This is a genomic window from Elusimicrobiota bacterium (genome assembly GCA_026388095.1).
GTDB lineage: Bacteria > Elusimicrobiota > Elusimicrobia > UBA1565 > UBA9628 > UBA9628.
In genome coordinates, this window is sequence record JAPLKL010000078.1 from 1 (window position 1) to 56,323 (window position 56,323).

Consider the following 56,323-nt stretch of genomic DNA (forward strand, 5'->3'; position numbering starts at 1 on the left):
AAGAAGCAAAAAGAGAAAGGACCGGCCGATGAAGGCTCCCTTCTTCTCTTCAACGACAACGCCAACGGCAAGGAGAACGGACCCAGAAACTACAAAAGCCCGTCAACGGCCTCCAGGCTCATCCTTGGATGAGAAAATGCTCTCTTCATCGCGGTGCCCGCGGCCGACGACGTCCGGTGCGCCGCGGCGGCACTCATCGCGGAACTGCGGCTCTCCGGCGCCGACTACAAATGGGTGGAGCCGGAGAACCTGCATCTCACCTTGCGGTTCTTCGGGGAGACCCCCCTGGACCGGATCCCTGAGCTAGAGGCCCTTTTGCGCCGGGCCGCGCAGAGACCGCGGTTCGACATCTCTTTCGGCTCGGTGGGAGCCTTCAATTCATGGGATGATCCCAAGGTGGTGTGGGTGGGGGTCGGCAGCGGCGCCGCGGAGCTCGGGGCTTTGGCCGAGGCCTTGGGGGCAGCCGAAGAAGGCCGGCCGTTCTCGGCGCATCTGACCATCGGACGCAGGCGCGGCAGGAGCGGCCATGAGCGGCTCAGGGCCGCGGCGCTCCGGGCGGGATTCCCGCAGATGCGTCAGGAGGTGGGCCGGGTCGCCCTCTTCGAGAGCCGGCTGACGCCCCGGGGCCCGACCTATACGGTCCGCGCGGAAGCCCAAATCGGGATATGAAACCGGGCGTAAAGGTTGATAAAATACCGGTGTGATGGTATGCTAGTATCATCAATCTACAACGGGAGAATGAATCATGATGGGAATCCTTAACATCTCGGAGGGCTCCACGATCGGCCTGCATGCGGCGGTGCACCTTTCGAAGGGGAACGGCGAGCCCATCACCACAAAGGAGGCTGCCGAGGCCATGAAGGTGTCGGCCGCTCATTTGTCCAAGATATTCCAACGCCTGGCCAGATCCGGCATCGTCAGGGCGGTGCGCGGACCCAAGGGCGGCTATCTGCTCAGCCGCCCCCTCTCCGAGATCCGGCTCCGGGACGTGTTCGAGGCCATCGAGGGCCCCATGAAGCTGAGCCGCTGCCTGCTGTCCCAGCCGCGCTGCGGCGTCGACGGCTGCATGCTCGGGGACATGATGGCGCAGATCAACAAGCAGGTGGTCGAGCATTTCGAGAGGCGGCTCTCCGAGCTCTGAGGCAAGCGGAAACCGGCTTGACCCAAGTCAAGGCGGATGCGGGTGATCTGCCGCATAATATCCGCATACCATGAAGCGCAAGATCATCCGCATAAACGAGTCGAAATGCGACGGCTGCGGCCTTTGCGCCTCGGCCTGCGCCGAAGGCGCCATCAAGATCATCGACGGCAAGGCCAAGCTGGTCAGCGAGACGTACTGCGACGGCCTGGGCGCCTGCCTGGGCGAATGCCCGCAAGGGGCTCTGACCATCGAGGAGCGCGACGCCCTGATATTCGATGAAGAGGCCGTGCAGGAGCATATGAAGAAAGAACGACCCGCCGAGCATCCGCACGCCGCGCATCATGGAGGCTGTCCGTCCGCGAGGGCGATGGATTTTGGTTCGCCTAAGATTGAACCTTCAGGGCAGGTCCAGCCCGTCAAGTCCGCCTTGTCCCATTGGCCCGTGCAGCTCCACCTCATCTCGCCGGCCGCTCCCTATTTCCAGAAGGCGGACGTGGTCTTGGCCGCGGACTGCGTGGCCTATGCCTTGGGCGGCTTCCACGAGACCTACCTCCAGGGCCGGCGCCTGAGCATCGCCTGCCCCAAGCTCGACTCGGACCAGGAGGAATACGTGGAGAAGGTCCGCTCCCTCATCGACGACGCCAAGATCAACACCCTCACGGTCATGATCATGCAGGTGCCCTGCTGCTCGGGGCTGCTCGCCATGGCCAAGAAAGCGGCGGCGGGCGCCAAGCGCAAGGTCCCGCTCAAGGCCGTGGTGGTCGGCCTCAAGGGCGACGTCCTCTCCGAAGACTGGGTTTAGCGGCCGCCCCGAAGTAATGTATCATCATTCCCCGAAGGGGGAATTATGATGCTGCGAGCCGCGCTTTTCGTCCTTGCCTTGTCTGTCCGGCCTGCCGCTGCCATGGCTGCCGAGCCGGACTGCGCAGGCTGCCACAAGCTCCACTCTCCGGCCCTGGTCATGGAATGGCAGCGCTCGAAACACGCCGGCGCCAGCGTGGGCTGCCTGCAATGCCACGGGGCCGAGGCCTCGGACGCGGGGGCCTGGAAGCACCACGGCGAGACCATCTCGGTCATCGTGACCCCGAAGACCTGCGCCCAATGCCACGCCGACGAGGCCGCGCAGTTCGCGCGCAGCCACCACGCCCGGGCCGGCGAGATCCTGGCCAGCCTGGACAACGTGCTCGCGGAGAAGGCGGCGGGCATGCCCGGCAACAAGGCGGACGCGGTCAGCGGGTGTCTGCAGTGCCACGGCGGCGTGGTGAAGTTCATGAAGGATGAGAAGGGGGCGGCGCTCCGTTCCGGGCCGGAGGGCCGGCCGGTGATCGATCCGGCCACCTGGCCCAACAGCGGCATCGGCCGCTTCAACCCGGACGGGTCCAAGGGCTCGTGCAACGCCTGCCATTCCCGGCATTCCTTCGAGTCCAAGCTCGCCCGCAACCCCGAGAATTGCGGCAAGTGCCACATGGGGCCCGACCACCCGCAGATCGAGATCTACAACGAATCCAAGCACGGCATCGCCTTCCATGCCAACAAGGACAAGATGGCGCTGGACAAGGAGGGCGACTGGATCCTGGGCCGGGACTACTCGGCCGCCCCGACCTGCGCCACCTGCCACATCGCCGGGCATATGGGCCCGGACGGCAAGGTGGCGGGCAACACGCACGACGTGGGCGAGCGCATCAGCTGGACCCTGCGGCCGGTGGTCAGCGTGAAGCAGAACCTGGTGGTGTTCAAGGACGGGTTCAAGGAGGACTATCCGGAGACCCGCCCGGTCCCCAAGGTCGGGGAGAAGATCGAGACTGTCGAGAAGGCCGTGGTAGGCGAGCAGCCGGTCTCGCGCACGGTGACGCGCGAGGTGGCCCAGGTCATCACCTGGCAGAAGCGGCGCGAGGACATGAAGGCCGTGTGCCTGAACTGCCACGGCCGCCAGTTCGCCGACGGCTTCTATGAGCAGTTCGATTCGTTGGTCGCGCTCTACAACGACAAGTTCGGCAAGCCCGCCAAGGCCGTCATGGACGAGCTCCAAGCCGACGGGGTGCTCAGCGCCAAGGCCCCCTTGGAGCACGACGTGCAGTGGGATTTTTGGGAGCTTTGGCATCATGAGGGCCGCCGCGCCCGGCACGGAGCCAGCATGATGGGCCCGGACTACACCCATTGGCACGGCATGTACGAGGTGGCCAAGAACTTCTACCTGCGCTTCCTGCCGGCGGCGGTCAAGGCCGCCTCGGAGAAGAGTCCGGACCTCGGCCGCAAGTGGCAGGCCAAGCTCGACGCCCTGATGACCAAGGAAGAGCATGTCTGGCGCAAGGGCCTGACTCCGAAGGAGGCCGAACAGCTCCAGAAGGAGTACAAGGCCAGATACAACCAGTAGCACCGGAGGCTCCATGAAAATCCTGCTGATCTCAGCCAGCCCGCGCAAGGCCCGCAGCCAGACCTGGGCTTTGGCCAAGCATGTGGTCAAAGGCCTCGGCCCGAAGGCGCGGGTCGAGACCGTGCATCTGCGCGACCTCAAGATCGGCTACTGCACTCACTGCGAAGCCTGCCACGTGACCTGCATGCGCTGTCCCGTCAAGGACGACGTGCACGCCCTGCTGGGCAAGATGCTCGCCGCGGACGGCATCATCCTGGCGACTCCCAACTACATCAACCAGGTCACCGCGGCTCTCAAAGCCGTCCTTGACCGCTCCAGCCACTTCATCCACTGCAAGCGGCTCATGGGCAAGTACCTCTGCGCGGTGGTCACCTCGGGCAGCGGCACCCAGGACGGGCTCATCCTGGACTATCTCCGGCATTACGCGCACATCTGCGGCGCGCAGTTCTCAGGCGGCGTCACGGCCTGCGCCTACGCCATGGAGAAGAAGGCCGCCGAGGCCGTCCGGTTCGGAAAGAGGTTCTCCCAGGACATCTCCGGCCGCAAGAGGTATCCCGCCCAGCAGCGGGCCATCGAGGCCGCGATGGCGCACTTCGGCAGGATCATCGCGCTGCGCAAGGACCATTGGCGCGGCGAGTACGCGTACTGGAAAGAGCAGGGCTGGCTCTAGGGCTGGCCAAGGCATCTAGGACTTAGGGCCCATGACGCGTCTGGGCCTATTTGGTAACCTGACAGCGATGGGCTTCTGGTCATTGCTGTGCGCGAGCCTGCTCCTGGCTCCGGCCTCGTCGGCCAACGACGTCGGCGAATCCGTGCGTTTCAGCGGACGCGCCGCGGCGCGCATGGAGGCCGTAGAGCCCTCGGGAGAAGGGCGGGTCCTCTTCGACACCGGCGATAGTGACGCACCCGCCTTCCCGTATGACACCGTCCTTCTGCAGGGTATCATGCCGGACGGGGGCCTGCGCCTGGAAGTCGCGCTGCCCTCTTTGGCGGGGCTCTGGCATACGTGGACGCCGGTCGAGGTCAAGCGCTTCCCGACCGGGCGGTTCTGGGCGCGCTGCCGGTTCGCCGGCCCCAGCCGCCGGCCCCTGCGCCTGCGCGTCGTGGACGCGGGCGTCAAGACGGCGCACCTCTTCGAGCTCTACGACGCCGAGCTCTTCATTTCCGGGACCGGACCTGAAGCCGAGCCTCGGTCCCGGGAGACTCCGTCTGTGGTCGTGCCCTCAGCCGGGACGTACCGGTTCGTCCGGCGCGCGGATTGGGGAGCCCAGCCTCCCAAGGGCGACTACACCGCGCACGCGCCCGGGCGCCTGACCATGCACCACACGGCCGGCCGCAAGCCGGCGACCTACGAGGAGGCCGCGGCGGAGATGCGCTTTATCCAGGATTTCCACATGAACGGGCGGGGCTGGCTGGACGTCGGCTATCACTTCATCATCTCTCCCACCGGCCACGTCTTCGAGGGCCGGCCCGAGGGCGTGGTCGGCGCGCATGTGCTCAACCACAACACGGGCAACCTCGGCGTATCCTTCATGGGGAACTATCATCCGCCGACATCGGATCAGCCCACGGCCGAGGCGCTCGACGCTTTCCGGGCCTTGGGCAGGCGGCTGGTCGTCGACTACCAGATCCCGGGCGCGCAGATCCAGGCGCACCGGGACCTGGGCTCCACCGACTGCCCCGGAGACATCCTCTACGCCAAGCTGTCCGAGCTGCGGGCCCAGATCGTGGCCGAGGCCAAGCTGGGCACTCGCCGCCTGTCCAAGGGGGAGCTCCCAGTCGAGGCCTACCTGAAGTCCCTGCCCTGGTAGCTCTTAGAACTTCTCATACTGCGGCTTCCAGACCCGCGAGAACCCTAACGAGACGCCGGTCATGGCGCTGTAGCCCCAGAGCGGCCGGGTCTTGAGGGCGAACGAGTAGAAATCGAGGAAGGGGGCTATGGTGAGGTGCTTGAAGATGGGGATGCGCAGCTTGAAGTTGACGTCGCTCTCCCAGCGCAGGTCCTGGGGCTGGTCGTGGTCGGTCAGGAAGAAGTAGTTGGCCCACGCCTCGCCTTCGAACTTCACGGGCCCGGGCCCGAAATCCCGGGCTAAGAGCGCGCGGGTGCGCAGACCGTACTGGGTGTGGACCGGGTCCACGGAATAGTCGCGCTTGATGTTGGCCGCCAGGCGCAGCGAGCGCACGAAAGCGCCGTCGTAGAACTCGACGCCCGGGTAGGCCGAGAAGATCTGACGGCGCCGCAGCGGCGGGGTGGCCTCGAGCTGGGTCTCGTAGTTGAAGGCCAGAGACGGGCCCCAGGAGCGGGCCAGCCACGGCGTCGGGATCGCTCCGAGGCGGCGGGTGCCGCTGGTCGTCAAGCTCAAGCGGTTGGCCGTGACGTTGGTGATCGGCGGCTGATTGCGGGGCCGCAGGCTGCTGCGGGCGTAGTCGAGCTCCAAGGTGTTGCCCCATTTGTAGTCGCGCAGCAGGTAGTCGGCGTCGGTCCTGACTTCGCCCGCGATGAGGAGCTCGTTGCTGCCCTGGATGCGGGGGTTGGACACCGAGTTGAAAGCGTCGTCGCGCACGACCTGCGTGTTCTGCAGGTTGAGACTGACGTCCCGGAAGTCGATCCGCCAGAGCCCTTTTTCCCTGATAGGACGCCCCTCCATCCAGTCGCGGTAGCAGCCGGGCTGGCTGCCTTGGCGCTTGCGCAGGGCGGCCAGGACGATGTCCGCCATGCTCCGGTTCCCAGGGACCGGTTCCCGTTCCGCCGGCAGGCCCAGGATGTCGGCGAAGATCTGTGTGGTGGTGACCCGGTAGTGGTCGTTGGGCTCGACAGGCACGCCGTGCACGGTGGTCGTGCCGGCCGGGCCGAGGCCTCCTATCACGAAGGCGGGCTCGCCGCCGATGCCCTCGGCTCTTTCATTCCACGACCGGCTCTCGGCCATCAAGGCCTTGAGCTGGGAGCCCTTGAGGCTCAGTCGGACGGGCTGGTCGTCATAGCGCAGCCAGACTCGCAGCAGGCTCTCCTTGATCCCGGCATCGCTGGGGACGCCCCGCGGCCAAGCGCGCAGGAGCCCCGCCTCGGAGCCGGTCTCCTCGGCTATAAGGTCCGCGGCCATGGTCCAGAACTCGCGGTCTCCGATCTCGCGGGCCTGCGCGGCGGGCGGGAAGATGTCGCGGGCGGCAGGGATGAGGGGAGGCTCCGTGGAGAAGGTGATGCCGAAGGACTCCGGCTCGAATTCGGAGAAGGAATCGGCGATGGGGACCGATTCGTCCAGGAGGATGGTGCGGCTGCGCAGGTGCATGTCGCGCCCGCCCGGGCGGCGCTCGACGGAGACCTCGGCGATGTCGAGAGCCAGGGGATAATCGCGCAGCGTGGCGAGCGGAGGCTCGTATTCCTTGCGGCCCTTCTCGATGACGTCCATCTCGGATCCCTGCGTTCCCGTCGGCTCGCCGCCGCTCTCGGCCAGGATCAGGTCCACGCCGCGGGCCAACAGCCGAAGGTCCATGGAGACCTCCTTGGCGTGGGCCAGAAGCACGACCACGTCGGCCTGCTCCCGGAACTTGGGGAGGCGTTCCTCCAGGGCGGGCAAGGGGTCGCGGACGGTGAGGTGGCCCAGTCCAGAGCGCGCCAGGTACCGGTTGGCATCGGGAGAGGTGATCGCGGTGATGGCGACCTTGAGCCCTCCCGCTTCGACCATGACATGGTCGGGCAGGAAGCTGACCGTCGGGGCGCTGGAGTAGACCAGGTTGGCTGACAGGAGCTGGATGCCGTCCGGGTGGTCGCCGCGGTAGCGCGCCAGGTCGGCCCAGTTGAAGATCTCAGCCGAACCCACGGCTGAATAGGCCAGACCGAGCTTGCTCAAGGCATCCGTGAGCGCCGTGCCCTTGAGCTCGGCCAAAGGGTCGCCCAGGATGTCCTGATGAGAGACCCCGATGATGGGCGGGCCATGGCTGCGTTCGCGCTGAAGTGCCGTGGCCAGCCGGCCCAAGCCGCCGAAGCCCTTGCCGACCATGATGATGTAAGCGTCCTGCCCTTCCCAGCGCAGGCGGGCCAGCGCCGCGGCGGTGTTGTGCCAACGGGCGCCTTCGCCCTGGGACGGGTCGATCAGGGCCGTGACCAAGGAGTCGCCCGAGGGAGTCGTCGCCATGGAAAGCGCCAGGCTGCGGGTCGCGGGATGCACGCTCCACAGGGCCTCGAAAGAGGACGGGTCCTGTCCGGCCCGGAGCAGTCCGGCAACGAGGGCGGGGATGGGAGGCGAGATGATGGCCACGGCCGCCTCGGTCTCCAGGACCGCGGCCGGGGCTTGGTCCGGGACCGTCCCCAGTCCGTCGGGGATCCGGAAGCGGTAGTCGCTCCCGCTGTAGTAGCAGGGCAGGAACTCGATGTTGCGCAAAGTCCCGCTGGAGGGGAACTGCAGCAGGAGGCGGCGCAGGGGAGCTTCGAGGTCCTCCTGCGTGAAGTGGGGAAGGATGTTGTCGATGAGGGCGATGCGGACCGCGCCGGAGGAGAGGATTTGGGCGCGGGTCGGCACGGATAGGAAGAAGGAGACCAACAGCAACGGCGCTGTCCCCCAACGGAACAGCCGGCCCCCGCGGGGGGCCGGCTGGCTTCCGGCACCTGCGGTGCCGGAAGTCAAGATGAGGCCACCTTCGTTTTGCTCTTTGCGGCCTTGAAGCTCAGGGCGTCCTTGCCCGCGTCAACCTCCACCGCCTGGCGCTCGCGGACCTCTCCGGAGAGCAGCAGCCTGGCCAAGGGGTCGACCAGGAGCTTCTGGACCGCGCGCTTGAGGGGCCGCGCGCCGTAGGCCGGGTCATAGCCCTCCTGGGCCAGGAAATCCTTGGCCTTGTCAGTGAGGTCCAGGGTCACGCGCCTGTCGGCCAGGCGCGCGCGCACGTGCTCGAGCTGGATGTCCACGATGCGGCGCAGATCCTCTTTGGACAGGGCCCGGAAGGCCAGGATCTCGTCGATGCGGTTGAGGAACTCCGGCCGGAAGCGGCTCTTGAGGTCGGCGGGGTCGGCGTTGGAGGTCATGAGCACGAGCGTGTTCTTGAAGTTGACCGTGCGGCCGTGGCCGTCGGTCAGCCGCCCGTCCTCCATGATCTGCAGCAGGATGTTGAAGACGTCCGGGTGGGCCTTCTCGATCTCGTCGAGGAGCACCACGCAGTAGGGCTTGCGCCGCACCGCCTCGGTGAGCTGGCCGCCTTCCTCGAAGCCCACGTAGCCGGGGGGCGCGCCGATGAGGCGCGAGACCGTGTGCTTCTCCATGTACTCGGCCATGTCCAGGCGCACCATGCTCTTCTCCGAGTCGAAGAGGTACTCGGCCAGGGCCCGGGCGAGCTCAGTCTTGCCCACGCCCGTGGGTCCGACGAGCAGGAAGCAGCCGATGGGGCGGTTCGGGTCCGCGAGCCCGGAGCGCGAGCGCCGTACGGCCGCGCAGACCGCGGCTACGGCCTCGTCCTGGCCCACGATGCGGCGGTGCAGGGACTCCTCCATGCGCATCAGCTTCTGCGACTGCCCTTCCAGGATCTTCTCCACCGGGATGCCGGTCCAGCGCGCCACGACCCGGGCGATGTCTTCCTCGTCGACCTCTTCTTTGAGGAGCTTGCGCTCGGACTGGACCTTGGCCAGCTCGACCGCCAGGCCTTCGACCTTCTTGGCCAGCTCCGGGACCTTGCCGAAGCGGATCTCGGCGGCGCGGTGCAGGTCGCCTTTGAGCTCGGCCTGCTTCTCCTCGGTGCGCAGCTCGTCGATCTGGGCCTTGAGCCTCTGCGAAAGGGCCAGCAGGCCTTTCTCCTTCTCCCAATGGCCGCGCAGGTCCTGGGCTTTGGCTTTGAGTCCCTTGATCTCGGATTCGATTGCCTTGAGGCGCTCCCGGGAAGGCTCGTCCTTCTCCTTGCGCAAGGCCGTGGCCTCGATCTCCAGCTGGCGCAGGCGCCGTTCGGCCTCGTCGAGCTCGGCGGGCAGGGAGTCGATCTCCATGCGCAATCTGCTGCCGGCCTCGTCCATGAGGTCGATCGCCTTGTCGGGCAGGAAGCGGTCGCTGATGTAGCGGTCCGAGAGCAGCGCGGCCGCGACCACGGCCGAGTCGCGGATGGCCACGCCGTGGTGGAGCTCGTAGCGCTCCTTGAGGCCGCGCAGGATGGCGATGGTGCCCTCCACCGAGGGCTCGCCGACCAGCACGGGCTGGAAGCGCCGCTCCAGCGCGGCGTCCTTCTCGATGTGCTTGCGGTACTCATCGAGGGTCGTGGCGCCGATGCAGCGCAGCTCGCCGCGCGCGAGCATGGGCTTGAGCATGTTGGCCGCGTCCATGCCGCCTTCGGCGGCTCCCGCGCCCACCAAGGTATGGAGTTCGTCGATGAACAGGATGATGCGGCCCTTCTGGGCCGAGACTTCCTTCAGAACGGCCTTGAGCCTTTCTTCGAACTCGCCGCGGAACTTGGCGCCGGCCACCATGGCCCCGAGGTCCAAAGCGATGACGCGCTTGCCCTTGATGCCTTCCGGCACGTCGCCCGCGACCACGCGTTGGGCCAGGCCGTCTACGATGGCGGTCTTGCCCACGCCGGGCTCGCCGATGAGGACCGGGTTGTTCTTGGTGCGCCGGGAGAGGACCTGGATGACCCGGCGGATCTCCTGGTCGCGGCCGATGACCGGGTCGAGCTTGCCGCGCCGGGCCGTCTCGGTGAGGTCGCGGCCGTATTTCTCGAGGGATTTGAAGGTCCCTTCCGGATCCTGGGAGGTGACGCGCTGATTGCCGCGGACCTGGGTCAAAGCGGAGAGGATTTTCTCGGCGCTGAGCCCCTGCTCATGCAGCAGCTTGGCGCCGTCTCCATCGGCGTCGAGCATGCCGAGCAGGAGATGCTCCACCGAAAGGTAGTCGTCCTTCATGGACTGGCGGCGGGTCTCGGCCGCGTTGAGGGTCCTGGAAAGGCCTGGCGCGGCGTAGCTCTGGCCGCCGGAGACCTTGGGCCTGCGCTCCAGGCGCTTGGCCGCGGCCCGGGAGAGGGCCGCGGGGTCGGCTCCGGCCTTGCGCAACACCTCGGGCACGACGCCGTCTTCCTGCTTGAGCAAGGCCAGCAGCAAGTGCTCTTCGGAGAGCTCCTGGTGGGAATGCTCCTGCGCGAGGCGCTGGGCCTCCTGCAGGGCTTCCTGGGACTTGGTCGTCCAGCGGTCTATGTTCATGGCGGAACCACCTTCCGGGGTGTCGGAAAATATCCTACATCTTTGGCCTGGCGGGGCGCTCTGGCCCGGCTCGGGGGCTCAGGGCACCAAGGAGTCGTCTGAGTCGGTCTTGGGCCGGCTCGCGGCCTGCCCTCGCCCCGGGGTCAGGGCGATCCAGTCCGCCACGATGCGCGCCGCCTCGTCGAGATAGACGTCCGGGGCCGAGGGGTCCTTGTTCTCTTCTTCCTCGCTGTTGAGGCTCCCCGTCTTGGCCTGGGTCGAGGCCTGCACCGCGGCCGCCGCGGGCGCGGGCTTGCTGTCCAGCGTGGCCAAGGAGATCTCGACCGCCGGGAACTTCGGCGTCTTGCGCGCCGCGCGCTCGGTCTTGCGCTTCTTGACGCGCTCCTCGTCCGCGCTCTTCTCGGCCCGGCGCTTGCCCTCGTTGAGCGAGAGCGCTTTATCCTTCTGCTGCTTCTGATAGCGCTCGATGTCCTCGCGGATGTAGCCGAACTCCGGCGAGGCCGCCATGCGCTGCTGCGAGCCCTTCTCGAGCTGGGCCAGGACCGGGGTCACCGTGTCGAGCCTCTGGTGCGGGACCGGCTCCACCTCGTCGTAAGGCATGGCGTTCTTGAGCGAGGTCTCGGTCACGTCCATGAAATCCGCCACGGCCGGCATGCGGATGTCGGGAACGACTCCCCGGTTCTGGGTCGAGCCGCCGGAGATGCGGTAGAACTTCTGGATGGTGAGCTTCAGGGAGCCCGGCTTGTAGGCGTGCAGGGCCGTGGGCATGTACTGGTCGAGGTCCACGACCGACTGCACCGTGCCCTTGCCGAAGGTGCTCTTGTGCCCCGCGATCACGGCGCGGCCGTAGTCCTGCAGGGCCGCGGCCAGGATCTCCGAGGCCGAGGCCGAGGCGTGCGAGGTCAGCACCAGCATGGGCCCCGAGTAGGAGACGTCGCTCTCCAGGACCGGGGTGCGCAGGACCCTGATGAAGCCGCGGGTGTCCTTGACCTGGACCACGGCGCCGCCGTTGATGAACACCTTGGTGAGCGCCACGGCCTCGGAGAGCGAGCCCCCGCCGTTGTGGCGCAGGTCCAGGATCAGGCCGTCGATGCCCTCGGACTCCAGCTTGGCCAGGAGCTTCTGCACGTCGCGCGTCGTGCTCTTGGCGTCGCCGGCGCCCTTGAGGTCGGCGTAGAAGGAGGGCAGGTCGATCTCCCCGATGCGGGCGCTCTTGCCGTCCGGCTCCGGGACCGTGAGGATCTTGGCCCGGGCCTCCTGGTCGACCAGCTTGATCTCGTCGCGCACCAAGGTGATGACCACGCGCTTGGAGGCATCCGCGGATTCGGCCGGGATGACCTTGAGGCGCACCGTGGTCCCCTTGTCGCCGCGGATGAGCTGGACCAGCCGGTCGAGCTTCATGCTCACCGCATCCAGGAACGGCCCGTCGCCCTGGGCCACGGCCTCGATCTTGTCATTGGGCTTGAGCCGCCCGTCCTTGGCGGCCGGACCGCCCGGCACCAGCGACACGATCTTGGCGTAGCCGTCCTCGGATCGCAGCACGGCGCCGATGCCGACCAAGGAGAGCTTCATGCTGATGTTGAAGTTCTCGGCGCTCGGCGCCGCCATGTAGTCCGAGTGGGGGTCGTAGGAGTGGGCCAAGGCGTCGAGATAGGCCTGCAGCACGTCGTTGGCGTCGAACTCCTTGAAGCTGCGCACCATGCGGTCGTAGCGCGTGAGCACCGTCTTGACCTGCTCCTCGGGCTTGGTGCCCCCGAGCCGCTCCTGCAGGATGTCGAACTTGGCGCGCAGGCGCCAGAGGCCCGCCGACTCCTTCTCGTCGGCTGGCCAGGGCAGCTCGTGACGGTCCACGACCAGGCTTTCGTCCTCCGTGAAGGTGAAGGTCGAGGCCGCGACCTTCTCCACCTGGGCCTTGCGCTCCTGCGCGCGCTTGAGGAAGCGCTCGAAGATCTCGTAGGCCGGGGCGAGATCGCCGTTGCGGATCAGGTCGCCCAGGCGGTCTCCGTAGCGGGCCCCGAACTCATCGACATCGGACTTCTCGAAGAACATATGGTTGTAGTCGTAGTATTCGAGATAGTCGTGCAGCCATTGCCGGGACACGGCCTCGTCGATGGGCCGGTGGTTGTAGTGGGTCTGCTCGAAGATGCGCGCCACGAGTTGGGCCACGACCTGCGCGGCCGGGGCCGGCTCCAAGGCGGCCTGCGCCGGCCGCGAGGAATTCTGTCCGGCCGGCACCTGCGGGACTTCCGATGCCGCAGGCGCCGGCAGGGCGGGCAGCAGGGCGAGACACAGGGTCAGGACCGCGCGTGTAAGCATAGACCTATTATAGAAGGGAAAGAGACGCCGCGCCAGTGGCGCGCGGCCCGGCTAGTCCTTGGCGACGAGCAGGCGCATCTCCTTGAGATAGGAGACGGCCTGGGCCACGTCCTTGTAAGGGATGCGCACTCCCTTCTTGGACCATCCTTTATAGGACGAGTCCTCGACCCATTCGCGCAGGTCCACGCCGGTGGTGTCGCGGAAGATGGTGATGCGCACCACGAGCTCGACGCCCGCCTTCTTCGGGAAGCGCGCCAGCTCCCTGTCCTCCATGGTGTTGGGCTCCTTGGGGAGCTGCTGCAGGACCGGGACGACGCCGTCGAGGAGGGTCGCGTTCAAAGTGATGCCGGACTTGGTGGGGCCGGTGTAGGAATCCCCCTGGATGAAGGTGCGCACCGAGCCGTATTTGTAGCCCTTGTACTCGTCCACGTAGAACTTGATCTGGGTAGTCTCCGAAAGGGAGATGGTGCCCAATTCCTTTAAAGGCTTGAATTCGCGCGGTTCTGCCATTGTCCCTCCGACTATCCGCGATTATATCATAACCGGACGGCAATTTATATAATACTCGCGGATGTTCACATTAACATTAGTCTGTCTTCTGCTCATCGCGGGCAACGCTTTCTTCGTGGCCATGGAGTTCTCCCTCATCCGGGTCCGCTCCTCCCGCATCGAGGTGCTGGCCCGCAAGGGCAGCCTCAGGGCCGTGCGGGTCCAGGAGATGCTCGGGCGCCTCGACGACTACATGGCCGCGTTCCAGTTGGGCATCACCGTGCTCAGCCTGGCTTTGGGCTGGATCGGCGAGCCGGCCCTGGCCCATTGGCTGGAAGGCCGCCTGGTCGGGCTGGGCGTCGTGCTGCCGGGACATCTCGTCCACGGCCTCGCCTTCGCCGTGGGGCTGAGCCTTCTGTCCACGACCCAGATCGTCCTGGGCGAGCTCGTGCCCCGGGCCGTGGGCATCCAGAAGGCCGAGGTGATCTCGCTCTGGGGCGCCTATCCCATGCGGGCCTACGCGCGGGCGATCCGGCCTTTGGTCGCGCTCATGTCCGGCCTCTCCAAGGCCGTGCTCAAGCTTTTGGGTTTCAAGCCGGCCGCGGAGACGGAGTCCACCCTTTCCGAGGAGGAGATGCGCGTCCTGCTGGGGGAGAACCAGGAGAAAGGCTCCTTCCCGTTGGAGCGGCTCCTCCTGCTGGAGAACCTCTTCGACCTGGGCACGGCCAAGGTCTCGGACGCCATGGTCCCGGCGGAGAAGATCGCCTTCCTTTCCGTGGACAAGAGCTGGGCCGAGAACATGGAGGTCGTCCGCTTGAGGCGCTTCTCCCGCTATCCGCTCTGCGCCGGCGGCCTGGAGAACGCCGTCGGCATGGTCCATCTCAAGGACCTGGTGCTCAAGCCGCTCGCAGGGCCGGCCCCGGACCTGCGCGCGATCAGGCGCGAGCTGGCCGAGGTCCCCGAGGGGGAATCCCTGGAGAAGCTGGTCAAGACCTTCCCGGACAAGGGCATCCATCTGGCCGTGGTCAAGAACGCCGAGGGACGCATCAGCGGCCTGATCACTCTTGAGGACATCATGGAGGAGCTGGTCGGCGAGATCCACGACGAGTTCGACCTGCCTCAGGCCTGGCGCTTGGCGGACCTGGTCGTGGGCCCGGCGGTGGCGGTGGGTCTGCAGGCCTCGGACCGCAAGGCGGCCGCCGCCTTGCTGGTCTCCCGGCTCAAGGCCGCGGTCCCGGAGCTCAACGAGGAAGAGGTCCTCAAGGCCGTCTTGGACCGGGAGGCCAAGCTCTCCAGCGCGGTCGGCCGCGGCGCGGCCGTGCCGCACGCCCGCCTGCCCGGCCTGGCCCGGCCGTTCGTCGTGGTCGGGCGCTTTTCCAAGCCGGTGCCCGGCGCGAGCCCGGACAACGTGCCGGTGCGCCTGGTCTTCCTGATCCTGACTCCGGTCTCGACCCCCATCGTCCAGCTCAAGATCCTCAGCCGCATCGCCGCGCTGCTGACCAACGAGAACCTGCGCCGCAAGCTCCTGCGCGCCAAGACCGCGGAGGCCCTGCTGGAGACCCTGCGCACCGCGGACACCCTCCTGGCTGTTTGATTTGGGGGCGCTACAGTCCGTCCGACTTGGCCTTGCCCAGAGTCTTGCCTTCAAAACTCCGGCCGATCCCTCCGGACAGACCCTGGCCTCCGCTGAGGACCCCCGGCTTGGCAAGCGCGGCGGGCTTGCTGCCGGAAGCGGCCTCTTTTTCCTTTCCCTCGGCTGAGGCAGCGGGCAGGGCGGTCGCCGCAGGCGCCTGCGCCGGGGTCGCCGACGCCTTCTCCCGAGCCTCCTGTTCCGCCTTGGCGGCCTCTGCCCGGGCCTTGGCCTTGGCCTCGCGCTCAGCCTCGTCCGGATCGGTCACGCCGCCTGAGATCAGGTCCATGCTGTCCGGAGCGGGCCCGGGACTCACCGGAAGGCCTTTGAGGTCGCTCTCCGGATACTCGGGCTTGGGCGCCGGCGCCCTATGCGCCTCGAACCGGGCCTCGTCGGGCCTCATCCTCTTGCCCCTGATGTAGGCGCCCAGGATCAAGGCTCCGGCTATCAGCAGGATGACGATCTTGAGAACGCGCCGGCTCAGGAAGCCGGCGTTCATGGCTCACCGCCATAGGACCGAACCATATGGTCAGTTTAACCTCAGATCGGCGTTTTGTAAAGGAAGAATTTCCCGCAGCGACAGGAAAAGCGAACGGATCGGCCGCTCGGGAACAGCGCCGTAGAATTAGTATCATATGCCTCCCATGAATCAAGGGCGGCCTCGCCGAGTCGCGGTCCTGGGAGCCGGACTCACCGGACTCTCGGCCGCATACGAGCTGCGCCACCGCGGCGGCGGGCGCCAGCAGCCCCCCGAGGTGGTCGTGTTCGAGGCGGCGCCCCGCGCCGGGGGCAAGATCCTCACCGAGACGAATGACCACGTGCTCTACGAGTCCGGCCCCGACTCCTTCAGCACGGCCAAGCCGCAGGTCATGGAGCTGATCCGGGAGCTGGGCCTGGGCTCCGAGCTCCTGCACATCGATCCTAGGCACCGCCGGCTCCTCATCCTGGCCGCCGGCCGCCTGCGGCCCCTGCCCGAGGGCATGGGGCAGGTCATGCCCGCGTGCTGGTGGCCCTTCCTGTTCAGCGACCTGCTGAGCTGGAAGGCCAAGCTGCGCCTGCTGGCTGAGCCCCTCATCCCGGCCGAGGACGGGGAGAGCGACGAGTCCTTGTCCGCCTTCTTCGGCCGGCGCCTGGGCCCGGAAGCGGTGGACCGGCTCGTCGACCCGATCCTGGCCGGCGCCTGCCAGGGCGACCCCGCGCGCCTGAGCCTGCGCAGCACCTTCCCGCAGTTCGCGGACGTGGAGCGGCGCGGGGGATTGCTCCGCCATTGCTGGGGGGGGCGCAGCCGGCGCTCTGCCGTCGAGACGCACGCCGCTCTGCCCGTGACCCTGCGCGGCGGCCTCGCGCTCCTGCCCGAGGCCTTGGCGCGGCGCCTGCCCTCCGGCAGCCTGCGCCTGGGCGCGGCCGTGGCCAGGCTGTCGCGCCGCAACGGAGGCTGGGAGGTGCGCACCGCCGCGGGCCCCGAGGCCTTCGACGCCGTGATCGCGGCCCTGCCCGCGCCGGCGCTGGCTCCGGTGCTTGACGCCCTCGACCCGGAGTTGGCCGGAGTCCTGCGCGAGATCCCTTACGGGGCAGCAGCGGTCGTGACCTTGGCGTATGACCGCAAGGGCTTCTCCTACCCGCTCGGAGCGGCCGGCTTGATCGTGCCCAGGTCCGAGGGCCGGCGCTTGGCCTCCGCCGCCTTCACCTCCAGCAAGTTCCCCGGCCGCGCGCCTGAAGACCTCATCCTTCTGCGGGGCTTGCTGGGAGGGGCGGAAGCGATCGGCGAGGACGCCTCGCGCACGGCGCGCGCCGAGCTGCGCGATATCCTGGGACTGGGAGACGCCCATCCGCGCTGGACGCGGGTGGCGCGCTGGCCGGCCGCGCATCCCCAGTACACCATCGGCCACGCCTTGCGCGTGCGGCGCCTGGAGTCCTGCCTGCAGTCCTTCCCCGGGCTGATCCTGGCCGGGGAATCCTACCGCGGCGCGGGCCTGCCGGACTGCGTGCGTTCCGGCCGGCTCGCCGCGGCCAAGGTCCTCACGCCCGCCGGCGGCCGCGCCGTCGCGGGGGTCGCTTAGTGGACCTCCGGCGCGCGGCCAAGGCGGTCAAGGAGCTGGGCCTGCCGCCCTATCGATTGGAACAAGCGCGCCGGGCGGTCTTCGGCCATGCCGTCTCCTCCTATGAGGATATCTCGGTCCTGCCCCTGGCGCTGCGCGCCGAACTGTCCAAGACCGCTCCCATCCTGTGCCTGGCGCCTCGCGAGCTGCTCGTTTCTCCGGACGGCCGCGCGCGCAAGGCGGCGCTGGCGCTGCTGGACGCGAAGGTCGTGGAGACGGTGCTGCTGCGCCCGAGCCCGCGGCGCTGGACGGCCTGCGTGTCCACGCAGGTCGGCTGCGCCTTCGGCTGCGCCTTTTGCGCCACGGGGCGGATGGGCTTCGTGCGCGACCTGACCGCGGAGGAGATCACGGACCAGGTGCTGTTCTGGCGCCAGCACATGCGGCGCGAAGGCCTGGAGGGGGGGCTGGACAACGTGGTCTACATGGGCATGGGCGAGCCCCTGGCCAACTACGAGGCCGTGGCCGAGAGCCTCAGGAACCTCATCGACCGCAGGCAGCACGGCATCGGCGCCCGGCATGTCTCGGTCTCGACCGTGGGCATCCCCCAGGGCATCGAGCGCTTCGCCGCGGATTTCCCGCAGATCAACCTGGCCGTGTCCCTGCACGCGGCCGAAGACGAGCTGCGCAGCCGGCTCGTTCCGGCCAACAAGGCCTTCCCGCTGGCGGACTTGGCCCGCGCCTTGGGGAAATATCTCGGTTCCAGCAGCCGCAAGGTCCTGCTCGAGTACGCGCTGTTCTCCGGGGTCAACGACCGTCCGGCCGACGCTGACGCCCTGGTCGCTTTCGTGCGCCGCCTGGGCCGGCCCGAGCTCTTCCACGTCAACCTCATCCTTTATAACCCGACCAACCCGACCACGGCTTCGCTGCGGCCCACGTCCGAGCCCGAGGCCCGGCGGTTCCAGGACCGGCTGCTGGCCGCCGGCCTGAAGGCCACGCTGCGGCAGAGCCTGGGCGCCGACATCCAGGGGGCCTGCGGCCAACTCGTATCCGAGAGGAGTCCCGATGGAAGACAACCCTGACCGGACCACGGAAGAGGAGCGCCTCAAGGGGCGCCCGTCCCGCGCGCGCTACGACAAAGTGCATCTGGCCCTGGAGCGCAAGTGGCGGCGCCGGGAGCTCAAGGCCGACCGGATGATGCGCGAGGTGGTGGACGTCCTTTGGGACGCGTTCGCCGGCAGCCCCTACTCCTGGTGCGGCTTCTACCTGCTCGCCGCGGACGGCCAGAGCCTGGTCCTGGGGCCGCACCGCGACAAGCCGGCCTGCTCGCCCTTGCCCATGCACGGGGTCTGCGGCCGGGTGGCGGCCAGCGGCCGGGCGCTGGTGGTGCCGGACGTGAAGGCGCTGGGCGAGGCGCACGTCGAATGCGACCCGCGCAACCTTTCGGAGATCGCCCTGCCGGTCTTCGACAAGGCCGGCAAGGTCTGGGCGGTCTTCGACGTGGACAGCGCCGCGCCCGCGGCCTTCGACGAGATGGACCAGCGGTGGCTGGAGAAGATCCTCAAGAGGTTCGAAGAGACATCTGCTCCTGAGTCTGGCCGTTGAACGAGCGCCCGGCCTTCGGCCGGGCGCTGGGTAGAAAATCAAGCCGCCCAGACAAGCAAGCTCGTCTGGGCGGCGCTCGTGGCAGGAGAGTTGCGGCTGTTGTCGTCCTGTTGTCGTTCTCGATGCGCCTAGCTGTTGCGGCTGCAATGACAGTCTAGCTGAGCCGTGTGACGGAATTGTTTCAGGCTGCGCATGAGTTATGGGATATAATCTACTCTCCCCATGGACCTGCTGAGCGTCGTCCCCGCCGTGGCGATCGTCATCATCGTGCTGGCCGTCGGCTTCTCCTTCGTCAACGGCTTCCACGACGCGGCCAACGTGGTGGCCACCATGATCTCCACGCGCGCCTTCCAGCCGGGGAGCGCCCTGATCATCGCGGCCTTGGCCGAGTTCGTCGGCCCCTTCCTCTTCGGCACGGCCGTGGCCCGGACCATCGGGTCAGGCATCATCCGCCCGGAGGACGCCACGGTGGGCGTCATCCTGGCCGCTCTGCTGGGCTCCATCGCCTGGGGCCTCATCACCTGGTACTTCGCTTTGCCTTCATCCTCGAGCCACGCTTTGGTCGGAGGCATGGCCGGAGCCGTCCTGGCCGCCTCGGGGCCGACGCACCTCAGGGTGCACGGCTTCACCGCGGTCCTGGTCGTGCTCTTCACCTCGCCCGTGATCGGCCTCTTCGCCGGCTATTGGGCCCAGAAGATCCTGCTCTTCCTGTCGCGCGGCTTCACCCCGCGCTTGAACGAGGTCTACAAGCGCTTGCAGGTCGTCTCGGCCGTGGCGCTGGCCCTTTCCCACGGGACCAATGACGCCCAGAAGTCCATGGGACTCATCGCCATGACCTTGGTCTCCACCGGAGTCCTGCATGCGTTCGCGGTGCCGGCCTGGTCCATCGGCGTCTGCGCCCTGGCCATGGGCTTGGGCACGGCCATCGGCGGCTGGCGCATCATCAAGACCGTGGGCGACCGCATCTACCGCCTGCGGCCCATCAACGGCTTCGCGGCCCAGAGCGCCTCGGCCGCGGTCATCATGTCCGCGGCCGTCTTCGGGGGCCCGGTGTCCACCACCCACGTGGTCTCCTCGGCCATCGCGGGCGTGGGCTGCGCGGAGCGCGTCAAAGCCGTGCGCTGGAACATGGCTTTCGACATCGCCTTGGCCTGGATCGTCACCATCCCGGTCTCGGCGGGGCTGGCCGCGGCGGCCTATTTTTTGTTGCGCGTCGTCTTCCACGTCTTCGGGAGGTCTTGAATGGGACTCCGTGATATCTTCTTCCCGCCCCAGCGGGATTTCGTCAAGATGCTCAAAGAGCAGGCGGAGAAGACCGCCGAGGGCATGCAGGCCCTGCAGGAGTACCTCGCGGACCCCACCCCCGAGCGGGATAAGCTGGTGGTCCGGCTGGAGGATGAGGCCGACGAGATGCGGCGCATCCTCATCGAGGAGCTCAACCTCTCCTTCGTCACGCCCTTCGACCGGGAGGACATCTACGCCCTCTCGCGCGCCATCGACGACATGATCGACTACGCCAAGTCCACGGTGGAGGAGATGAACCTCTTCGAGGCCAAGTCCAACGAGCACCTCAAGCGCATGGCCGAGGGCCTCCGGGAAGCGTCCCAGGAGATCGCGGCCGCAATCCCGCTGATCACCACCCATCCCAACGTCTGCCAGCAGCACATCGTGCGCGCCAAGAAGGCCGAGAACTTCGTGGAGCACCGCTACCGCGAGGCCCTGGCCGAGCTCTTCAAGATCGACGACGTCAAGGAGATCCTCAAGCTCCGGGAGATCTACCGGCACCTCTCCAACGCGGCGGACCGGGGCGACGAGGCCGCCGACATCATCGGCGACATCGTGGTGAAGATGACTTGAAGCCAAAAAGGTACAATCAAACCATGAGACACTGGCGCCTCGCCGTGCCGGCGGTCGCGGCCCTCGCCTTAGGGGGCTGCTTGGGCGAACTGCCCACTTTGCCCCAGATCCAGACCGGCAACCCGCCCCTGGCCACGCCCGGCGGCCCCACGCCGATCAAGACCGACGCGCAGATCACCAACGCGCTCGTAGACCTCGTGGAGGCCAAGCGCCAGTTCAAGGTGGATGTCTCCCAGTTCCAGCCGGGGACGCCCGAGGGCGACCTCATCAACTTGGGGTCTCCCATCGGCTACCAGCTGCGCACGCGCTACCTTTCCCTCGGCATCCCCCTGGCGGAGGCCCTGTCCCGCAACGCCGACCCGGTCTTCCGCGAGCGGCTCATGAACCTGGCGCGCTGGGACGCCGACGGAGAGACCCGCGCCGCGGCTTTGGTGGCCCTGGCCGGGACGCACGACGCGGTCCATTACGACGTGTTCCGCGAGGCCCTCATCCACCTGGACCCGGCCGTGCGCTTCGGGGCCCTGGAGGCGCTGCTCATCTGGGACCACCCGGAGAGATCCATGCCCCTGCTCACGCAGGTCGCGGAGAGCGACTCGGAGCCCATCCTGCGCGTCTACGCGGCCGGCGGGCTGGCGCGCCTGCAGGACCCGGCGGGACTCCTGCGCCTGCGCGCCTATCTGGACCACAGCTCCTGGCTGGTGCGCGCCATGGCCGCTCAGTATCTGGGCGATTACGGCGGCGCCGAGGACTACGACCTGCTCGTCTCCCGCATCGGCCGCGAGACGGTCAACGACTTCGTCGTGGCCGAGTACTGCATCGCGGCGCTCAAGCTTTTCCCGAAGAAGGAGCCGCCGCCCCCGCCGCCCCCGGCGACTGAGGCGCCTCATCCCACCGTGGACCTGGCCGCCTTCCAGCTCGAGCCCCTGGTGGTCGTCGCGCACCGCGTCAAGATCCAGAACCAGCTGGCCATCGACCCCCAGATCAACGCGCACCTCATGCGCCTGCTGCAGCAGCGCATGGACGCGCGGCCCGACTCCCAGGCCGCTCTGGACGCGTCCATCGGGAACCTCAGCAGGCTCTCCACCGCGACCGGGTACAAGCTCAAGACCCGCTACACCGAGCTGGGCTTCTTGCTCACCGAGGGCCTGGCCGGCGTGACCGACATGCAGATGGACTCGGAGCTCGAGAAGGTCTCGCGGCTGGGGACCAACGTCCAGACCCGGGCCGCGGCCATGGTGGCCCTGGCCTTCACCCATGACCTGCGCTACCTCCCCCTGTTCCAGGGCGCCATCGTCGCCCCCAACATCACGACTCGCTTCGGGGCGCTGGAGTCCCTTCTGACTTTGCAGAACCCCGCGGTCCAATTCCAGGTGGGCAACGCGGCGCGCGTGGATGCCTCCTTGCTGGTGCAGGTCTATGCGGCCAGCGGCATGTGGCACATGGGCGACATCTTCGGACGGGAGATCCTGCTCAATCTCGCGCAGAACCAGGACTGGCTCGTGCGGTCCATGGCCATCCGCTACCTGGGAGAGCAGGGCGGTTCCTACGAGTACACCAAGATCATGCAGTGGTTCTCTATGGAAAGCAACCAGATGGTCAAGGCCGAGATGTGCTCGGCCCTCTTGAACCTCCAGAAATTCAACACTCCCTGAGGCCATAATAGATATGGATCTGAAAATCTTGACGGGTCTTGCGCTCACCGGCGGCAGTTGGGTCATCTACCTGCTGCTGCTGTGCTCGGTGGTGGCCCTGGCCGTGATCGTGGAGCGGGTCATCGTGCTGCGCCGCGAGGAAGAGGCTCTGGCGGGCCTCGACGCGGCATTCCTCGGCGGCGTCTCTTCCGAGGGGATGCCCGAGCTCGAAAAGACGATCGCGCGGCATCCCGGCGCGGCCTCGCGCATCCTGCTGGCGGGGCTGGCGCAGGCGCGTCACGGCCCCGCGGGGGTGGAAGACCACCTTGTGGCGGCCACCCTCGCGGAGAAGCGGGGCCTGGAGCGGCGCCTGCTGATCTTGGGGACCTTGGGCAACAACGCGCCCTTCGTGGGGCTCTTCGGCACCGTTCTGGGCGTCATCAAGTCTTTCCACGACCTGGCTCAGAGCGGCTCCGGCCCCGAGGTGGTGATGCAGGGCCTCTCCGAGGCGCTGGTGGCCACCGCCGTGGGCCTCTTCGTGGCCATCCCCTGCGTGGTGAGCTACAACTACCTCTCCGGCAAGGCCAAGGACCTCCTGGCCCGCACCGAGTCCTTCGGCCGCATCCTGCTGGCCCAGGTGCGCTCGCAGCACGCCCCTGCGGGGCGCAAGTAGGCGGGACATGGCCTCCTCCGGCGCCAATGACGACGGCCCCATCACGGCGATCAACGTCACCCCGCTGGTGGACATCATCCTGGTGGTGCTCATCATCTTCATGGCCACGGCGCCGCTGATCCATAACCGGGCCATGAAGGTGGACCTGCCCAAGGCGGCTCAGCACGAGCGGGCGGCCACGGAGGCCCTGCAGGTGGTCTACAACGCCCAGCGCGAGATATCCCTCTCCGGCAAGCGCGTGACCGAGGCGCAGCTCGGAGTCGAGCTCCGGTCCTTGGTCGCCCGGTCCGCGGACCTGCGCGTGTCCCTGCGCGCGGACCGGAACCTTCCTTACGGGGAGATTGTCCAACTCTTGGACGTGGTGCGCGGCGCGGGCGTGCACAAGATCGGCCTCGAAGTCAAAGCCAAGTAACGGCGCAGGGTTCGATGCAGCGGGAAACGAAGAAAGGACCGGACCTTTTCCAGAAGTGCCTGGCGGCCTCTTTCGCCCTGCACGTGGGGCTGCTCATCGGCGGCCGCCTGGCCCGCCATTCGGCCGCGCCTCCGCTTCTGGAGATCGACCTGAGCATGACCTCAGGCATCAATGGCACCGGCCCGGCCAAGCTGGGGGCTCCTAAGAAATTGGTGCCGGATGCCAAGGGCCTGCCCAAGCCGGCAGAGGACAACACTCCTCCCAAGCCCGTCCCCGTTACCCCGCCGCCCAAAGACTGGGTGACGCCCGGACCCAACACCAAGGTCGTGGAGAATCTTCCGGAGCCTGCGCCCACGCCGGGCGGCGCTCCGGAGGGCACTGGCACGGCGGCCAAGCTCGGCGGTTCCGGAGTCGGCTCGGATGAGGGTTGTCCCGGCTGCACGGGCAATGGGAGAGCGGCGCTTTCCAAACTCCCCGTGCTCCTCAATAAGAACGAACTTCTGGCCATCATGAGGCGCTTCTACCCGGAAAGCGAGCGCCGCGCCGGCCGGGAAGGGAAAGTGATCGTGTTCCTGCACATCAGCGTGGAAGGCAAGGTCGACCCGGTCGACATCGGCCAGTCCGGAGGGGCGGCTTTCGACGCGGGCGCCAAGGAAGTGGCCAAGCGCATGCGCTTCTCTCCCGCCCTCGGCCTCAAAGGCGAGCCGGTCCCGGTCAAGATGCCGCAGGCCATCCTCTTCCAGTTGGAAGACTAGGGAGCCCGGGGTCCCGACCTCATCTTGCGCAGCATGAGCCGCGCGGCGCGCCAGACGTAGCCGAAGGCGCCCAGGATCCAGATGGGGTTGGGGACCAGGAAGACGTAGCCCGCCACGAGCAGGGCCGCCAGCAGCAAGGACGGCAGGGCCGTGAGCTCCAGGGGCTGGACGCGGCCGGAGGCCTGGTCCGGGGCCTGGGCCTTGAGGGCCTTGAAGACGCGCCAAGTCAGCAGGGCGGCGATGGGCAGGGTCAGGATGTTGGCGATCAGGGCGGCGGGACCGGGCAGCAGCGACAGGACCAAAGGCAAGGTCAGCAGGCCGTTGAAGAAAGCGTGCGCCGCGATCGAGGAGGGCAGGCCTTCCTTGTGATAAGCGTAGCTCAGGATCAAAGAGTGGACCAGGCGCGTGGCGAAGAGCAGGGGATCGGAGAGCTCGTGGACGGCGACGAAGACCACGGAACTGACCAAAGCCGGCAGCCAGAACTCCCCGAGCAACGGGATGCGCCGCATCATCCGGCGCAGGCCGGCCAGGAGCCCGTTGCGGAAGAGCATCTCCTCGGAGACCGGCGCCATGACCGCGGCGTCCACCGCCAAGGCGGACACGGTCGCGACGGTGAGCTGGTGCGGGACGGGGCTCTGATATCCTGGGTGCTGTTGGTAGCCCAGGTACGCGGCGACCGCGGTCGTGACGAGCGTGATGGCTAGAGGGGCTACGGCCGCCAGCCAGCCCACGCGCAGGGAGCGGAGCAGGCTGCGCTGAGGCGCCGGCGGGGCGCGCGGAGCGGCCGAGCCGGCCAGCGCGGCCGGGCGCAGGCCGCTGGGCGCGGAGTCGGCCAGCGGCGCGGCCGCCACTTCATCCGGCGCCGCCAGGCCTCGGCCCAGGAACAGCTCGTCGACGGCCTGGCGCTGGGATGCGACGGAGCCGCCCTGGCCGGCGCTGGCTGCGATGCGCTCCGAGCCTTGGGTGAGAGCCTGCAAAGCGGTGGGGGCTTCTAAGACCGGGGTCCCTTGCGGAGCGAGCACGATCTTCGCCGCGGCCGAAGGGACGGCGGCCGGCGCAGTCAGAGCCAAGGGGGACGGAGCGGCTTGAGTCCGGACTCCCGGCGTGGGGGTCACGGACAGCGTCCCCTTGAGGCTGACAGGGCTCAGCGCGGTGGACAGGGATCCAGAGGTGCCCGGCGCCAGCATCCCCATGGCCCCGACCTGGGCGGGGGCCGTCAGCGGGGCGACGGCCTGCGACTGCACCGTCACCGCGGCCATGGCCTGGAACGCCTCGGAGCCGGGAGCGGTCAGCAGGCAGAGCAGGGCGAGCCCGACAGCGATGGCCTTGGCGCGTGAGCTCTTCATCAGGAAGAGTCTATCAGACGGGAGGCTCGTCGGGATGGGCCCAATGGCCGCCGCACGGGAGGGAAATGAGCCCAGGCCGGGCTTCCCCAGATGGCTCAGGCCTTGGGGAGGACCAGCTTGAGCAGCGGCTCGCCGTAGCGCTGGCGCTTGAGCTCGGAGAGTCCGGCCAAGGGGTCGGGCTCCCCGGCCGCGGAGGCGCGCGCGAGCTCATGCAGGCTCGAGGTGTCCAGGATCACGACCGGCTCCACCGCTTCGCGCGCGGCCTGCCCCTTGCGCCATAGGCGCAGGGCCTCGAAGAGCCGGCGCTCCTTGTTGCTGCGGCGCAGGCTCATGCGCGGAGGCTCCACCGGCGGCGGGGCCTGCCGGCCGCGTTCCAGGGCCTCCAGGAAGGCGCCCCCGAATTTGCGCAGCAGATAGGGCGTCATGCCCTTGACTTTGGCCAGAGCCTCGGGGCTGTCGGGCATGTCCGCGGCGAGCCGGACCATGAGCTCCTCGGGCATGATCCGGAAGGGCGCCCGGTCGAGGGATTGGGCGCGCGTCTCCCGCAGGAGGAATATCTCCCTCAGGCAGGCCATTTGCCGGTCCGTGAGCCGGTTGCGCCCGGAGAGCCGCCAGAAGCCCTCCGGGTCGAAGCTCTTGAATACGGGCTCGAGCTCGGCGAGCTGGGCGCAAGCCTCGACCGCATCCGCTTCCCGGCCCTTATCGCAGAGCTGGGCCTTGAGGAGCTCGGAGAGCCGCAGGAGGTAGTGGGTGTCGAGCTGGGCGTACTTGAGATGAGCCTCGCTCAAGGGCCGCAGCCCCCAGTCCGCGCGCTGGAGCTTCTTGGAGAGGGTCACGCCGAAGTGGATGCGGATGGCCGCGGCCAGGCCCAGCTCCTTGGAGCCCAGCAGGCGCGCCGCGATCATGGTGTCGAAGAGGTTGGCGAAGCGGAAGCCGTAGTCGCGCTTGAGGCAGAGCACGTCGTACTCGCCGGCGTGGAAGATCTTCTCGATCTTGGGGTCGGCCGTGAGCTCGCCCAAAGCCGAGAAGTCGGAGACGGCGATGGGGTCTACGATGTAGTCCTCGCGCGCCGAGGAGATCTGCACCAGGCAGACCTTCTCCTGGTAGGCGTAGAAGCCGTTGGATTCGGTGTCGATGGCGATGCGCGGCTCCTGGCGCAGCTCGGCGACGACCTCCTCCAGGTGCTCCCGCGCGGTGACCACGGTGGCGGGCTTGATCTCTTCGAGCGGGTGGTGTCTGGTGGGCATTGGCGTCGGGGTCAATCAATCGCCGTAGAGGCGGCTGAGCTCCTGGGAGCGCTGGGTGGCGGTGACGATGGCGTCGATGAGCACGCTGCGCAGGCCCCGGGTCTCGAGCATGTGGATGGCGTTGATGGCCGTGCCGCCGGGGGTGGTGACCTCGTCCTTGAGTATGGCGGGGTGCTTGCCGGTCTCGATGACCAGTTTGGCCGCGCCCAGCACCGTCTGGGTGGCGAGTTTGGTGGCCACGTCGCGCGGGATGCCCATCTTGACGCCGCCGTCGATCATGGCCTCGATGACCATGAAGATGTAGACCGGGCCCGTGCCGGAGAGGCCGGTCACGGCGTCCATGGCCGTCTCGGGCAGGACCACGACCTTGCCCACGGATGAGAAGATGCGTTCGGCCAGGGCCAGATCCCCGGCGCCCGCGTGCGCGCCCGGGGCCACGGCGGTGGCGCCGGCGTCGACCAGGCAGGGCGTATTGGGCATGGAGCGGACCACCGGGCAGGGCTGGCCCAGCTTCTGGGCGATGGTCTTGGCGGTGATGCCGGCCATGAGGCTGATGATGATCTGTTGGGGCTTGATGACGGAGGAGAGCTCGGTCAGGACCGCGGGGGAGACCTGGGGCTTGACCGCGAGGATGACGATGTCGGCGCCCGCCACGGCCTTCTTGTTGTCCGTGGCCGTGTTGATCCCCCACTCCTTCTTGAGGGCCGCGAGGGCTTCCTCGCTGTGGCGGGAGGCGGTGATGTTCTTCGGGGTCGTGAGCTTGGCGCGCAGCATCCCGCCGATGAGGGCCGCGCCCATGTGGCCGGCGCCCACGACCGCGATCTTCTTGTTGGCGAGCATCAGTCCTCCGGAATGGGAAACGTCCCGCAGAAGTTATAACATTTGTGGCGTCAGGCTTTCACCAAGGCATGCCCCCGATGAACCCGCTGGCGCAGGGCTTCTGGCTCGGCTTGGCCACGGGGCCCTACTGCTTCGCGGCTTGCGCGCCCTTCCTCGTCGGCTACCTCTGCGCCGAGGGCAGGCCCGCCTTGGCCGACAATCTCAAGACCCTGGCGCGCTTCCTGGCCGGCAGGTTCCTGGCCTACCTCGTCTTCGGCGCGGCCGCCGGAGCCTTGGGCGCCGCGGTGAGCAGCTCCGTGCCGGTCTGGCTGCCGGCCGCGGCCCTGGCCGCAAGCGCGCTGCTCATGCTCGCTTGTTCTGCGGCCTGGGCCTTCCCCCGAGTCTCCTGGTGCTTGGCCGCGGGCCGCTGGACGACCCCGCAACGGGTGCCTTTGGCCATGGGTTTCCTGACCGGGATCAATGTCTGCCCGCCTTTCTTGACCGGGATGGTGGTGGTCCTGGCCCTGGGCAGCGCCGCGGGCGGCGCCGCGTTCTTCACGGCGTTCTTCGCGGCGACCTCGCTCTACCTGCTGCCGGTGCTGGGGGTCTGGCCCTGGCTCTCCGGCGCGCGGGCCCGGAGCATCGGCCGGTGGGCCCTCGGGCTGGCGGGCGCGTGGTATCTCGTGGAGGCCGCCCGGCTGCCCTGGCGCTGATCCTCAGGGCGCGCGGCCGCTCGCCGCATGTGCTAGAATAACCATAAGACTATGCCGGTATTCGCCTACAAAGCCAAGGGCGCCGACGGGAAAGTCATCGAAGGCACCGTCGACGCGGAGGAGCAGAAGGCCGCGGTGGCGCGCCTGCGCGACCAGAAGCTCTCCATCCTCGAGATCGCGGAGCAGTCCGCCGGCCCGCTCGACGCGCTCAAGGCCCTCCTCAAGCGCAAGGGCAAGGTCACCAATCGCGACCTGGTGCTCTTCTCGCGCCAGCTCTCCACATTGGTGGGCGCCGGCGTGCCGATCGTGCAGAGCCTCGCCATTCTGGAGAATCAGGCCGAGAATCCGGCCTTCCGGGATGTCCTGAAGACCGTGCGCGGCGATATCGAGAGCGGGCTCTCCATATCGGACGCGCTCAAGAAGCACCCGGACGCCTTCCCCGAGCTCTACACCTCCATGATCAAGGCCGGCGAGCTGGGCGGCATACTCGACACGATCTTGGAGCGCCTGACCGCCTACCTGGAGAGCAACGAGGCCCTGAGGGCCAAGGTCAAGTCCGCGATGATGTACCCCATCATCATCCTGACCATCTGCGCCGTCATCACCATCTTCCTGCTCACCTTCGTCATCCCCCGCTTCGCCACCATCTTCGAGAGCTTCGGGGCCAAGCTGCCGCTGCTGACCCAGATCCTCCTCGACCTCTCCAATTTCGTGAAGAACCCGATCGTCTTCATATGCATCTGCCTTTCCCCGGTGGCCGGCTGGTACGCGTTGAAGTACATCAACAAGACCGCCGCCGGCAAGAAGTTCATCGATGGAAGGATCTTGGTCATCCCGCTGTTCGGCATCATCCTCAAGAAGGTGGCCGTGGCGCGCTTCACCCGCACCTTGGGGACGCTCATCAAGTCCGGCGTGCCCATCCTCCAGGCCCTGGAGACGGTGGCTTCCACCGCCGGCAACGTGGTCATCGCCGAGGCGGTGCTGAGCGCGCGCGAGTCCATCCGCGAGGGCGGGCACCTCAGCGACCCCCTCAAGAAGTCCGGCGTCTTCCCCAACATGGTGACGGCCATGATCTCGGTGGGCGAGGAGACCGGCGCGCTCGACACCATGCTGGCCAAGATCGCGGACTTCTACGACCAGGAGGTCGACACCGCGGTCAAGGGTCTGACCTCGCTCATCGAGCCCATCGTCATCGTGATCATGGGCGCCATCGTGGGCACCATCGTGGCCGCCATGTTCCTGCCCATGTTCGGCATGGGCGAGCTGGCCGGCAACATGGAAGGCGGCGGCAAGTCGGAGTAGTTCCCCGGATTCGGCTAGCCCAGCAGGGCCTTGCCCCGCAGCAGCCGGTGGTACTTGACGCCGAAGCGGTGCGCCTCGTCGCGCAGGCGCTGCAAAAGGCGCAGCGCCGGCCGGCTCTTATCCAGGATGAGGGCCTCAGGTTTCCCGGGCAGGAAGACCTCCTCGATGCGCTTGGCCAAAGCCGCCGCAGGGATGCGCAGCTTGAGTTCCTTGAGCTCGTTGAGGGCCGCGGCCAGCTGGCCTTTGCCGCCGTCGATGAGGATGAGGTCGGGCATGTCCTCGCCTTCGCGCTGCAGGCGGCCGTAGCGCCGCCGCACGGCCTCCGCGATGGAGGCGAAATCGTCGATGCCCGAGACCTCGCGCAGCCGGAACCTGCGGTAGTGGTCCTTGTGGGGCTCGCCGCCCTGGAAGCAGACCATGGCGGCCACGAGCTGGCGGCCCTGGAAATGCGAGACGTCGAAGCATTCGATGTGGAAGGGCGCCGCGGAGAGGCCCAGCGCGGCCTGCAGGTCCGTCACCGAACGGCTGGCGGCGATGGGCTGGGCGAGGTCTCCCGCCGCCACCGCGCGCACGCGCACCCGCTCGCTGATCTGGTCGAGGGCGGACAGGTTGTCGCGCAGGCGGGCGGCGCGCTCGTACTCCAGGTTCTTCGCGGCCTCGCGCATCTCGCTCTCGAAGCGCCGGCGCAGGTCCGCGTGGCGGCCTGAGAAGAAGAGGACCGCGTCCTGCACCACCCGGCCGTAGTCCTGGCGGCTGATGTGGCCCGCGCAGGGCGCCGGGCAGTCCTTGGTGTGGTAGTAGAGGCAGGAATGCAAGGTGCGCTTATCCAGAGGCTTGTCCATGCCGAAATCCCAGCGGCAGGGCCGCAAGGGGAAGAACTTCCGCTTCCAGAGATGGTCGAGCAGGCCCTTGATGGGCGCGACCATCGGATAGGGGCCGAAGTAGCGGGCCCCGTCCTTGACCTTGCGGCGGGTCAGCAGGATGCGCGGGAAGTCCTCCTGCACCGTGATCTTCACGTAAGGGTAGGACTTGTCGTCCTTCCACATCGCGTTGAAGAAGGGCTGGTGCTCGCGGATGAGGCGCCGCTCCAGCAGCAGGGCCTCGCGCTCCGAGCCGCAGGGCACGTAGTCGATGGCGCGGATCAGCGGGGCCAGGTAAGAGTTCTTGAGGTCGGGCTTGTTCGGGTTGAAGTATTGGGCGACGCGCTTGAAGAGGTCCTTGGCCTTGCCGATGTAGAGGATGACGCCGCGGGCGTCGCGCATGAGGTAGACGCCGCAGGCGTGCGGGACGTGGCTGCGGTCCGGGCTGCCTGGACCGGCTGAGCGGCGGACCGCTAACCCACCCATCGGGTATCCGTGCCTCGGTCGCGCTTGACGATCCGGAAGGTGACGGTGGTCCCCTGGTGGAGTCGGGATTCGACGAAGAGGATGCCCTTATGGGCCTGGGCGATCTTCTGGGCGGTCCAAAGGCCCAGGCCCAGACCCCCGATCGAGGCGTTGACGGCGTTCTCGCCGCGGAAGAAGGGGGTGAAGAGGCAGGACTGTTCGGACTGGGGGATGCCGATGCCCCCATCCTGCACGACGAAGTCGTAGCCCTCCTCGTTCTCGCTGAAATCGAGGCTGACGCCGTTGCCTGCGAGGGTGTACTTGATGGCGTTTGCGACCAAGTCGTCCAAGAGCTCGGCGAGATGGGCTCTGTCTCCCAGGAAGCTCGGCGAGGACCCGGCGCTGGAGACCGAGAACTGGAGCTTCTTCAGGGCGGCGGCGGGCTCGAAGCGCGCCCGCACGTTCTCCAGAAGGGCCCTGGGGTCGACCAAGTCCACGCAGAGCTGCGGGGTCCAGGCGGTGAGAGCGCCCTTCTCGAAGAGGCCCGCGCACCGGGAGCGCATCTGGTTGGTCTCCGTTTCCAGCTGGGGCGCGAGCTGCCGCGGCTCCAGTCCCGAGCCGAGGATCGCGAGCAGCCGGGACAGGTGGTCCTGCAGCAGGTTTTGCGCGGCCTGGAAGGATTCGGATGCGAAACGGGCCTTGAGCGCCGCCTCCTGGAGAGGGGCCGGCGCGAGCCGGGCGCAGCCGCGGAACCCGGCGAAGGCGCCGGCTTCCTGCACGCCGTAGAGATCGACCTGCAGAGTCACGCTGTCGCCGGTCTTGCGTTTGCCGAGCATAAGCACGGTCCGCCGGAGCTGGCCGGCCGGGATGAAAGCGGCGTCCGGCACCCCGCCCGACCAGACCAGATAGTCCCAGAGACGCCGGCCTTTCAGGAATTCCGGGACCTGGCGCAGGCATTCGGCCATGGCCGTGTTGATCTCGCGGACCTTGCCGGAGGCGTCGACCCGGAATATCCCGTCGTGCACGCGCTCCGTGAAAGTCTGCAGCTCGACCTCGCTCCGGGTCGCGCGGTCTTCCTTCTGGCGGACGATGCCGTCGATCTGGAGCGCTCCCGCCAGCGCACCCAACAGCGCGAAAACGCAGACCGCGAAGATGGCGACGGCGAAGAGGGGGTCCTGAAAGACCGTGGCCTGCAGGACATAGGCCAGGGGCAAGGCGCTGAAGATGAGGATGGCCAGAAGCAGGCGCGCCCGGAAGCTCATGGCCGGATTCTAGCAAAACCGGGGGGCTGAGGCTGGCTGCCGGTTTGACGCTGAGCGCCCCTAAGTGGTTTAATCTTCTCCTATGCCAGCCAAGAAGAAGACCATGCGGCACCGCTCGGGCATCAAGGCCCACCGGCAGTCGCTCAGACGACACGCGCGCAACGTCGACATGAAGAAGACCATCCGCCGGGCGGCGCGCGCCGCCGGCGACGCGGCCACGGCCAAGGACTCCAAGACCTCCGAGCTCCTGGCCAAGGCCTCCTCGGCTTTCGACCGGGCCGCCCAGCGCGGCGTCATCCATTGGAAGACCGCCGCGCGCCGGAAGTCCCGCCTAGCCAAGCGCGTGGCGGCCGGGCTCGCCGCGACCGCCGCTCCCGCGAAAGCCTAAGGCTCCGGACGGAGCCGCGTCACAGACACCCCGTCAGGGGTGTCTGTGCTATTTGGAGCAGAGGTCCACGACCAGCCGCTCGATCTCCTGCGCAGCCGAGAGCCAGGTGCGCGACTTCAGCGAGACCTCGGCCTCCAGGCAGGCGCCCAGGTCCCGGCGCAGCCGGGCCTCGCTGAGGCGCTTGAGCATCCCCAGGTAATCCCGGTCATAATAGCTGTGCAGGCGCAGGGAGCCGAAGACCTCGGCCTCCGAGCGGCCGGCCTTGAGCATGCGCTTGGCGCGCAGCTGCTTGAGCACCGCCGATCGGATCTGGTTCAGGGCGTGGAATGCCTGATCGGAGGGCTTCCCCTCATGGAAGAAGCGCTGCAGGTGCGTTAAGGCCGCTTTGAGCTGGCGGGTCTGTATGAGGCGGGGCAGGGCGAAAGGGTCGGCCGTCTTCTGATAGCCCAGGCAGGCGGCCACATGCTCCGGGCCGATCGACTGAGCCTGGGCCGCGAAGAGCGCGGCCTTCTCCAGCTCTTGCTTGAGGATGGCCCAGTCCGTGCCCGCTTCCGCGACCAGAGCCTCGGCCGCTTCGGCGGAGAAGCCCTTGCCGGTCCGGCGGGCCTCGGCCTGCAGACGCGCCACGGCGTCCTCCTCGCGCAGGGGCTTGAACAAGCACACGGCCCCGGCCGCGGCCGCGGCCTTGAGCAAGGCGTCGCGCGCGTCGAGCTTGCGCTCCTCGGAGAAAAGGACCAGCGAGGTGCTGGGCGAGGGCGCCTGGAGATAGCCGGCCAGGACGGAGCGGACCTCGGCCGGCAGCTTGGCGCTCTCGACGACGACCAGGCGCCGGTCCGCGAACACGGGCAAGGTCATGGCTTCGCTGACCACGGCCGCGGCCTGGCCTGCGGGGTCTCCGGCGAAGTGCGCGAAGTTGAACCCGTCGGGGGCGATGGCCGCTTTCAGGGCGGCTGCCGCTTCGGACCTCGCGGAGGCGTCCTCGCCTATGAAATAATAGACCGGGCGGAACTTCCCCGCCTGCCATTCCTTGACGAGGTCGGCGTAGCGGGTCTCCATCTAATAGGCGTGGGGATTGACCGGCGTCAGAGGCGTCTCCGGCGCGGCCAGCGGTTCGGTCGAGGGGGCGTCGCCCTGGATGACGCGCCGCGAGGTGCCGGTGACCGAGCCGAAGCCGTCGATGACCCGCTTGACGATGTCCTTGGCCAAGGTGGTCCAGATCTGCTCGCGGGCCTGCTCTTCGGTCAGGCCTCCGGCCAAAGTGGGGGCGGAGTAGGTGAAGACTTCGTCGATGTTCCTCTCGACCCAGAGGGCCTGGTCGGGCTTCTTGCGGTCCACGAACTGCAGGTCGGTGAGCACGCGCAGCTTGTAGGCCGTGGGCACGAGGTTGGCGTCGTACTGGATGGGGGTGTTGATGTAGCGCGAGATCGTCGTCCAGACCACGCCGTCCGCGTCGGTCTCGGGGACGAGGGGATAGCGGCCGTCGCGCAGGAACTCGTCGCGCACGGTCAGCATGAGCTTGTCCTCGAGACCGAACTGTCCGGTCTTGTTGATGATGGGATGCAAGGCGATGCGGCGGACGTTCTGGGGCAGGAGCTGCGGGGTGGGGTTGTAGTGGATATCGTCCCCGGCGCATCCCAGGGCCGCCGCCGTCACCAACAGGTACCAGTGTCTGCGCATGTGCGTTACCTCGCGACGATGTTGACCAAACGGTTGGGGACCACGATGACCTTGGCCACGGCCTTCCCCTGCAGTGCGGCTTTGACCTTCTCCAGCGCCAGGGCCGCCTCCTGGACCGGGCCTTGGGCCGCGTCCGCAGCGCAGGTGAATGTGGCGCGGACCTTGCCGTTGACCTGCACCGCGTACTCGACTTCCCGGTCCTTGAGGTATTCTACCTCAAAACTGGGCCAGACTTGCCGCGCCAGGCAGTCCTTGTGGCCCAGCCTCTCCCAGAGCTCCTCGGTGAGGTGCGGGGCGAAGGGGTGCAGGAGGGTGACCAGCATCTCCAGGTCCTTGCGCGCCGGGACCTTGGCCTTCTGGACCTCATTGGAGTAGATCATCAGGGCCGAGATGGCGGTGTTGAAGCCGAAGGTCGCGATGTCATCGGTGACCTTCTTGATGGTCCGGTGCCGGGTGCTGACGCAGCCTTCGTCGGCTCCGGGCGCCTCGGTCTCCAGGACCAGGGCCCAGACCTTGCGCAGGAAGCGCGAGACGCCCTCGATGGAGCGCATGTCCCAGGGCTTGGAGTCCTCGAAGGGGCCCATGAACATCTCGTAGAGCCGGAAGGCGTCCGCCCCGTAGTCCTTGAGCACCTCGTCGGGGTTGACCACGTTCTTCTTGGACTTGGACATCTTCTCGATCTGGCTGTCGAGCTTCTCCCCGGTCTCCGTGAGCGTCGCCAAGCCGTCCTCGCCGAAGGTGACCTTGTCGTAGTGGTGATAGACGCCCTTGCCGTCGCGGTAGGAGTAGCTCAGGATCATGCCCTGATGGCGCAGCTTCTGGAACGGCTCCGGGGTGGAGACGAAGCCGCAGTCGAAGAGGACTTTGTGCCAGAAGCGCGCGTAGAGCAGGTGCAAGACGGCGTGCTCGGCTCCGCCCACGTAGCAGTCCACCGGCATCCAGGCCTTCTCCTTGGCCTGGTCCCAGCCGACCGCCGGGTTCTTGGGGTCCAGGAAGCGGAGATAGTACCAGCAGGAGCCCGCCCACTGCGGCATGGTATTGGTCTCGCGCTTGGCCGCGGCGCCGCAGGACGGGCACTTGGTGTCGACCCAGTCCGGGATGTTGGCCAGAGGGGACTCGCCGGTGCCCGTGGGCTTGTAGTCCGTCACCTGCGGCAGGCGGACGGGCAGGTCCTGCTCCAGGACCGGCACCTGGCCGCACTTGGGGCAATGGATGATGGGGATGGGCTCGCCCCAGTAGCGCTGGCGCGAGAATATCCAGTCGCGCAGCTTGTAGACCACGGTGCCGCGTCCGCGTCCTGTCTTCTGGAGCTGGGCGATGGCCGTCGCCTTCGCCTGGCAAGTGGGCTGCCCATCAAAGAGGGGGGAGTTCACCGCCACGCCTTCCTCGAAGAAGCCCTGGGCCTGGATGTCCTGCGCTTGCCCCGGCTTGTCCGCGGGCCGGACCACCTCGCGGATGGGCAAGTTGAACTTGCGGGCGAACTCGTGGTCGCGCTCGTCATGGCCGGGCACGGCCATGATGGCGCCCGTGCCGTAGCCGGCCAGGACGTAGTCGGCGATCCAGACCGGGATCTTCTCCCCGTTGAGGGGGTTGATCGCGTGGGAGCCGGTGTACGCCCCGGTCTTGTCCTTCTGGAGCTCGGTGCGCTCCAGGTCCGACTTGGCCGACGCGGCCTTGATGTAGGCCTCGACCTCGGCGCGCCGGTCGCGCTTGGTCAGCGTCTTGACCAGGTGGTGTTCCGGCGCCAGGACCATGTAGGTGGCGCCGTAGAGGGTGTCGGGCCGGGTGGTGAACACGGTCAGGTCGTCTCCGGTCTCCAGCTGGAAATGCACCTCGGCGCCCTCGGAGCGGCCGATCCAGTTGCGCTGCATGGTCAAAGTGGAATGGGGCCAGTCCAGGTCCTTGAGGTCGGCTTCCAGCCGGTCGGCGTAGGCCGTGATCTTGAGGACCCATTGCCGGATGCTCTTTCGTTCGACCTTGGCGCCGCAGCGCTCGCAGTTGCCGCCGAAGACCTCCTCGTTGGCCAAGCCGGTCTTGCAGGAGGGGCAGAAGTTGATGGGCGCGGTGCTCTCGTAGGCCAAGCCCTTCTTGAAGAGCTGCAGGAAGATCCACTGGGTCCAGCGATAATACTCCGGGGCGGTGGTGTCCACCTCGCGGTCCCAGTCGTAGGAGAAGCCCAGAGACTGGATCTGGCGGCGGAAATTGGCGATGTTCCTCTGGGTGACCACGGAGGGGTGGGTGCCGGTCTGCAGGGCAAAGTTCTCCGCGGGCAGGCCGAAAGCGTCCCAGCCCATGGGGTGGAGCACGTCGAAGCCCTGCATGCGCTTCATGCGGCAGAGGATGTCGGTGGCGGTGTAGCCCTCGGGATGGCCGACGTGGAGGCCGTCTGCCGAAGGGTAGGGGAACATGTCGAGGCAGTAGAATTTCTTGCCGGGGCGGGGCAGGTCGGGGGTCTTGAAGACGGAGTCTTTGGCCCAGCGGGACTGCGCCTTGGCCTCGATCTCCGCCCAGGGGATGCGCTCGGTCCTCACGCGGGGATTATACCATTTGGACTGACGCCGCCATTCTTGTCAAAAATATGCAACAAATTTAGGGGATAGTAATAGCCGGCCATGCGCCAGATCGGACTAGTCGCCTTGCTGTTGTGGTTCTGCGTCCCGGCCTATGCCGGACGGGACGAGGGCGATGCTCGTCTGACCGTGGATTCTCCCCAACGGGAGGTCAAACCCATCGAGCCGCTGCCGGAGACGATACAGCCGGTCAAGCCCGCCAAAGTCGAGCGCGCGGCCCGTCCCTCCGAGGATGCCGCCTTCAAGCGCGCCTTCTTGACCTTGCGCGTGCGCGCCTGGCTGACGACCGGTTCGGTGGACACGCGCTTCTCTTATCAGAAATACAGCCAACCGGACGGCTACACCGGCGAGACCGAGGAGCGCGGGGCCAAGGGCCTGATGTTCGTCTACAGCGCGGAGGTGGCTCCTATCCGCTGGCTTTCCGGCGAATTCCAATATGGCCAAGACACCCATAATGGGACCTACGCCGACCACTACTGGCTGCACGCGCCTGGCGCCACATGGACGACCTCCGGGGGCACCTTGGTCTCACCCGACCATGTGGACGACTTGGTCTTGGGCGCGGACGCGCGCTCGCGCCGGGATTGGACCGCGGGGACTATCTACGCGCGCGTCCTTGACTTGCGGCCAGCGCGGGCTGATGACCCTGTGTGGCAAGAGGCTCTGGATGTTGCCGTCGGCTACGAGCGATTCCGGCAGTACTCCCATCTCACCAACCTTTCGGTCAACATGAACCGATACGGGTACTATTCCGCGGCACTGCCTGTGGGTCCCATCGCCGGTTTTGATTCCAGCTATTCCGCGTCCTGGAGCGGCCCGCATTTCGGCTTCCGCAACGAGGTCGCAGTCCCCTGCGGGTTCTCCTTCGAAGGCATGTTCCTGTGGTCGCCCTTCATGGTCTACCGCGGCGAGGGCTACAATAACTTCGGGATGAGCTTCCCGAATGCCTTTGATCTGCCGACCCTGAGGGACTCCTCGCCCAACTTCATCGACACGGCTCATGGCACCGCCGTGCACTTCCAACTCGGGGCGCGCTGGGACTGGAGGATGCTCCGGCTGGAAGCCGGCTACCAGCGCTTCTATTTCTATTCCCGCACCGGCACGCGCACGTTCTTGGCGGCCGACGGCAGCACTCCGGGCAGGCAGCTCGACTTCGCCACGGCCGAGATGGCCGGGGGTTACACGGGGATCACCCTGCGTTATTAGTAGAATGACCATCCTATGCATTCGCCACGAAGCTTGAGGCTGGCCGGCATCCTCGTCCTGGCCGGGGCGCTGCCCGCGGCGGGACAGGCCGCTTCAGTCCGCAGGAGCCGACCCGCGGACCAGGAACGCACGGACCGCCTGATCGTCAAGTTCCGGGACCGCCGGGCCGCCCGAGCCTCAGTAATGAGCGCCGCGGACCTGCGGCCGCTGAGCGACTTGGCCGGGGTCCGGCTCGCTCACCATCGCCGCATGGCTGGGGATGCCCAGGTGCTGCGCCTTCCCGGCAAGATGCCCCTGGCGCAGGTGGAGGCGCTGCTCGAAAAGCTGCGGCAGGATCCCTCGGTCGAGTACGCCGAGCCTGACCGGCTGCGCCAGCCCTTGCGGACGCCCAACGACCCCCAGTATCCGTACCAGTGGCACTACTTCGCGCCGGCGTCGACCGCGGGCGGGGCCGACCTGCCGGCCGCCTGGGACATCACCACCGGCAATACCGGCAGCACCGTGGCCGTGATCGACACGGGCTGGCTCAATCACCAGGACTTGGCGGGCCGCTGGGTTAATCACCAGGTGTTGGGCCTCGCCGCCACGGGCTATTGCTTCATAACGGACGCGAATGTCGCCAATAACGCGCAATGCACTCCGGGAACATCCACAAATGACGCCACCGACCCGGGAGATTGGGTGACCACTGCGGAAAGCAACGACCCCAGCGGCCCCTTCTACGGCTGCGCCGCCGAGAACAGCTCCTGGCACGGCACCCATGTGTCGGGCACCATCGGGGCGAAGTCCGACAACGGCATCGGCGTGGCGGGAGTCAACTGGGTCTCCAAGATCCTGCCCATCCGCGTGCTCGGCAAGTGCGGCGGCTACGATTCGGACATCATCAACGGGATGGAATGGGCCGCGGGGCTGACTGTCGCGGGCTATCCGGCCAACCCGAACCCGGCCAAGGTCCTCAGTCTGAGTCTTGGTGGAACCGGGGCCTGCCCCACGGCTTGGCAGAATGCGATCGATGCGGTCACGGCCGCCGGTTCCGTCGTGGTCGTGGCCGCGGGCAACGAAAGCGTCAACCTGACCTTCTCCCCGGTGACGCCGGCCAGTTGCAGCGGCGTCATCGCCGTGGCGGCCGTCAACAGCGCCGGCAGCCTCGCCTATTACAGCAACTATGGGAGTAAGGTGGCGATCTCCGGGCCGGGCGGGGAGCAGAGCTACGCTAACGATCCCAACGGCGTCCTGTCCACCTTGAACTCCGGCCTCAAGGGCCCCGTGAACGTCGGAACCACGGGAGACACCTACGTCTATTACCAGGGTACCAGCATGGCCACTCCCCATGTCTCGGGCGTGGCCGCGCTCCTGTTCTCGATCAATCCCAATCTTACGCCGGCGCAGGTCAGGCAAGCCTTGCAAAGCACGGCGCGGCCGTTCTCCGCGGGCAGCGGCTGCAACACCTCCATCTGCGGCGCCGGGCTCCTCGATGCCGCGGCCGCGGTGAAGGCGGTCCTTCCGGCCGCGCCCTCCGGTTTGACCGCCACGGCTTTGGGGGTTTCCTCTTTGACATGGACTTGGAACAACTCCGGCGCCGCGAGCTATAACTTCTATTATTCGACTGGCCTCACGTTCAGCAATCTCGCGGCGACCAGCCTCACGCAGGTCGGACTCGCGACCAACACCGCTTATGGCGCGGCGGTCTCGGCGATCATAGGCGCGGAGGGCCCCAGATCCTCGACCGTCACCGTCTACACCTTGGCGGCCCCGCCGGCCAGTTTCGCTTTGGTCCAGGTGAATGCATCCTCGCTCACCGTGAATTGGACCGCCAACACCAATTGGGGGACGACGACCTATCGCGTGGACTATTGGCAGGCGCTGGGTTCCACTTCTTCCGTCACGGCGCAGGCGCTGAGCGTCGGCCTGACGGACCTCTTCGGCGGCGCCACCTACTATCTGACCGTCTCCGCCCTCAACGGCGACGGCGTCGCGACTTCCACCAACGTCATCAGCACGGTGACCCTGCCATCCGCGCCGACGACCATCGGTTCCGCCGGGGGGACCATCACGGCCGGACCGGCCACGCTGCAGATCTTCCCCGGAGCCTATGCCCCGGGCCAGAGCGTCCAAGTGAGTCTGCTGGCCCCGAGCAGCCTGAGCGGCGGTTCCTCCATCGAGCCCCTGGCCGGCACCGGCATCGGCCTCGAGGTGGACCTCTATCCGGCCATCGAGCCCGTCAATCCCGTCCGCCTCACCATGTCCTATCAGAACTACAACGGGAGCCTCGATCCGAGCCGCTTCGTCATCGCCCGCTACGATGCGGCCGCCGATGCCTGGGCCCCTTTGCCCTCCAAGGTGGACCCGGCGAATAAGGGCGTGGCCGCGACGGTCGACCATCTGTCGGTCTTCCAGATCATGCAGGCCAGTCCCGCGGCCGATGTGTTCCAATTCAAGATCGGGCCGAATCCCTTGAAGCCGTCCCAGGGGCCGGCGCTGATGAAATTCGTCGGCCCGGGCGGAGCCCAGGTGCGCATCTACACTTTGACCGGCCAACTGGTCCAGGACTTCGCCCTCTTCCCCAACGGGACGGGCTCGTGGGATGCCACCAACCGGGCCGGCCGGCCCGTGGCCAGCGGAGTGTACTTCGTCTATGTCAACAGCGGCGGCCAGAGCCGTACCTTCAAGGTGATCGTGGAGCGCTGAGTGCTGAGACTCGGGATAGCGGCGGGATTGCTGCTCACGGCCCTCGGGGCCGCGGCCTCGAATTTCGGGTCCTCGGCCGCGGGGACCACGGCCGCCGATTTCCTGGACCTCGGCGCCGGGGCCAGGGCCATGGGCATGGGCGGCGCCTACAGCGCGGCGGCCGACGATGCCGCCGCCCTGTACTGGAACCCCGCGGCCATGACCCAGGTCGCCCACCGCTCCGCGACCCTCATGCACGCGGCTTACATCGCCTCCAGCTACTATGATTACGGTTCCTACGTCGAGAACGCCGGGCGCTACGGGGCCTTCGGCCTCGGAGTCCAGTATTTCTCCTTCGGCAAAGTCTATGAGACGGACCAGGACTACATACCGATCGGCACGGTCACTCCCTATGACTTGGCCGCCAGCGTCGGGTATGCCTACCAGCTCGAGTCGGGCTTCGCCCTCGGCGCGGCCGGCAAATTCATCCAGTCCAAGCTGGCGGACACGGCGAACACCGAGGCGGTCGACCTGGGCGTCCTCTCGCCGAGGTTCTTCGACGACCGTCTGCGTCTGGCCGTGACCGCGCGGAACCTGGGCGGGACACTCAAATACGACCAGGCCGAGGAGTCCTTGCCCTTGGCCTTCAAGGCCGGGGCCGCCTTCCACATCACCAAGGACTGGCTCACCGCCTTGGACGTGGGAGCCCCGAAGAATGACAGCCCCTACGCGGACTTCGGGACCGAGTATCTACTGGCCGTCGGCGACTTCTGGCGGTTCGCGGGGCGCGCCGGCTTCAGCTCGCAGAACCTCTCGCCCTCGGTCGGCATCGGCGTCGGGTGCAAGACGCTGAGCGTGGACTACGCCTTCGTCCCCTACAACTACCTCGGGGACGTGCACCGGGTGTCGCTGACCTTCAGCTTCTAGGCCAATCCCAGGGCGAAGCGCGCCAAGGCGCGCGCCTTGGACATCAGTCCGGAAGACGGCGCGTTCTCCTGGAGCAGCTTCGCCGAGAACTGGAAGGCCGACCAGACGTTGATGAACCCGTCGCCCACCTCGTCGGCCGGGGCCACCTTCTCCGCGGTCTGGGTCATGGAGTAGCGGGCCAGGTCCATGGCGAACTGGGTCAGCTGCGGGCCGGGCAGGGCCGGCAGAGAGTCCTTGAGCAGGACGAGTATGCCGCGGGTCAGGAGCAGGAAGGCCCCGAACACCCCGGGGTTGCTCATGGAGGTCCCGGACATGGACGCGCCCGGACCGCCCAGCTCCGGCACGGTCGCGCCGCTCGGCACGGGTGCCACGAGGTTGACGCCCACGCCGGATTCATCGGGCTTCTGCGGGTAGTCCTTGTACTGGTCGGGGTGGGTGGACGTGGTCTGGCTGCCCGGGCCGCGCGAGGAGAAGTACGCGGTCTTCTTGTCCGCGTCCGAGGCCGCGATGGCCTTGATGCGCTTGACCTTGCCGACGACCTTGCCGTTGATGACCAGATCGGTGGACTGAACGGCGATGGCCGGGCCGCCGATGGTGTTCTTGCGGCTGCCCGCGTTGCCGGCGGATATGCTGTGGTGCGTCCCCGCCTCCGCGGATTTGACGAAGAGCTTCTCGATGGCGCCTTCCGGGTCGCCGGAGCCGTCGCCCCAGGAGTTGGTGGTGCCCAGCGCCCCGTCCTGCACGGCCATGTTGAGCTTGAAGAGGATGTCGCTTTCCGAGGCGGAGCCGTTGGGGAAGATGTTGTAGTTGCGGCCGTGGGTGTTCCAGCGGTCCATGCCCACCACCGTGCCCGCGGTGTGCGTGCCGTGGGTCTCGCTGTCGGCGTCGTTGGAGACGCTCTTTTCGATGCGGCCCTTCAGGTAGGGATGGTCCGTCGAGACCCAGGTGTCGAGCACGGCCCAGGGCAGGACCGGGTTCTCCGCGGCCAAGCCCAAAGCGCGGCGCACGGTCCGGCCCGCCCATTGCGCCAGGCGTGAGACCAGGCTGGTCTTGCCGCCGGGAGCGGCGGGATCGCCCAGGACCTTCTGGAGCTCGGCCTGGAGCTTGTCCGCCCCGATGACCTTGGCCATCTCCTTGAGGCCCACGGTGCGGGCCTGGGGCTCGGCGGCCATGGGCGCCGGGACGGTGAAGACCCGGCCGACCTGGACCTTCAGGCCCTGGGACTCGAGCACGGCCTTGAGCGCGTCGGCGCTGCCCGGAGCGACCTTGAGCACCGCGGTGTTGATCTGGGACACCGCGCCGACGGCGCGCGCGTCGTGCGCCGCGAGGAGGTCCGCGGAGACGCCGAGGTTCTGGAGCTGCGTGCGCAGCGCGGTGTCGATGGCCTTGATGCCGACGCCCGGCTTGGCGAGCGCGAGCGGATAGACGTCCTCGGTCATGACCTTGCCCGAGCCCTCCGGGGCGGAGACCAAAAGCTCCACCTCGCCGGACTGGCCGATGCGCGCTTGGAAGTCGTTTTCGGCGGAGGAGCGGGACTCGCCCGCGGACATGTCCTGGTACTGCGGGGCCGGGGCGGCCAAAACCTGTATGGACTGAGCGAAGGGGGTGGGCTGGCCGTCAGCGGTCTGGAAGGCCCTGTCCATCAGAGCGCCCGCGACGACGGGGGCCGCGGCGGCCGGTGCCGCCTGGAGGCCCGCTACGGGCGCCACCGTGGGGACGACCTGCTGGGAGAGGCCGGGCGCGGCGAGCAAAGACGGGGCCAGGAGTCCGGTCTTAAGGGTAGGTGCGCCCTGCATGGACTGGAGCCCCGAGTTCAGCGTGGGGAGGCCGGAGACCTGGGTCAGGGGCGCCGCGGACGTGCGGCCGGAGGTCACGACAGCGGCCAGCGCGGCCGGCGCGGCCGGGCCCATGGACAGGGCCAGAAGGGAGAAGGCTGCCATCAAAGAAAGGGACTTTTTCATCGTTGCGCTCCTGGGACCGGACTTGTATCCTGAGCCCCCATCATAGCGCAGAGGCCGGCGTGGCCGTGTGGGCCGAAGGACCGTGGAAGCCGCGGGAAATGGACCCAAGGCCATGGTCCGGCGGTCTGGGCCCTGGGCAGGGGCGAAAGGCCTAGTCTGGGAGGGCTATCTCCGCGGTCCGTCCGGGTTCCCGGAGACGACGCCGGCCGGGAAGCCGAGCAACCGGCCTTGGCGCTGCTCGCGGATCGAATAGCTCAGGTCCATCAGGATATGGTTGCCGGGCTGGATGCTGGCCGGGACATGGATGATGATGCCCGTGACGGCCTTGCGGCCGCCGTCGATGCCGACCAGGCCCTGCTCGGCGGTGACCGGCAGGCCGTAGCGCTGGGAAAGCCCCTGGGCGCAGGGTTCGAGGGAGCTCACGGCCTCATCGATGGAGAGCGCGCGAAAGAACTTGGCATCCAATATGGAGCAGGCGGCCACGCCGGAGAAGGCGTCCTGCATCGTGTGCGGAACGCCGTAGATGATGCGCTCCTTGGGCTCGGAAGACACCTTGTCGGCCAAAGCCTTGAAATCGGCGGCCAGGGATTCGCCGGCCGGTGAGATGGCGGCGATCGCGCTGACATGGTCCCAGTCCACGGTGGGCGCGGCGCAGACCCTCACGGCGAGGATCGGGGACGCGGCGACGAGGCTGAGGACGAGTCTGGCGATCTTTTTCATCATTCTTTCTCCCTGCCGGTTTGTGGGCATAAGACATGATACCGCGCCGCCGGATCCGCGCCTATGAGCGCGGTCAAGGATAAAATTGACCGATATCAATGATCGCGCTCAAGGCGGGTGCGCCGAAGATTTGTAGGTCGCCGGCCTTACACCCTCGTCAAGCTGCCGCTGGGAGATCCCGCGGTCCAGCCGCAGCTCTGTGAGCAATGTCGCCATGCGACGCACCGTCCCTAGGGAATCCATCAATCTTACGAGATGACCCCCGAAAAAGTTCCCTCCCGCCGAGCCTTGCCTCCCTTGGTCCGTTGCCCCCAAGCAACACGGTCCGGAACAGATGCCCTATATCGCTGCGTTGGGGAGGGAAGTTGCAGAAAAGCAACGGACCAAGGGAGGGACCCCCACGGGAGATTGCCGGACGCGCAATTCCGGGCGCCCGGTCTGGCGGCTGCCTACAGATTTTCGGCGCACCCGGCAAGGCTGTCCGGAGGGGGGCGGCCTTGTGCTACCATACGCATGAGGGGATCGTGCAGAACGGACTGGCAGCGCTTAAAGCCCTTTTTTCGGAGATCGCCGACCTGCAGGCGACCGGCGAGCTTCTGTCCTGGGACCAGGAGACCTTCATGCCCGCGGGCGGCGCCGCGGCGCGGGCCGAGGCCCTGGCCACGGTCAAGAAGGCGGCCCACGGCCGCTTGGTCTCAGATGAGCTGGCCCGCGTCCTCGACCAGACGCAAGCCTTGGCCCAAGCCCAAGGCCCGGACTCCCTGCCCGCGGCCTTCGTGCGCGCGGCCCGCCGCGAGCAGGCCCGGGCGCGCAAGCTTCCCGGCGAACTCGTGGCCGAGCTGGCCAAGGCCACGGCCCTGGGCCTCGAGGCTTGGCGCGAGGCCCGGGCGCAATCGGATTTCTCCGCCTTCGCGCCGCACCTGGAGAAGATCGTGGAGCTCAGCCGCCGCAAGGCCGAGGCCCTGGCCGTGGGCAAGCGCCTCTACGACTCCATGCTCGACGAATACGAGCCCGGCACCAGCGCCTCCCAGGCCGAGGCGGCGTTGGGCGCCCTGCGCGCGGGCTTGGTCCCTCTGGCGCGCGAGATCAACGCCCGCAAGGACGAGGTGTCCAGCGCCCTCCTGCACGGCGCCTGCGACGAGGGCAAGCAGTTCGCTCTCTGCCAGGATGTGGTCCGCCGCCTGGGCTTCGACCCGGAGCGCGGCCGGCAGGACCTCTCAGCGCACCCCTTCACCTCCGCCTTCTCGGTCGACGACGTGCGCATCACGACCCGGGTCGCCGAGGACTACCTGCCCACGGCCCTCTACGGGTCGGTGCACGAGTGCGGCCATGCGCTCTACAGCCAGGGCATCGACAAGGAGTACGAGCGCACCCCGCTGGGCGGCGGGGCCTCGCTGGGGGTCGACGAGTCGCAATCCCGGCTCTGGGAGAACATCGTGGGGCGGGGCCGGCCTTTCTGCGCCTGGCTCCTGCCCACGCTCAAGGAACGCTTCCCGGACCGGTTCTCCCGCTGCGGCCTGGAGGACTTCTATCGCGCGCTCAACAAGGTCGGGCCCTCTTTGATCCGCATCGAGGCCGACGAGGTGACTTACAACCTGCACATCCTCCTGCGCTTCGAGCTGGAGGCGGACCTCATCGAGGGACGGCTCCAGGCGGCACAGGCGCCGGCGGCCTGGAACGCGAAGAGCGCCGAGTACCTGGGCGTCATCCCTCCCAACGACCGCTTCGGCATCCTGCAGGATATCCACTGGGCCGGCGGCCTCATCGGCTATTTCCCCACCTACGCTCTGGGCAACATCATGTCCGCGCAGTTCTACGCCAAGGCCCTGGGCGAGATCCCGGATCTCGAGGCGCGCATCCGCGGCGGGGATTTCGCCTCGCTGAGAGGCTGGCTCAAGGAGAACATCCACCGGCATGGCCGCCGCTACACGGCCAACGAGCTGCTCCGGCGGGTCACGGGCACGGGGCTCGACTGCGCGCCCTTCCTGGACTACCTGCGCAAGAAGTATTCCGAGATCTACGGGTTCGACCCGCGGAGCCTCGGCTCCTGAGCGGACCTACCACAGCCCGCGCAGGTGTTCTCCGCAGTAAGGGCAGCGTCCGTTCTTGATGTTGTTCTTCACGACCTGGAAGCCCTGCCGCTCGATCAAGGTCTTGCCGCACTTCGGGCAGAAGGTGTTATCCATGGGATGGCCGGGGACGTTGCCGACATAGACGTAATGCAAGCCCGCGGCCTTGGCGATGCCGTAGGCGCGCACCAAAGTCCCCACGGGCGTCGGAGGCACGCTCTTCAGCTTGTACTCGGGGAAGAAGCGCGTGAAATGCACGGGGGTGTCCGGCCCCGCGTTCTCCTTGAGCCAGCGGCACATCTTCGCCATGTCCTGGGGGTCGTCGTTCTGGCCCGGGATGACCAGGTTGACGATCTCCAGCCACTTGCCGCTCTTCTTGACCGTCTTGATGGCGTTCAAGACCGGCTCCAGGTCAGCGGCGGCCATCTCCTCGTAGAACTTCTCGGTGAAGCCCTTGAGGTCGATCTTGACCGCGTCGAGCACCTTGAGCAGCTCGACCAGCGGCTCGGTCTCGATGTAGCCGCTCGAGATCATCGAGGTCTTGAGCCCCCGCTCATGGGCCAGCTTGGCCACGTCGTACATGTACTCGTAGAACACCGTGGGCTCGGTGAAGGTGAAGCAGATGGAGGTCACCTTCTCATGGAGCGCGACCGCCACCACCTGCTCCGGGGTCAGCTCGTAATGCGGCACCTTCTCGAACTCGGCTTGTGATATCTGCCAGTTCTGACAGAAACGGCAGCGCAGCACGCAGCCCACCGTGGCCAGGACCAGCCGCCGGTGCCCGGGAAAAAAGTGGTACAGCGGAGCCTTCTCGATGGGCTCGACTCCGATCGAGCAGGGCTTCCCGTAGGTGATGAGGTAGAGCTTGCCGTCCCGGTTCTCGCGGATGCCGCAAGTGCCGCGTTTGCCTTGCGGGATTATGCACTTGCGCGGGCAGAGGCGGCACTGCACCTGGCCGTCGAAGAGGGTCTTGTAGAACTTGCACTCATGGCCGAAGGGAAGCTTCTCGGCGGACCAGTTCCAGGACACCAGCACCATGCCCGTGAGGAGCGCGGCGCCGCAGAGCCGCAAGAGCCGGCGCTTCATGACTTCTCCTCCAAGGCCGCGGCGCAGAGGGCGAGGCTGGCGAGCTTGAGCAAAGCCACGCCGAAGCAGACGCTGCGCAAGCCCAGGACCGGCAGGAGGACCGCGCCGCCCACCACCGCGCCCAGCCAGCCGCCCAAAAGGTCGCAGGCATACAGCGAGGACATGCCCGGGCCTCGCAGCCGGCAGGCCAGAGGGAACTGAGCCCCGGTCAAGGCGCCGGAGAGGAGACACAAGCTCAAGAAGGCTCCTTTCATGAGGCTGTCCGGGACCGAGGACCCGGCCAGCGCTTGGAAGATCATGGGCAAGACCGCCGAGAAGACCACGAGAGCGAGCTCCGAGAACAGGAAGGAGCGCCGCGCGGGGCGGGTGTCCCGGGATAGGAGAAGACTGGCCCCGGCCGCGCCGGCCATGAACACGGAGACCAGAAGCCCGATCCAAAGGTAGACATAGCCGTAGAGCGCCTGGAAGGCGAAGGTCAGCGTCATATTATAGACCATCCCGGCAAAGCCCGTAGCGGCGATGGCCAGCGGCGCGGGGAAGGAGGCGAGCCTGCGGCTCTTGCCGTGCCAGGCCAGGCCAGCCGCCAACAGCAAGGCCAGGACCACGCCGAGGCGCGGCAAGGACAGGAGCTCGGCCCAGGAGAAGAGGCGCGTCGCGAAGGGGGAGAACATCGCGTTCCAGTTGCCCAGGTCATGCAGAACGGCCCGCGGGTTGAAATCCCGATTGACTCCGGCCCGGGCCGCGACCGGGGCCAGGAAGCGCTGGAACATCGAAGACCACTGCCGCTCCATGCGCAGGGAGAGCTGCTCCGGGCCCACGAAGCCGGTCCGGATGCGGCGCTGCCGCAGGCGCTCGGCCAGCAGGCCGGCTCCGAGCCGCGCCAGCTCCGGCGCGTCGGAGGCCATGACGATGTTGGTGTCGCCGGGGATGGGCCGCACCACGGCGAAGACCTGCGCGGCCGCCTGCAGCACGCAGGAGTTGAGGCTGGCGAGGTTCGGCTCCAGGAAGGCCGTGGACCCGGGCAAGGAGAAGGCGAGCAGGCCGCCGGGCTTGAGCCGGGCCCGGGCCATGGCGAAGAACTCCCGCGTCAGCAGCCGGTTGGCCTGGAGGCTGTCCGGCCGGGGCGCGCCGAGGAGGATGACGTCGTAGCGGCGCGCGGTGTCCCTGACGAAGAGCCGCCCGTCCATGCGGTGGACGCTCACGCGCGGGTCCTTGAGCTCGCCCTCGGCCAGGGGTGCTGCGAAGCGCGCCAGCGCCGACAAGAGCAGGGGGTCGAGCTCCGCGTAATCCACGCGCCGGACCGGATGCTTGAGGACCTCGCGCAGCAGGCCGCCCGCGCCGCCGCTCAGGACCAGGACGTCCTCAGGCTGGGGCTGCGCCAAGAGCGCGAAGTGGGCGAGCTCCTCGACGGACTCGATGTCGGGCACCGGAGAGGTCGCCGCGACCTCCCCGTCCGTCAGGAAGGTGAACTGGCCCTCGGACTTGAGGACCGTGATGTTGCCGTAGACCGAGTTGTCGTAGAAGACCACCTCCGAGCCGGGCCACTGGCGCTGCACCGAGCTGCGGTGCAGGGCGGCGGCGGCCGGGCCCAGGGCCAGGACCGCGGCGGCCGCGGCGCCCAGGCCGTAGAGGACCCTGGACTTCGCCGAACGCCCAGCCACGAGGGCGCAGAAGAGCAGGTCCAGAGTCGAGACCGCCAGCACGATGCGGAAGGATTGCAAGCGCGGGATGAGCCAGAAGGTCAGGATGAGGCCGCCGACGAGAGTCCCCAAGGTCTCCCAGCCGTAGACCATGCCGCCGGCATCCTCCCGCCGCCGCATGCGCCCGGCCAAGGCGAAGAGCGCGCCGTGCGGGGCGCTGACGCAGGCCAGCAGGGCCAAAGAGGCCGCGAACATCGCGGCCAGGCTCAAGGCCTCTCCCGGGGCCGCGCCGCAGAGCGCCCTCAGGCCGCGGGTCGCGTAGAGGGCCGCGGGCAGAGCCGCGGCGAAGAAGGCTTGGCAGAGGGCGAAGGCCGCGGCCGGCCGCTCGGACCGGGCCCAGACTCGGCCGGCCAAAAAGCAGCCCAGCGCTTCCAGGACCAGCCAGTTGCCCAGGAATACCCCGATGGCCAGCTCGTTGCCCGAGGCGACGACCAGGAACTCGCGCAGGAGCACGATCTGGCCCACCAGGCCGCTGACGCCCACGACGAGCAGAGCGCAGACGAAAACCATGATTGGGGACACAATACTTAATTCATGAGGAGATAGGTATTGTGTCCCCGAATTCGGGACGCGGAGCCGGATCTTTAGGGCTTTTTCTTGCCGACGGTGGGGCGGAGCTCCCGGGTCAGTCTGTCGAGCCACTTCCCTTGCTTGTGGTCGTAGGTCTTGACCACCACCCGGTCCGGATAAAGGAACAGGGAGTTGGTCCAGATGGTGTCGTGCGTGGTCGTGGTGACGTCATTCTCCGACAGGTAGCTGCGGCCGTCCATGTCGCTGTTGTGGATCTCGGCGATGCGGCCGTCGTAGAGGTTGATCTTCCGGTCCGCGAAACTCGCGTTGGTCGCGCCGATGTGGGTGTGGCCGGAGACCCACATGAAGACCTGGGGGTTGTTCCGGAGCAGTCCGCGCAGTCCGTCCGCGGGCTGGGCGAAGAAGCTGGGGTGGTTGGATATCTCGTTGCGGCTCTGGATCGTCCCCTGGAGGGGAGCGTGGAAGAAGACGATGGTCGGCGCGTCCGGGCTGGCGCGCAACTCGCCCGTAAGCCAGGCCACTGTGGCGCTCGACATCTGGGCCAGATAGCCGGATTCGAGGTCGTCATCGCAGATGAACAGGCAGAGGTAGCGGCCGAACCTCTTCTCATAATGCAGGGCGGGCAGGCCGAAGGTGTCCTGGAAGAGCTTGAGCTTGGCCTGCCTCACGGCGGGCGCGGCCTTGCGGGTCTTGCCGTCCGGCCCCGTGTCATAGATGTAGTCGTGATTGCCTGTGATCGGGAACAGGGGCTTCTTGAGCTTGGAGAAGAACTCCTTGGCGAAGGCGTACTCTTCCTTGGTCCCTCGGTCCGCGGTGATGTCTCCGGTGAGGACGACCGCGTCCACGTCGTCCCAGCCGTTGACCGTGTCCAGGACCTTGTTCTTCTCCGGGATGAGCCGTCCGGGCAGGTGCGGATCCGACAAGACGACCAGGCGGGTGTAATCCTTGGCGCCGGCCCAGGCGTTTCCCGACAGGATGAGCAGCAAAGACAGGGCGGCCGCGGCTGCGCGTCGTCTCATGATCCTTAGGTTATCAAATCGCGTCGGGTCCTCGCCACAAAGGCTGGGTCGAAAGACCCATGACCGACGCTCCCGGTTAGAGTTATACTTGCGAGAGAATGTCGACCTTTCGCAAGCTGGCGGTCCTGGCGCTGGCGGTCTGCTCAGTGCCGGCAGGCGCGGCGCCCCGGTTGAGCGAGAGCGAGGCCCGCTTCGCCGCGGCCGAACTCTCCGCCCCGCGTTACGGGGCCCTGTTCGAGGAGCCTTCCGCCGATGACCTGCTGCGCGACCACGCCCACGGGGTCGCCGAGCTGATCCGGCGGAGGCTCTCCGCGGGCGGCGTCCTCACCGAGGAGCTGCTGTCCGAGGCCAAGCACCTGCAGCGCGAGCGCTACTCCTTGCTGGAGCCTAAGGACCGCGCCTTGGTCGATGCCGCTCTTTCCCTGCGCCTGGGGGGCTTCTCCGTGACCGGCCCGGGCCGGATCCTGACGGTCGCGGCTCCGGGGGCGATTTCGCCCGCGCTCCTGGCTCAGGAGGACTTCCCGACTTTCCTGGAGGGGCTGCGCTCCGAGGCGGCCAAGGACGGCGTGCCGCAGGCTGTCCTGGCCGAGGCCTTGACCGGACTCACCGTGGACCCCAAGGTCCTGGCCGCGGAGAGTTCCCAGCCCGAGCATACCATCACGTTCGAGCAGTACCTCACGGCTGTGGTGTCGGAGAAGCGCGTGGCGGGCGGCAAGGCGATGCTGGCCCAGCACGCCGCGCTGCTCGACAAGGTCTCCTCGGCTTACGGGCTCGCGGCTCAGTTCATCGTGGCCATCTGGGGCATGGAGTCCAACTACGGCCCGAACCAGGGCGACATGAACGTGGTCCGCTCCTTGGCCACGCTGGCCTACGCGGGCAAGCGGCCGAGCTTCTTCCGCAAGGAGCTCATGGCGGCCCTGCACATCCTGGCCGACGAGCGCATGTCCTCCAAGGACCTCAAGGGCTCATGGGCCGGGGCCTTGGGCCAGCCTCAGTTCATGCCCTCGACCTTCCGCAAGCTGGCCGTGGACTTCGACGGCGACGGCCGGCGCGACATCTGGAAGAGCGCGGCGGACGTGACGGCTTCCATGGCGAACTATCTGGCCAAGGCGGGCTGGGACAAGTCCGCGGGCTGGGGGGCCGAGGTGACGCTGCCCGCGGAGTTCGACCAGGCTTCAGCGAGCTTGTCGGTCGTGAAGTCCGTGGCGGACTGGCAGGCCGCGGGCGCGCGGCCGATGCCTGGCGCGGTGTTGCCGGCCGGGACGCTTTCCGCCTCGGTCATCCGGCCCAGCGGACCGGGCGGCCGGGCTTTCCTGGTCCTGCCGAATTTCCGGGTCGTGATGCGCTACAACAGCTCCACCTACTATGCCACGGCGGGCGGCCTGCTCGCCGACCGTGTCCAGGCGCACTGAGGCCTGAGGGCCCGGATATCATGACTTGGCGCGCCGCTTGCGTTTGGGCGGCGGGGTGAAGCCGAGCACGGGCCGACGCTCCGGCTCGGGCTCGGGCGGGCATGGGGCGGTCTCGATGAGGGCGGCGATATCCTGGTCGTGTCCGTCCAAGCGGTGCTCGTGTTCTGTGACCAGGGCCGCCAGGCCGCGGTCTTCGGCGATGAGCTCGCGCAGGCGGTCGAAGGCTCGCATGATGGCGATGTTGACTTGTATGGCGCGCTCGCTCTTGAGGACCGAGGAGAGCATGGCCACGCCTAAGCTGGTGAAGGCGTGAGGGCGGTGTTTGCGGTGCTGCCCGCGGCCGCCTTTCTTTAACATCGCAATCGTGACCGCATCCAAGCGCAACACGCGCTACCTCCCGTACGCCTTCACCGAAGACGGCGTCGTCATGTTCGCCAATGTCCTCAAAAGCCCGGTCGCCATCCCGGCCAGCATCCAGATCGTCCGCGCCTTCAACCGCATGCGCAGGATTGTCGCGGCGCAGGAGGGACTCGCGGCCAAACTTGCCGAGCTTGAGCGCAAGTGCGACCCGCATGACGTCCGGATTCACGCGCTCTTCGACACAATCCGGGGCTTCTTGGAACCCCCGCCCGAGCCACCCCGCGAGATCGGCTTCAAGCCCTGAGCGCAATCGAGGGTCCGGGGGGCCAACTTAAGGTGCCGGGCAGGCACCTTAAGATTCCGGTCGAAACGGGACTATTGGCGGGGTGCGGACGCGGCGCCGTAATGCGGGTCCGGGTAGGGCGTTCGGCAATCTGCGACCCTCGTCCCGCTCTCCAGGGCCTGGTCCACGCAAGCCAGGATGTTGAGGTACTGGTACTCGCCCTGCCCCAAGCCCTGCTCCGCTTCCATCCGCCAGGCCAGCCGCTTGGCTTCCTTGGCGCAGCGCTCGGCCTTCTTCTCATAGGAGCGCGCCAGGGCGAAGGCGGCGGCGGCCGCTGCCGGGCTGCCTGCCCGAAGAGCGGCTGCGGCGGCCGCAAGCGCGGAGGACTGCCGCCGCTTGTAGTCTGCGCACCGGTCTATCAAGGCCTTGATCTCCTCCAGCCCGCCTTGGTAGCCCAGCCGCTGTCCTTCGTCCAAGGCGCCCGCCCCGGCATCCGGCGCCCCAGGCAGGTCGTCGGCTTCGCCCAGCTCCAGCCCGGCTTCGCTCAGCGCCGGCCTCTGCCAGCCGAACGGGACCGAGCCGTCCGAAGACGGCTCGCTGCCGAGCAGACCCCCTGCCGCGGCTGAAGCCGGGGCCATCACGAGCCCCAGGCCCGAGCGCGCCTGCTTCGCGGCGGCAGGGGCCTCGCCCTCTGCCGCGGCTGCCGGCCCCGGCGCGGCGCGCGCGGCGAAGGCCGGCTCGGCAGGCGCCCCGCCGGACCCCGGCGCCGGCAGCGTCCGCAAGCAGGCCCAAGTCAGCCCGGCCCCGCCGCAGAAACCGGCCAGGGCCCAGAGCAGCGCCGTTCGGCCGGGCCTGGAGCAGGCCGAGAGCGCGTCTGCCATGTCCCTGAGCAGGCAAGGGGCGGCCTGGCTCTGGCGAGCGCCCTCGTGGGGCGCCAGTTGCGGGATCTCGACGATGAACGGCGTCTGGCTCATGTGACGGCCCGGCCTCGGCCATAGCATAGGCCGCGGCCCAAGACACCCCTGTTGCGCCTTTGGAAAAAGCGGGATAAATCCCGCTAAAGCGACGGTAAAGCGGGGGTCAGGTCTTGACATTTGACATTGAGCCGGGAGACTGCTGAAGCGGGGCCGGGCGGACATCATAAAGCTGGCAGGGAACAAAAAGGGGGGTCTGCTCGTATATATATCATGGGCCAGAACAGAGCCGATCCATTTTACCAACCGACTGTCTCCGGGTCTTCCCTGCCGGCCGGGTATCGCGAATTCCTCGAAGAGGTCAAAATCGCGGATCCGTACCGCGCGGGTCAAAGCATCACTCTCAGCCAATCGTGAGCTCATCTTCCTGTATTGGGGCATCGGCAGGTCCATCGTCGAACGGCAGAGGAAGGAGCGCTGGGGACGCGGCGTCGTTGATAGGCTGGCCGCTGACCTGCAAAGGGCCTTTCCCGGGATGAGAGGATTCTCGTCGAACAACATCTGGCGTATGAGGGCGTTCTACTTGGCATGGCCGGGGGGATTTCTTGCGCAGCCTGCGCAAGAATCGCCGGGCCCATTTCTTGCACAGGCTGTGCAAGAATCGGCCGGACAGATTCTGTTGCAGCCTGTTGCGGAAATACCTTGGTTCCATAATGTCATTCTGAACCAGAAGCTCAAATCCCCGGCGCAGCGCCTTTGGTACGCCAAAATGACCATGGAGCAAGGCTGGAGCCGGCCTGTGCTCATACAGAAGATCGAATCCGACCTCTATCACCGCCAAGGCAAGGCCGTCAACAACTTCAAAGCCACCCTCCCGCCGCCCCAGTCCGACCTCGCCGAGCAGGCCGTCAAGGACCCCTACGTCTTCGATCTCATGGCCATGGCGGAGGGCTTGCGCGAGCGCGAACTCGAAGCCGGCCTCATCGACCAGATCCAGAGCTTCCTCATCGAACTCGGAGTCGGCTTCGCCTTCGTGGGCCGCCAGGTGCGCCTGGAGGTCGGCGACAAGGAATACTACATCGACCTGCTCTTCTACCACCTACGCCTGCGCTGCTATATCGTCGTCGAGCTCAAGACCGGTGAGTTCAAGCCCGAATACGCGGGCAAGATGAACTTCTACCTCACCGCCGTAGACGAGCGCCTGCGCCACGCCGACGACAAGCCCTCCATAGGCCTCATCTTGTGCAAGGCCAAGCACCGCCTCACCGCGGAATACGCCTTGCGCGGCATATCCACGCCCATCGGCGTGGCGGACTGGAAGGCCCCGGCCCTGCCCGAGCCGCTGCGCCGGTCCTTGCCCAGCGTCGCCCAGTTAGAGGCTGAGCTGGGAGTTGGGGGACACAATACTTAACTCATGAGGCGGGCTGAGGGATAGCCCTGACTCCCTGCGGGAGCCCGCCCTAGAAGATCCCAAGTAAAGAGGTCGCCTGAACTGCTTACGGCCGCAGCCCCTGCCGTTGGCTGCTCAGCGCTTGGTGGTGGGGCAGCCTGCGCTGCTCCGAATGGAAGCTCAGCTCGAAGCCGCTGCCGTCAGGCGCCGCGATGGCGATGAAGAAGGACGCGTCGCCGTGTTTCGAGCGGACTTCGGCGCGGATGGCGGGCACGTCGTCCCAACGGAAGGCTTGCGGCCGGCTGAAGACCGTCTCCCGGCCCTGGACGCGCACGACCACGACCGCGCGCAGCCCTTCCGGCAGGGGAGCCGCCGCGGCGAGCGCGGGGACGGGCTTGGCATCCCCCTTCATGGAGGCCGCGGCGCTCGTGCGCTTGAACCGATCGAGCTCTTCACGCAGGAAGAGCAGCGCGCGCCCGACCCGATAAGAGGGACGCAGGTGGCCCTTGCCGACCAGGCGCCGGATCGAGACCGGATGATAGTGGAGGTATCTCGCCGACTCCTCGGCGGTCAGCAGCAGCGCCCCGCTCTCCGGGGAGAACACGGTGCGGGCCTTCTTCGGGCTCGGCATGTTACCGGATAGTAACCGATGGCGGGCGCGCTGTCAAGCCTGGGTCTTGACAGGAACCTCCAGTAGGGATACAATAGAGTAACAAGATACTCAATCGTAACCAAGCGAAGGAGAGCTGGGGGTGCAAGACATGACAGGACTCAGAGCCGGTTCCGTCGAGAGCCGCGTATTCTCCATCCGAGGCCGAAGGGTCATGCTGGATCGCGACCTGGCGGTCCTCTATGGCGTCACGACCGAAGAGCTGAATCAGGCCGTAAGGCGCAACTCCAAACGTTTCCCAGAGGACTTCATGTTCAGGCTGACGCCGCCGGAGCGGGATTCCCTGGAGCGCGGCCGGCAGCCCAAGTACGGCCCCTGCGCCTTCACCGGGCCTGGAGTGGTCATGCTTTCCGCGGTCCTCGACAGCGAGCGGGCCATCCAGGTCAGCATCGCCGTCGTGCGCATGGTCGTCGGAAAGTGCCGCGATGAAGTCTTCGCGCGCCTCCCGCCTGAGGTTGAAGCGGTCTTCCAGGTGTTCCGAAGCCTCATTTTGCCTTTGGCGGGGCGCTGCGGCCGGAACTAGCGCTCGCGGCGCAGGACCTCCGAGGGAGAGGCCAGCTTAAGGTGCCAGAACGGCACCTTAAGATCTGGAGGAACTTTTGGAGGTCGGCGTCGTATGGAAAGTAAGACTCCGATTCGGAATTGGACGAGCAAAAAGACTCGTCCGCGAGATCA

Annotated in this window: 48 protein-coding genes and 1 pseudogene; 28 read left to right on the forward strand and 21 right to left on the reverse strand. The window is 67.4% G+C overall.

Going from position 1 to position 56,323, the window contains the following annotated elements:
• The first annotated feature begins 153 nt into the window (after positions 1–153).
• From thpR to NTY77_19680, 6 genes are all read left to right on the forward strand, one after another.
• A complete protein-coding gene (thpR, locus tag NTY77_19655) occupies positions 154–669 on the forward strand; it encodes an RNA 2',3'-cyclic phosphodiesterase (GenBank protein MCX5797712.1) in 516 nt (171 codons plus the stop codon).
• Between the two features lie 76 nt (positions 670–745).
• A complete protein-coding gene (locus tag NTY77_19660) occupies positions 746–1,141 on the forward strand; it encodes an Rrf2 family transcriptional regulator (protein MCX5797713.1) in 396 nt (131 codons plus the stop codon).
• A 70-nt stretch (positions 1,142–1,211) separates the two neighbouring features.
• Complete coding sequence (locus tag NTY77_19665; protein ID MCX5797714.1) at positions 1,212–1,943, forward strand: 4Fe-4S binding protein; 732 nt, start codon at positions 1,212–1,214, stop codon at positions 1,941–1,943.
• A 102-nt stretch (positions 1,944–2,045) separates the two neighbouring features.
• On the forward strand, positions 2,046–3,515 hold the full coding sequence (locus NTY77_19670; protein MCX5797715.1) for a multiheme c-type cytochrome: 1,470 nt from the start codon (positions 2,046–2,048) through the stop codon (positions 3,513–3,515).
• Between the two features lie 13 nt (positions 3,516–3,528).
• Positions 3,529–4,185, forward strand: coding sequence for an NAD(P)H-dependent oxidoreductase (locus NTY77_19675; GenBank protein MCX5797716.1), 657 nt, complete (start codon positions 3,529–3,531; stop codon positions 4,183–4,185).
• Positions 4,186–4,252: 67 nt separating this feature from the next.
• Positions 4,253–5,326 (forward strand): N-acetylmuramoyl-L-alanine amidase, encoded by a 1,074-nt coding sequence (locus NTY77_19680; GenBank protein ID MCX5797717.1) that lies wholly within the window; start codon positions 4,253–4,255, stop codon positions 5,324–5,326.
• A 3-nt stretch (positions 5,327–5,329) separates the two neighbouring features.
• On the opposite strand, the gene NTY77_19685 is transcribed toward NTY77_19680, so the two are convergent.
• The 4 genes from NTY77_19685 to NTY77_19700 all read right to left on the reverse strand — a co-directional run bounded on the left by NTY77_19685 (position 5,330) and on the right by NTY77_19700 (position 13,506).
• Positions 5,330–8,137 (reverse strand): hypothetical protein, encoded by a 2,808-nt coding sequence (locus tag NTY77_19685; protein ID MCX5797718.1) that lies wholly within the window; start codon positions 8,135–8,137, stop codon positions 5,330–5,332.
• The gene (gene clpB / locus NTY77_19690) at positions 8,134–10,680 is read right to left on the reverse strand and encodes an ATP-dependent chaperone ClpB (protein MCX5797719.1); all 2,547 of its coding nucleotides are present in this window, start codon (positions 10,678–10,680) and stop codon (positions 8,134–8,136) included. Before clpB ends, NTY77_19685 begins: the two co-directional genes overlap by 4 nt.
• Before the next feature lie 78 nt (positions 10,681–10,758).
• A complete protein-coding gene (locus NTY77_19695) occupies positions 10,759–12,996 on the reverse strand; it encodes a carboxy terminal-processing peptidase (protein MCX5797720.1) in 2,238 nt (745 codons plus the stop codon).
• 51 nt (positions 12,997–13,047) lie between these two features.
• The gene (locus NTY77_19700; protein MCX5797721.1) at positions 13,048–13,506 is read right to left on the reverse strand and encodes a PC4/YdbC family ssDNA-binding protein; all 459 of its coding nucleotides are present in this window, start codon (positions 13,504–13,506) and stop codon (positions 13,048–13,050) included.
• A 61-nt stretch (positions 13,507–13,567) separates the two neighbouring features.
• On the opposite strand from NTY77_19700, the gene NTY77_19705 reads away from it, so the two are divergent.
• The gene (locus tag NTY77_19705) at positions 13,568–15,079 is read left to right on the forward strand and encodes a CNNM domain-containing protein (GenBank protein ID MCX5797722.1); all 1,512 of its coding nucleotides are present in this window, start codon (positions 13,568–13,570) and stop codon (positions 15,077–15,079) included.
• A gap of 10 nt (positions 15,080–15,089) precedes the next feature.
• Here the strand turns inward: NTY77_19705 and NTY77_19710 are convergent, their stop codons facing one another.
• Complete coding sequence (locus NTY77_19710) at positions 15,090–15,614, reverse strand: hypothetical protein (GenBank protein ID MCX5797723.1); 525 nt, start codon at positions 15,612–15,614, stop codon at positions 15,090–15,092.
• A 145-nt stretch (positions 15,615–15,759) separates the two neighbouring features.
• Between NTY77_19710 and hemG the strand changes: the two genes are divergently transcribed.
• The 9 genes from hemG to NTY77_19755 all read left to right on the forward strand — a co-directional run bounded on the left by hemG (position 15,760) and on the right by NTY77_19755 (position 24,084).
• The gene (hemG, locus tag NTY77_19715) at positions 15,760–17,175 is read left to right on the forward strand and encodes a protoporphyrinogen oxidase (protein ID MCX5797724.1); all 1,416 of its coding nucleotides are present in this window, start codon (positions 15,760–15,762) and stop codon (positions 17,173–17,175) included.
• Entirely contained in the window at positions 17,175–18,233 is a 1,059-nt protein-coding gene (locus NTY77_19720; protein ID MCX5797725.1) for a 23S rRNA (adenine(2503)-C(2))-methyltransferase RlmN, read from the forward strand. Before hemG ends, NTY77_19720 begins: the two co-directional genes overlap by 1 nt.
• On the forward strand, positions 18,217–18,756 hold the full coding sequence (locus NTY77_19725) for a GAF domain-containing protein (protein MCX5797726.1): 540 nt from the start codon (positions 18,217–18,219) through the stop codon (positions 18,754–18,756). Before NTY77_19720 ends, NTY77_19725 begins: the two co-directional genes overlap by 17 nt.
• Positions 18,757–18,978: 222 nt before the next feature.
• Positions 18,979–19,998 carry an inorganic phosphate transporter gene (locus NTY77_19730; protein MCX5797727.1) on the forward strand — a complete coding sequence of 340 codons (1,020 nt, stop codon included), beginning with the start codon at positions 18,979–18,981 and terminating at the stop codon, positions 19,996–19,998.
• Complete coding sequence (locus NTY77_19735) at positions 19,999–20,613, forward strand: DUF47 family protein (GenBank protein ID MCX5797728.1); 615 nt, start codon at positions 19,999–20,001, stop codon at positions 20,611–20,613.
• 23 nt (positions 20,614–20,636) lie between these two features.
• Complete coding sequence (locus tag NTY77_19740) at positions 20,637–22,265, forward strand: HEAT repeat domain-containing protein (protein MCX5797729.1); 1,629 nt, start codon at positions 20,637–20,639, stop codon at positions 22,263–22,265.
• Positions 22,266–22,278: 13 nt separating this feature from the next.
• Positions 22,279–22,917 carry a MotA/TolQ/ExbB proton channel family protein gene (locus NTY77_19745; protein MCX5797730.1) on the forward strand — a complete coding sequence of 213 codons (639 nt, stop codon included), beginning with the start codon at positions 22,279–22,281 and terminating at the stop codon, positions 22,915–22,917.
• Between the two features lie 7 nt (positions 22,918–22,924).
• On the forward strand, positions 22,925–23,329 hold the full coding sequence (locus tag NTY77_19750; GenBank protein MCX5797731.1) for a biopolymer transporter ExbD: 405 nt from the start codon (positions 22,925–22,927) through the stop codon (positions 23,327–23,329).
• A gap of 14 nt (positions 23,330–23,343) precedes the next feature.
• Positions 23,344–24,084: an energy transducer TonB gene (locus NTY77_19755; GenBank protein MCX5797732.1), complete on the forward strand. Its 741-nt coding sequence runs from the start codon at positions 23,344–23,346 to the stop codon at positions 24,082–24,084.
• On the opposite strand, the gene NTY77_19760 is transcribed toward NTY77_19755, so the two are convergent.
• From NTY77_19760 to proC, 3 genes are all read right to left on the reverse strand, one after another.
• Positions 24,081–25,430 (reverse strand): CPBP family intramembrane metalloprotease, encoded by a 1,350-nt coding sequence (locus NTY77_19760; protein MCX5797733.1) that lies wholly within the window; start codon positions 25,428–25,430, stop codon positions 24,081–24,083. The genes NTY77_19755 and NTY77_19760 overlap by 4 nt on opposite strands.
• Positions 25,431–25,525: 95 nt before the next feature.
• Positions 25,526–26,677, reverse strand: coding sequence for an HRDC domain-containing protein (locus NTY77_19765; protein ID MCX5797734.1), 1,152 nt, complete (start codon positions 26,675–26,677; stop codon positions 25,526–25,528).
• Positions 26,678–26,692: 15 nt separating this feature from the next.
• The gene (gene proC, locus NTY77_19770) at positions 26,693–27,517 is read right to left on the reverse strand and encodes a pyrroline-5-carboxylate reductase (GenBank protein ID MCX5797735.1); all 825 of its coding nucleotides are present in this window, start codon (positions 27,515–27,517) and stop codon (positions 26,693–26,695) included.
• 77 nt (positions 27,518–27,594) lie between these two features.
• On the opposite strand from proC, the gene NTY77_19775 reads away from it, so the two are divergent.
• The gene (locus NTY77_19775) at positions 27,595–28,209 is read left to right on the forward strand and encodes a sulfite exporter TauE/SafE family protein (protein ID MCX5797736.1); all 615 of its coding nucleotides are present in this window, start codon (positions 27,595–27,597) and stop codon (positions 28,207–28,209) included.
• 51 nt (positions 28,210–28,260) lie between these two features.
• Positions 28,261–29,511, forward strand: a complete 1,251-nt coding sequence (locus tag NTY77_19780) for a type II secretion system F family protein (protein MCX5797737.1) — start codon at positions 28,261–28,263, stop codon at positions 29,509–29,511.
• Positions 29,512–29,525: 14 nt separating this feature from the next.
• Here the strand turns inward: NTY77_19780 and NTY77_19785 are convergent, their stop codons facing one another.
• Positions 29,526–30,857 carry an excinuclease ABC subunit UvrC gene (locus tag NTY77_19785; protein MCX5797738.1) on the reverse strand — a complete coding sequence of 444 codons (1,332 nt, stop codon included), beginning with the start codon at positions 30,855–30,857 and terminating at the stop codon, positions 29,526–29,528.
• Positions 30,845–32,098 (reverse strand): ATP-binding protein, encoded by a 1,254-nt coding sequence (locus NTY77_19790; GenBank protein ID MCX5797739.1) that lies wholly within the window; start codon positions 32,096–32,098, stop codon positions 30,845–30,847. The genes NTY77_19785 and NTY77_19790 overlap by 13 nt, the downstream gene beginning before the upstream one ends.
• A gap of 82 nt (positions 32,099–32,180) precedes the next feature.
• Here NTY77_19790 and rpsT point away from each other — a divergent pair, with 82 nt between their 5' ends.
• Positions 32,181–32,486 carry a 30S ribosomal protein S20 gene (gene rpsT, locus NTY77_19795; protein MCX5797740.1) on the forward strand — a complete coding sequence of 102 codons (306 nt, stop codon included), beginning with the start codon at positions 32,181–32,183 and terminating at the stop codon, positions 32,484–32,486.
• Between the two features lie 48 nt (positions 32,487–32,534).
• Here rpsT and holA read toward each other — a convergent pair whose 3' ends face one another.
• From holA to leuS, 3 genes are read right to left on the reverse strand one after another with little or no spacing between them, the layout of a single operon-like run.
• Entirely contained in the window at positions 32,535–33,542 is a 1,008-nt protein-coding gene (holA, locus tag NTY77_19800; GenBank protein ID MCX5797741.1) for a DNA polymerase III subunit delta, read from the reverse strand.
• Entirely contained in the window at positions 33,543–34,163 is a 621-nt protein-coding gene (gene lptE, locus NTY77_19805) for an LPS assembly lipoprotein LptE (GenBank protein MCX5797742.1), read from the reverse strand.
• Between the two features lie 5 nt (positions 34,164–34,168).
• Positions 34,169–36,679 carry a leucine--tRNA ligase gene (leuS, locus tag NTY77_19810; protein ID MCX5797743.1) on the reverse strand — a complete coding sequence of 837 codons (2,511 nt, stop codon included), beginning with the start codon at positions 36,677–36,679 and terminating at the stop codon, positions 34,169–34,171.
• Between the two features lie 96 nt (positions 36,680–36,775).
• Here leuS and NTY77_19815 point away from each other — a divergent pair, with 96 nt between their 5' ends.
• The 3 genes from NTY77_19815 to NTY77_19825 are packed head-to-tail and all read left to right on the forward strand — an operon-like array spanning position 36,776 to position 41,533.
• Positions 36,776–37,939 carry a hypothetical protein gene (locus NTY77_19815; protein ID MCX5797744.1) on the forward strand — a complete coding sequence of 388 codons (1,164 nt, stop codon included), beginning with the start codon at positions 36,776–36,778 and terminating at the stop codon, positions 37,937–37,939.
• 15 nt (positions 37,940–37,954) lie between these two features.
• A complete protein-coding gene (locus NTY77_19820; protein ID MCX5797745.1) occupies positions 37,955–40,627 on the forward strand; it encodes a S8 family serine peptidase in 2,673 nt (890 codons plus the stop codon).
• Positions 40,628–41,533: a PorV/PorQ family protein gene (locus NTY77_19825; protein MCX5797746.1), complete on the forward strand. Its 906-nt coding sequence runs from the start codon at positions 40,628–40,630 to the stop codon at positions 41,531–41,533. It abuts the gene before it with no gap.
• Here NTY77_19825 and NTY77_19830 read toward each other — a convergent pair.
• Both NTY77_19830 and NTY77_19835 read right to left on the reverse strand, forming a co-directional pair.
• On the reverse strand, positions 41,530–43,494 hold the full coding sequence (locus NTY77_19830; protein MCX5797747.1) for a S8 family serine peptidase: 1,965 nt from the start codon (positions 43,492–43,494) through the stop codon (positions 41,530–41,532). The genes NTY77_19825 and NTY77_19830 overlap by 4 nt on opposite strands.
• Positions 43,495–43,659: 165 nt before the next feature.
• Positions 43,660–44,214 carry a hypothetical protein gene (locus NTY77_19835; GenBank protein ID MCX5797748.1) on the reverse strand — a complete coding sequence of 185 codons (555 nt, stop codon included), beginning with the start codon at positions 44,212–44,214 and terminating at the stop codon, positions 43,660–43,662.
• Between the two features lie 524 nt (positions 44,215–44,738).
• Here NTY77_19835 and NTY77_19840 point away from each other — a divergent pair.
• On the forward strand, positions 44,739–46,265 hold the full coding sequence (locus NTY77_19840) for a carboxypeptidase M32 (GenBank protein ID MCX5797749.1): 1,527 nt from the start codon (positions 44,739–44,741) through the stop codon (positions 46,263–46,265).
• A gap of 6 nt (positions 46,266–46,271) precedes the next feature.
• On the opposite strand, the gene amrS is transcribed toward NTY77_19840, so the two are convergent.
• The 3 genes from amrS to NTY77_19855 form a co-directional block, all read right to left on the reverse strand.
• Positions 46,272–47,369: an AmmeMemoRadiSam system radical SAM enzyme gene (gene amrS / locus NTY77_19845; protein ID MCX5797750.1), complete on the reverse strand. Its 1,098-nt coding sequence runs from the start codon at positions 47,367–47,369 to the stop codon at positions 46,272–46,274.
• Positions 47,366–49,579, reverse strand: a complete 2,214-nt coding sequence (locus NTY77_19850) for a fused MFS/spermidine synthase (GenBank protein ID MCX5797751.1) — start codon at positions 49,577–49,579, stop codon at positions 47,366–47,368. Before NTY77_19850 ends, amrS begins: the two co-directional genes overlap by 4 nt.
• Positions 49,580–49,653: 74 nt before the next feature.
• A complete protein-coding gene (locus NTY77_19855) occupies positions 49,654–50,619 on the reverse strand; it encodes a metallophosphoesterase (GenBank protein ID MCX5797752.1) in 966 nt (321 codons plus the stop codon).
• 98 nt (positions 50,620–50,717) lie between these two features.
• Between NTY77_19855 and NTY77_19860 the strand changes: the two genes are divergently transcribed.
• Positions 50,718–52,031, forward strand: coding sequence for a lytic murein transglycosylase (locus NTY77_19860; protein ID MCX5797753.1), 1,314 nt, complete (start codon positions 50,718–50,720; stop codon positions 52,029–52,031).
• 18 nt (positions 52,032–52,049) lie between these two features.
• Here the strand turns inward: NTY77_19860 and NTY77_19865 are convergent, their stop codons facing one another.
• Complete coding sequence (locus tag NTY77_19865) at positions 52,050–52,388, reverse strand: hypothetical protein (GenBank protein ID MCX5797754.1); 339 nt, start codon at positions 52,386–52,388, stop codon at positions 52,050–52,052.
• 7 nt (positions 52,389–52,395) lie between these two features.
• Between NTY77_19865 and NTY77_19870 the strand changes: the two genes are divergently transcribed.
• The gene (locus tag NTY77_19870; protein ID MCX5797755.1) at positions 52,396–52,695 is read left to right on the forward strand and encodes a hypothetical protein; all 300 of its coding nucleotides are present in this window, start codon (positions 52,396–52,398) and stop codon (positions 52,693–52,695) included.
• Positions 52,696–52,766: 71 nt separating this feature from the next.
• Here NTY77_19870 and NTY77_19875 read toward each other — a convergent pair whose 3' ends face one another.
• Positions 52,767–53,648: a hypothetical protein gene (locus NTY77_19875; protein MCX5797756.1), complete on the reverse strand. Its 882-nt coding sequence runs from the start codon at positions 53,646–53,648 to the stop codon at positions 52,767–52,769.
• 361 nt (positions 53,649–54,009) lie between these two features.
• Between NTY77_19875 and NTY77_19880 the strand changes: the two are divergent.
• A pseudogene (locus NTY77_19880) lies at positions 54,010–54,366 on the forward strand (DUF1016 N-terminal domain-containing protein).
• Positions 54,367–54,387: 21 nt separating this feature from the next.
• Positions 54,388–54,999, forward strand: coding sequence for a DUF1016 domain-containing protein (locus NTY77_19885; GenBank protein MCX5797757.1), 612 nt, complete (start codon positions 54,388–54,390; stop codon positions 54,997–54,999).
• A gap of 85 nt (positions 55,000–55,084) precedes the next feature.
• Here NTY77_19885 and NTY77_19890 read toward each other — a convergent pair whose 3' ends face one another.
• A complete protein-coding gene (locus NTY77_19890; protein MCX5797758.1) occupies positions 55,085–55,609 on the reverse strand; it encodes a helix-turn-helix domain-containing protein in 525 nt (174 codons plus the stop codon).
• Between the two features lie 130 nt (positions 55,610–55,739).
• Between NTY77_19890 and NTY77_19895 the strand changes: the two genes are divergently transcribed.
• Positions 55,740–56,171: an ORF6N domain-containing protein gene (locus NTY77_19895; GenBank protein ID MCX5797759.1), complete on the forward strand. Its 432-nt coding sequence runs from the start codon at positions 55,740–55,742 to the stop codon at positions 56,169–56,171.
• Positions 56,172–56,323: the final 152 nt, after the last annotated feature.

Excerpts from the sequence above, each read along its gene's own strand:
- NTY77_19660 (MCX5797713.1), top strand. The coding sequence starts at position 746 with ATGATGGGAATCCTTAACATCTCGGAGGGCTCCACGATCGGCCTGCAT.
- NTY77_19815 (MCX5797744.1), top strand. The coding sequence starts at position 36,776 with ATGCGCCAGATCGGACTAGTCGCCTTGCTGTTGTGGTTCTGCGTCCCG.
- NTY77_19835 (MCX5797748.1), bottom strand. The coding sequence starts at position 44,214 with ATGAAAAAGATCGCCAGACTCGTCCTCAGCCTCGTCGCCGCGTCCCCG.
- NTY77_19750 (MCX5797731.1), top strand. The coding sequence starts at position 22,925 with ATGGCCTCCTCCGGCGCCAATGACGACGGCCCCATCACGGCGATCAAC.
- NTY77_19820 (MCX5797745.1), top strand. The coding sequence starts at position 37,955 with ATGCATTCGCCACGAAGCTTGAGGCTGGCCGGCATCCTCGTCCTGGCC.
- hemG (MCX5797724.1), top strand. The coding sequence starts at position 15,760 with ATGAATCAAGGGCGGCCTCGCCGAGTCGCGGTCCTGGGAGCCGGACTC.
- NTY77_19790 (MCX5797739.1), bottom strand. The coding sequence starts at position 32,098 with ATGAGCTTCCGGGCGCGCCTGCTTCTGGCCATCCTCATCTTCAGCGCC.
- NTY77_19895 (MCX5797759.1), top strand. The coding sequence starts at position 55,740 with ATGACAGGACTCAGAGCCGGTTCCGTCGAGAGCCGCGTATTCTCCATC.
- amrS (MCX5797750.1), bottom strand. The coding sequence starts at position 47,369 with ATGAAGCGCCGGCTCTTGCGGCTCTGCGGCGCCGCGCTCCTCACGGGC.
- NTY77_19760 (MCX5797733.1), bottom strand. The coding sequence starts at position 25,430 with ATGAAGAGCTCACGCGCCAAGGCCATCGCTGTCGGGCTCGCCCTGCTC.
- NTY77_19765 (MCX5797734.1), bottom strand. The coding sequence starts at position 26,677 with ATGCCCACCAGACACCACCCGCTCGAAGAGATCAAGCCCGCCACCGTG.
- NTY77_19775 (MCX5797736.1), top strand. The coding sequence starts at position 27,595 with ATGAACCCGCTGGCGCAGGGCTTCTGGCTCGGCTTGGCCACGGGGCCC.
- NTY77_19850 (MCX5797751.1), bottom strand. The coding sequence starts at position 49,579 with ATGGTTTTCGTCTGCGCTCTGCTCGTCGTGGGCGTCAGCGGCCTGGTG.
- NTY77_19730 (MCX5797727.1), top strand. The coding sequence starts at position 18,979 with ATGGACCTGCTGAGCGTCGTCCCCGCCGTGGCGATCGTCATCATCGTG.
- NTY77_19745 (MCX5797730.1), top strand. The coding sequence starts at position 22,279 with ATGGATCTGAAAATCTTGACGGGTCTTGCGCTCACCGGCGGCAGTTGG.
- NTY77_19855 (MCX5797752.1), bottom strand. The coding sequence starts at position 50,619 with ATGAGACGACGCGCAGCCGCGGCCGCCCTGTCTTTGCTGCTCATCCTG.
- clpB (MCX5797719.1), bottom strand. The coding sequence starts at position 10,680 with ATGAACATAGACCGCTGGACGACCAAGTCCCAGGAAGCCCTGCAGGAG.
- NTY77_19740 (MCX5797729.1), top strand. The coding sequence starts at position 20,637 with ATGAGACACTGGCGCCTCGCCGTGCCGGCGGTCGCGGCCCTCGCCTTA.
- NTY77_19710 (MCX5797723.1), bottom strand. The coding sequence starts at position 15,614 with ATGAACGCCGGCTTCCTGAGCCGGCGCGTTCTCAAGATCGTCATCCTG.
- NTY77_19695 (MCX5797720.1), bottom strand. The coding sequence starts at position 12,996 with ATGCTTACACGCGCGGTCCTGACCCTGTGTCTCGCCCTGCTGCCCGCC.
- NTY77_19670 (MCX5797715.1), top strand. The coding sequence starts at position 2,046 with ATGGCTGCCGAGCCGGACTGCGCAGGCTGCCACAAGCTCCACTCTCCG.
- NTY77_19865 (MCX5797754.1), bottom strand. The coding sequence starts at position 52,388 with ATGTTAAAGAAAGGCGGCCGCGGGCAGCACCGCAAACACCGCCCTCAC.
- rpsT (MCX5797740.1), top strand. The coding sequence starts at position 32,181 with ATGCCAGCCAAGAAGAAGACCATGCGGCACCGCTCGGGCATCAAGGCC.
- NTY77_19735 (MCX5797728.1), top strand. The coding sequence starts at position 19,999 with ATGGGACTCCGTGATATCTTCTTCCCGCCCCAGCGGGATTTCGTCAAG.
- NTY77_19755 (MCX5797732.1), top strand. The coding sequence starts at position 23,344 with ATGCAGCGGGAAACGAAGAAAGGACCGGACCTTTTCCAGAAGTGCCTG.
- NTY77_19875 (MCX5797756.1), bottom strand. The coding sequence starts at position 53,648 with ATGAGCCAGACGCCGTTCATCGTCGAGATCCCGCAACTGGCGCCCCAC.
- NTY77_19680 (MCX5797717.1), top strand. The coding sequence starts at position 4,253 with ATGGGCTTCTGGTCATTGCTGTGCGCGAGCCTGCTCCTGGCTCCGGCC.
- holA (MCX5797741.1), bottom strand. The coding sequence starts at position 33,542 with ATGGAGACCCGCTACGCCGACCTCGTCAAGGAATGGCAGGCGGGGAAG.
- NTY77_19665 (MCX5797714.1), top strand. The coding sequence starts at position 1,212 with ATGAAGCGCAAGATCATCCGCATAAACGAGTCGAAATGCGACGGCTGC.
- NTY77_19830 (MCX5797747.1), bottom strand. The coding sequence starts at position 43,494 with ATGAAAAAGTCCCTTTCTTTGATGGCAGCCTTCTCCCTTCTGGCCCTG.
- proC (MCX5797735.1), bottom strand. The coding sequence starts at position 27,517 with ATGCTCGCCAACAAGAAGATCGCGGTCGTGGGCGCCGGCCACATGGGC.
- NTY77_19705 (MCX5797722.1), top strand. The coding sequence starts at position 13,568 with ATGTTCACATTAACATTAGTCTGTCTTCTGCTCATCGCGGGCAACGCT.
- NTY77_19725 (MCX5797726.1), top strand. The coding sequence starts at position 18,217 with ATGGAAGACAACCCTGACCGGACCACGGAAGAGGAGCGCCTCAAGGGG.
- NTY77_19785 (MCX5797738.1), bottom strand. The coding sequence starts at position 30,857 with ATGGGTGGGTTAGCGGTCCGCCGCTCAGCCGGTCCAGGCAGCCCGGAC.
- NTY77_19890 (MCX5797758.1), bottom strand. The coding sequence starts at position 55,609 with ATGCCGAGCCCGAAGAAGGCCCGCACCGTGTTCTCCCCGGAGAGCGGG.
- NTY77_19780 (MCX5797737.1), top strand. The coding sequence starts at position 28,261 with ATGCCGGTATTCGCCTACAAAGCCAAGGGCGCCGACGGGAAAGTCATC.
- NTY77_19700 (MCX5797721.1), bottom strand. The coding sequence starts at position 13,506 with ATGGCAGAACCGCGCGAATTCAAGCCTTTAAAGGAATTGGGCACCATC.
- NTY77_19675 (MCX5797716.1), top strand. The coding sequence starts at position 3,529 with ATGAAAATCCTGCTGATCTCAGCCAGCCCGCGCAAGGCCCGCAGCCAG.
- NTY77_19860 (MCX5797753.1), top strand. The coding sequence starts at position 50,718 with ATGTCGACCTTTCGCAAGCTGGCGGTCCTGGCGCTGGCGGTCTGCTCA.
- lptE (MCX5797742.1), bottom strand. The coding sequence starts at position 34,163 with ATGCGCAGACACTGGTACCTGTTGGTGACGGCGGCGGCCCTGGGATGC.